This is a genomic window from Collinsella tanakaei (assembly GCF_021531055.1).
In the GTDB taxonomy this organism is placed as follows: domain Bacteria; phylum Actinomycetota; class Coriobacteriia; order Coriobacteriales; family Coriobacteriaceae; genus Collinsella; species Collinsella tanakaei_B.
The window spans coordinates 1-57,671 of sequence record NZ_JADYTL010000009.1 but is presented as its reverse complement, the minus strand read 5'-3'; the positions used below and the strand labels follow the sequence as shown (position 1 = coordinate 57,671).

At 64.7% G+C, this 57,671-nt stretch carries 47 protein-coding genes and 1 tRNA gene (1 of these 48 running past the window's edge); 30 read left to right on the top strand and 18 right to left on the bottom strand.

Features of this window, described 5'->3' with window-relative positions; translation table 11 throughout:
* On the top strand, window positions 1-231 hold the final stretch of the coding sequence (locus I6E04_RS08875) for an amino acid ABC transporter ATP-binding protein (RefSeq protein WP_235422834.1). The gene continues 537 nt to the left of window position 1, outside the view; only the last 231 of its 768 coding nucleotides appear in the window; its start codon lies off the left edge, out of view; the stop codon is at window positions 229-231.
* Between the two features lie 68 nt (window positions 232-299).
* Here the strand turns inward: I6E04_RS08875 and I6E04_RS08870 are convergent, their stop codons facing one another.
* Complete coding sequence (locus I6E04_RS08870) at window positions 300-1,151, bottom strand: MurR/RpiR family transcriptional regulator (protein ID WP_235422833.1); 852 nt, start codon at window positions 1,149-1,151, stop codon at window positions 300-302.
* Between the two features lie 562 nt (window positions 1,152-1,713).
* Between I6E04_RS08870 and I6E04_RS08865 the strand changes: the two genes are divergently transcribed.
* The 12 genes from I6E04_RS08865 to I6E04_RS08810 all read left to right on the top strand — a co-directional run bounded on the left by I6E04_RS08865 (window position 1,714) and on the right by I6E04_RS08810 (window position 10,708).
* Complete coding sequence (locus I6E04_RS08865; RefSeq protein WP_235422832.1) at window positions 1,714-2,475, top strand: PTS mannose/fructose/sorbose/N-acetylgalactosamine transporter subunit IIC; 762 nt, start codon at window positions 1,714-1,716, stop codon at window positions 2,473-2,475.
* A gap of 44 nt (window positions 2,476-2,519) precedes the next feature.
* Window positions 2,520-3,449, top strand: a complete 930-nt coding sequence (locus I6E04_RS08860; protein WP_235422831.1) for a PTS system mannose/fructose/sorbose family transporter subunit IID — start codon at window positions 2,520-2,522, stop codon at window positions 3,447-3,449.
* Between the two features lie 29 nt (window positions 3,450-3,478).
* Complete coding sequence (locus tag I6E04_RS08855; protein WP_235422830.1) at window positions 3,479-3,886, top strand: PTS sugar transporter subunit IIA; 408 nt, start codon at window positions 3,479-3,481, stop codon at window positions 3,884-3,886.
* An 80-nt stretch (window positions 3,887-3,966) separates the two neighbouring features.
* The gene (locus tag I6E04_RS08850) at window positions 3,967-4,461 is read left to right on the top strand and encodes a PTS sugar transporter subunit IIB (protein ID WP_235422829.1); all 495 of its coding nucleotides are present in this window, start codon (window positions 3,967-3,969) and stop codon (window positions 4,459-4,461) included.
* A gap of 46 nt (window positions 4,462-4,507) precedes the next feature.
* Window positions 4,508-5,500, top strand: a complete 993-nt coding sequence (locus I6E04_RS08845) for an NAD(P)-dependent oxidoreductase (protein WP_235422828.1) — start codon at window positions 4,508-4,510, stop codon at window positions 5,498-5,500.
* Window positions 5,501-5,592: 92 nt separating this feature from the next.
* Window positions 5,593-6,309, top strand: a complete 717-nt coding sequence (locus I6E04_RS08840) for an HAD family hydrolase (RefSeq protein ID WP_235422827.1) — start codon at window positions 5,593-5,595, stop codon at window positions 6,307-6,309.
* 27 nt (window positions 6,310-6,336) lie between these two features.
* Window positions 6,337-6,912, top strand: a complete 576-nt coding sequence (locus I6E04_RS08835; RefSeq protein WP_235422826.1) for a hypothetical protein — start codon at window positions 6,337-6,339, stop codon at window positions 6,910-6,912.
* 2 nt (window positions 6,913-6,914) lie between these two features.
* Window positions 6,915-7,229, top strand: a complete 315-nt coding sequence (locus I6E04_RS08830) for a UxaA family hydrolase (RefSeq protein ID WP_235422825.1) — start codon at window positions 6,915-6,917, stop codon at window positions 7,227-7,229.
* Window positions 7,226-8,395, top strand: a complete 1,170-nt coding sequence (locus I6E04_RS08825) for a UxaA family hydrolase (RefSeq protein ID WP_235422824.1) — start codon at window positions 7,226-7,228, stop codon at window positions 8,393-8,395. The genes I6E04_RS08830 and I6E04_RS08825 overlap by 4 nt, the downstream gene beginning before the upstream one ends.
* Before the next feature lie 72 nt (window positions 8,396-8,467).
* Complete coding sequence (gene eda, locus I6E04_RS08820) at window positions 8,468-9,127, top strand: bifunctional 4-hydroxy-2-oxoglutarate aldolase/2-dehydro-3-deoxy-phosphogluconate aldolase (protein WP_235422823.1); 660 nt, start codon at window positions 8,468-8,470, stop codon at window positions 9,125-9,127.
* A gap of 115 nt (window positions 9,128-9,242) precedes the next feature.
* Window positions 9,243-10,331 carry an iron-containing alcohol dehydrogenase family protein gene (locus tag I6E04_RS08815; protein WP_235422822.1) on the top strand — a complete coding sequence of 363 codons (1,089 nt, stop codon included), beginning with the start codon at window positions 9,243-9,245 and terminating at the stop codon, window positions 10,329-10,331.
* A gap of 104 nt (window positions 10,332-10,435) precedes the next feature.
* Entirely contained in the window at window positions 10,436-10,708 is a 273-nt protein-coding gene (locus I6E04_RS08810) for an HPr family phosphocarrier protein (RefSeq protein ID WP_235422821.1), read from the top strand.
* A gap of 231 nt (window positions 10,709-10,939) precedes the next feature.
* On the opposite strand, the gene ilvD is transcribed toward I6E04_RS08810, so the two are convergent.
* The gene (ilvD, locus tag I6E04_RS08805) at window positions 10,940-12,583 is read right to left on the bottom strand and encodes a dihydroxy-acid dehydratase (RefSeq protein WP_235422820.1); all 1,644 of its coding nucleotides are present in this window, start codon (window positions 12,581-12,583) and stop codon (window positions 10,940-10,942) included.
* Window positions 12,584-13,007: 424 nt separating this feature from the next.
* On the opposite strand from ilvD, the gene pyrE reads away from it, so the two are divergent.
* The 3 genes from pyrE (at window position 13,008) to I6E04_RS08790 (ending at window position 16,834) form a co-directional block, all read left to right on the top strand.
* Window positions 13,008-13,691 carry an orotate phosphoribosyltransferase gene (gene pyrE / locus I6E04_RS08800; protein ID WP_235422819.1) on the top strand — a complete coding sequence of 228 codons (684 nt, stop codon included), beginning with the start codon at window positions 13,008-13,010 and terminating at the stop codon, window positions 13,689-13,691.
* Window positions 13,692-13,824: 133 nt separating this feature from the next.
* Window positions 13,825-14,640 (top strand): zinc ribbon domain-containing protein, encoded by an 816-nt coding sequence (locus I6E04_RS08795; RefSeq protein ID WP_235422818.1) that lies wholly within the window; start codon window positions 13,825-13,827, stop codon window positions 14,638-14,640.
* Between the two features lie 349 nt (window positions 14,641-14,989).
* Complete coding sequence (locus I6E04_RS08790) at window positions 14,990-16,834, top strand: carbon starvation CstA family protein (RefSeq protein ID WP_235422817.1); 1,845 nt, start codon at window positions 14,990-14,992, stop codon at window positions 16,832-16,834.
* Between the two features lie 171 nt (window positions 16,835-17,005).
* Here I6E04_RS08790 and I6E04_RS08785 read toward each other — a convergent pair whose 3' ends face one another.
* The gene (locus tag I6E04_RS08785; protein WP_235422816.1) at window positions 17,006-18,508 is read right to left on the bottom strand and encodes a UxaA family hydrolase; all 1,503 of its coding nucleotides are present in this window, start codon (window positions 18,506-18,508) and stop codon (window positions 17,006-17,008) included.
* A 138-nt stretch (window positions 18,509-18,646) separates the two neighbouring features.
* Between I6E04_RS08785 and I6E04_RS08780 the strand changes: the two genes are divergently transcribed.
* Window positions 18,647-19,585, top strand: a complete 939-nt coding sequence (locus I6E04_RS08780; RefSeq protein WP_235422815.1) for a LysR family transcriptional regulator — start codon at window positions 18,647-18,649, stop codon at window positions 19,583-19,585.
* Between the two features lie 79 nt (window positions 19,586-19,664).
* Here I6E04_RS08780 and I6E04_RS08775 read toward each other — a convergent pair whose 3' ends face one another.
* Window positions 19,665-20,888: a dicarboxylate/amino acid:cation symporter gene (locus I6E04_RS08775; protein ID WP_235422814.1), complete on the bottom strand. Its 1,224-nt coding sequence runs from the start codon at window positions 20,886-20,888 to the stop codon at window positions 19,665-19,667.
* A gap of 381 nt (window positions 20,889-21,269) precedes the next feature.
* Here I6E04_RS08775 and I6E04_RS08770 point away from each other — a divergent pair, with 381 nt between their 5' ends.
* Window positions 21,270-22,871, top strand: coding sequence for a hypothetical protein (locus I6E04_RS08770; RefSeq protein WP_235422813.1), 1,602 nt, complete (start codon window positions 21,270-21,272; stop codon window positions 22,869-22,871).
* Between the two features lie 440 nt (window positions 22,872-23,311).
* Here I6E04_RS08770 and I6E04_RS08765 read toward each other — a convergent pair.
* Window positions 23,312-23,385, bottom strand: a tRNA-Gln gene (locus I6E04_RS08765).
* Window positions 23,386-23,430: 45 nt separating this feature from the next.
* Window positions 23,431-24,336 (bottom strand): peptidoglycan-binding domain-containing protein, encoded by a 906-nt coding sequence (locus I6E04_RS08760; protein ID WP_235422812.1) that lies wholly within the window; start codon window positions 24,334-24,336, stop codon window positions 23,431-23,433.
* Between the two features lie 335 nt (window positions 24,337-24,671).
* On the opposite strand from I6E04_RS08760, the gene I6E04_RS08755 reads away from it, so the two are divergent.
* The 3 genes from I6E04_RS08755 (at window position 24,672) to I6E04_RS08745 (ending at window position 27,320) form a co-directional block, all read left to right on the top strand.
* A complete protein-coding gene (locus tag I6E04_RS08755) occupies window positions 24,672-25,421 on the top strand; it encodes a response regulator transcription factor (protein WP_235422811.1) in 750 nt (249 codons plus the stop codon).
* A complete protein-coding gene (locus I6E04_RS09915) occupies window positions 25,418-27,043 on the top strand; it encodes a sensor histidine kinase (RefSeq protein WP_235422810.1) in 1,626 nt (541 codons plus the stop codon). The genes I6E04_RS08755 and I6E04_RS09915 overlap by 4 nt, the downstream gene beginning before the upstream one ends.
* Before the next feature lie 133 nt (window positions 27,044-27,176).
* On the top strand, window positions 27,177-27,320 hold the full coding sequence (locus I6E04_RS08745; protein WP_235422809.1) for a hypothetical protein: 144 nt from the start codon (window positions 27,177-27,179) through the stop codon (window positions 27,318-27,320).
* 62 nt (window positions 27,321-27,382) lie between these two features.
* Here I6E04_RS08745 and I6E04_RS08740 read toward each other — a convergent pair whose 3' ends face one another.
* From I6E04_RS08740 to I6E04_RS08730, 3 genes are all read right to left on the bottom strand, one after another.
* On the bottom strand, window positions 27,383-28,396 hold the full coding sequence (locus I6E04_RS08740; RefSeq protein ID WP_235422808.1) for a polyprenyl synthetase family protein: 1,014 nt from the start codon (window positions 28,394-28,396) through the stop codon (window positions 27,383-27,385).
* A gap of 84 nt (window positions 28,397-28,480) precedes the next feature.
* Window positions 28,481-29,539, bottom strand: a complete 1,059-nt coding sequence (galE, locus tag I6E04_RS08735) for a UDP-glucose 4-epimerase GalE (RefSeq protein WP_235422807.1) — start codon at window positions 29,537-29,539, stop codon at window positions 28,481-28,483.
* 531 nt (window positions 29,540-30,070) lie between these two features.
* On the bottom strand, window positions 30,071-31,087 hold the full coding sequence (locus I6E04_RS08730; protein ID WP_235422806.1) for a LacI family DNA-binding transcriptional regulator: 1,017 nt from the start codon (window positions 31,085-31,087) through the stop codon (window positions 30,071-30,073).
* A 367-nt stretch (window positions 31,088-31,454) separates the two neighbouring features.
* Between I6E04_RS08730 and I6E04_RS08725 the strand changes: the two genes are divergently transcribed.
* From I6E04_RS08725 to I6E04_RS08715, 3 genes are all read left to right on the top strand, one after another.
* Window positions 31,455-34,475 (top strand): glycoside hydrolase family 2 TIM barrel-domain containing protein, encoded by a 3,021-nt coding sequence (locus I6E04_RS08725; protein ID WP_235422805.1) that lies wholly within the window; start codon window positions 31,455-31,457, stop codon window positions 34,473-34,475.
* 2 nt (window positions 34,476-34,477) lie between these two features.
* Window positions 34,478-34,933: a hypothetical protein gene (locus I6E04_RS08720; protein WP_235422804.1), complete on the top strand. Its 456-nt coding sequence runs from the start codon at window positions 34,478-34,480 to the stop codon at window positions 34,931-34,933.
* A 100-nt stretch (window positions 34,934-35,033) separates the two neighbouring features.
* A complete protein-coding gene (locus tag I6E04_RS08715) occupies window positions 35,034-36,497 on the top strand; it encodes an amino acid permease (protein WP_235422803.1) in 1,464 nt (487 codons plus the stop codon).
* 390 nt (window positions 36,498-36,887) lie between these two features.
* Here the strand turns inward: I6E04_RS08715 and I6E04_RS08710 are convergent, their stop codons facing one another.
* Window positions 36,888-38,123 carry a coiled-coil domain-containing protein gene (locus I6E04_RS08710; protein WP_235422802.1) on the bottom strand — a complete coding sequence of 412 codons (1,236 nt, stop codon included), beginning with the start codon at window positions 38,121-38,123 and terminating at the stop codon, window positions 36,888-36,890.
* A gap of 183 nt (window positions 38,124-38,306) precedes the next feature.
* On the opposite strand from I6E04_RS08710, the gene murB reads away from it, so the two are divergent.
* A complete protein-coding gene (gene murB / locus I6E04_RS08705) occupies window positions 38,307-39,266 on the top strand; it encodes a UDP-N-acetylmuramate dehydrogenase (RefSeq protein ID WP_235422801.1) in 960 nt (319 codons plus the stop codon).
* A gap of 181 nt (window positions 39,267-39,447) precedes the next feature.
* Here the strand turns inward: murB and pknB are convergent, their stop codons facing one another.
* From pknB to I6E04_RS08675, 6 genes are all read right to left on the bottom strand, one after another.
* Entirely contained in the window at window positions 39,448-41,442 is a 1,995-nt protein-coding gene (gene pknB, locus I6E04_RS08700) for a Stk1 family PASTA domain-containing Ser/Thr kinase (RefSeq protein ID WP_235422800.1), read from the bottom strand.
* Between the two features lie 148 nt (window positions 41,443-41,590).
* Window positions 41,591-44,491: an FtsW/RodA/SpoVE family cell cycle protein gene (locus I6E04_RS08695; protein WP_235422878.1), complete on the bottom strand. Its 2,901-nt coding sequence runs from the start codon at window positions 44,489-44,491 to the stop codon at window positions 41,591-41,593.
* A complete protein-coding gene (locus tag I6E04_RS08690) occupies window positions 44,491-46,284 on the bottom strand; it encodes a Stp1/IreP family PP2C-type Ser/Thr phosphatase (RefSeq protein WP_235422799.1) in 1,794 nt (597 codons plus the stop codon). Before I6E04_RS08690 ends, I6E04_RS08695 begins: the two co-directional genes overlap by 1 nt.
* The gene (locus I6E04_RS08685; protein WP_204559800.1) at window positions 46,281-46,694 is read right to left on the bottom strand and encodes an FHA domain-containing protein; all 414 of its coding nucleotides are present in this window, start codon (window positions 46,692-46,694) and stop codon (window positions 46,281-46,283) included. The genes I6E04_RS08690 and I6E04_RS08685 overlap by 4 nt, the downstream gene beginning before the upstream one ends.
* A 7-nt stretch (window positions 46,695-46,701) precedes the next feature.
* Complete coding sequence (locus I6E04_RS08680) at window positions 46,702-47,628, bottom strand: FhaA domain-containing protein (protein WP_235422798.1); 927 nt, start codon at window positions 47,626-47,628, stop codon at window positions 46,702-46,704.
* A gap of 6 nt (window positions 47,629-47,634) precedes the next feature.
* Window positions 47,635-49,539 (bottom strand): serine/threonine-protein kinase, encoded by a 1,905-nt coding sequence (locus I6E04_RS08675; RefSeq protein ID WP_235422797.1) that lies wholly within the window; start codon window positions 49,537-49,539, stop codon window positions 47,635-47,637.
* Window positions 49,540-49,732: 193 nt separating this feature from the next.
* Here I6E04_RS08675 and I6E04_RS08670 point away from each other — a divergent pair, with 193 nt between their 5' ends.
* The 4 genes from I6E04_RS08670 (at window position 49,733) to recR (ending at window position 54,290) form a co-directional block, all read left to right on the top strand.
* On the top strand, window positions 49,733-49,927 hold the full coding sequence (locus I6E04_RS08670) for a hypothetical protein (protein WP_235422796.1): 195 nt from the start codon (window positions 49,733-49,735) through the stop codon (window positions 49,925-49,927).
* A gap of 119 nt (window positions 49,928-50,046) precedes the next feature.
* Complete coding sequence (dnaX, locus tag I6E04_RS08665; protein WP_235422795.1) at window positions 50,047-52,941, top strand: DNA polymerase III subunit gamma/tau; 2,895 nt, start codon at window positions 50,047-50,049, stop codon at window positions 52,939-52,941.
* A gap of 313 nt (window positions 52,942-53,254) precedes the next feature.
* Complete coding sequence (locus I6E04_RS08660) at window positions 53,255-53,575, top strand: YbaB/EbfC family nucleoid-associated protein (protein ID WP_235422794.1); 321 nt, start codon at window positions 53,255-53,257, stop codon at window positions 53,573-53,575.
* A gap of 118 nt (window positions 53,576-53,693) precedes the next feature.
* Window positions 53,694-54,290, top strand: coding sequence for a recombination mediator RecR (gene recR, locus I6E04_RS08655; RefSeq protein ID WP_235422793.1), 597 nt, complete (start codon window positions 53,694-53,696; stop codon window positions 54,288-54,290).
* Window positions 54,291-54,402: 112 nt separating this feature from the next.
* Here recR and I6E04_RS08650 read toward each other — a convergent pair whose 3' ends face one another.
* The gene (locus I6E04_RS08650; protein ID WP_235422792.1) at window positions 54,403-54,582 is read right to left on the bottom strand and encodes a hypothetical protein; all 180 of its coding nucleotides are present in this window, start codon (window positions 54,580-54,582) and stop codon (window positions 54,403-54,405) included.
* A gap of 308 nt (window positions 54,583-54,890) precedes the next feature.
* Here I6E04_RS08650 and I6E04_RS08645 point away from each other — a divergent pair, with 308 nt between their 5' ends.
* Window positions 54,891-56,759: a hypothetical protein gene (locus tag I6E04_RS08645; protein ID WP_235422791.1), complete on the top strand. Its 1,869-nt coding sequence runs from the start codon at window positions 54,891-54,893 to the stop codon at window positions 56,757-56,759.
* A 189-nt stretch (window positions 56,760-56,948) separates the two neighbouring features.
* Here I6E04_RS08645 and I6E04_RS08640 read toward each other — a convergent pair.
* On the bottom strand, window positions 56,949-57,671 hold a 723-nt coding region (locus tag I6E04_RS08640; RefSeq protein ID WP_235422790.1), incomplete at its 5' end, for a tyrosine-type recombinase/integrase.

The window sequence follows — 57,671 nt, the reverse complement described above, 5'->3', positions numbered from 1 at the left end:
GCGCTCGATCCCGAGCTTACCGGCGAGGTGCTGAAGGTCATCCGCCAACTTGCGGCCGAGGACATCACCATGATCATCGTCACGCACGAAATGGCATTCGCACGCGACGTGGCCGACCGCGTCGTGTTCATGGACGGCGGCGCCATCGTGGAGCAGGGCACGCCCGAGCAGGTGCTCGGTGCACCGCAGCAGGAGCGCACCCGCGCCTTCCTGGCCCGCTACAGCGGTTAGGCGACCGCGTGGGAAAACGTCGCGTGGGAAAACGACGGACGTGATTTCGCCCCACGCGCTTCCACGGTTTAGTTCTCGTCCTTGATGAGGTTGATCGCCTCGCGGATCTTGTGGAGCGATTCGGCGCCGTCGTTCAGGCGGAACATCATCGCCGTATACAGCGAGTCGATGATCGCGAGCTGCGCATAGCGGCACGAAAGCGATTCGGGGCGGTAGCGCGTCTCGTCCGAGGTGGAGACGAACGTGATGTCGGCGAACTCGGAGATTCTTTGCGAGGGATAGCTCGTGATGAGGATCACGCGGGCGCCCGCCTTGTGCGCGAGCTGCGCGACGGCGTACATCTCGCGCGTGGCGCCGGTGTGGGTGATGACCACCGCGCAGTCGTCCGGCGTGAGCATCGCCGCCTGCATGAGCTGCATGTGCGAGTCCATGACGGCATGGCAGGGGATGGGGGAGCGCAGGAACTTCTGGTAGGCGTCCATCGCGATGACGCCCGACTCGCCGCAGCCGTAAAACGAGATGCGCGCGCAGCCGAGTAAGAAGTCGAGGGCGCGCTCCAGATCCTCGGCCTTGAGCAGCGCCAGCGTGTCGTTGAGCGACTTTGCGCTCGAATGGATGATCTTGTGCGCCACGGTGAGCGGGTCGTCGTCGGGAGCGACGTTCTCGTGGATCGAGATCTGCGGGTCGAACTCCTCGGCGAGCAGGTCGGTGCGGAAATCGCGGAAGCCGCGATAGCCGAGCTTCTTGGTGAACTTGAACACCGTCGAGTCGGCCACGCCAAGTTCGGAGGCCATCTCGTTGATGGTCATGCGCGAGGCGAAGCGCGGGTCGTTGAGGATGAAGTCGGCGATGCGCTGCTCCTTGGCGGAGAGCGCGGGCGAGAGCGACTTGATCTTGAGCAGAACGGTGTTGCGTGCCATCGTGATCACTTTTCGGGTCCGGCGGTAACGTCATGCGAGCATCGCCGCAGGTATAGCCTGATGCGACATGTCGCTGCTTCTAATATAAAGAAAGAGGCACCCGCGGAAAGGAAAAAAAATATTTTCTGGTACGGGTACGCCGTTCCAACCCGTCGAGCGGTACAACTTGTTCCGTAAACGGCTAAAAAGGCCAAAAAGGAATCTTGCTAACCAGCTGCATTTAGAATTGCAAGAAAACGAACATCATATGAGCTGCTGTTCATAAATAGCAGATTACCGGCGAGAACAACAGAATCAATCATCTAAGAACGACAAGTAACAGCCCTACCACATTTCCATCAGAGCACTACTCAAAATTCGGTAGACGATAACTCACACACCGTTCACCAAAAAGAAAAATTATTTCTTTCGGAACAATAGAAAAACACATAGAATCTTCGTCATAGGGGCTATATGCCCAAGGAGTGTCTCGGCGTGGAGGGCCCGCGTCGGGACGAGGGGGAGGAATGGAGCGGACGCACTCCGTCGTCTTCCGGAAAAGAGGAGAGAAAGGAAAGGCATAATGACACTATTGCAAGCATTGCTGATTGCCCTGTTCGTCGCGGCAATCGAATCGCGCGCACTCGGTTATGCAACCCTCACCATGCGTTTCTCGCCGCTTATGGCGGGCTTCTGGGTTGGTCTGATCCTCGGCGACATGCACCAGGCCATGATCGTCACCGCGACCATCCAGCTGATCTACATGGGCGTCGTCGCCCCCGGTGGCGCTATGCCCTCCGAGCCCGCGGTGGCTTCCGCCATCGCCGTGTCCGTCGCCTGCATCGGTGACCTGGACCCCGAGGCCGCTGTCGCCATCGCCGTGCCCGTCGGCCTCATGGGCAGCTACCTCTACCAGCTCCGCTTCTTCCTGAACACGATCTGCGTGAGCCGCATGGATGCCTGCGCCCTCAAGGCCGACACCCGTAACCTGCAGCTGTGGATCGGCCTCGTGCCCTCCCTCATCGGCTTCGCGCTGTTCGTCCCGACCATCACCATCGCCCTGTACCTGGGCGCCCCGGTCATCTCCGACTTCATGAACATGATCAGCGACGGCCCCGTGCTGCACGCGCTCGACGTCGTCTCCGGTGGTCTTGCCGCCCTCGGTATCGCCATCACCATGCACGTCATCGGCTCCCGCAAGCTGCTCGTGTTCTTCTTCCTGGCCTACTTCCTGGTCGTGCTCACCACCCAGGCCGGCATGAGCATCACGATGATCACCTGGGCCGTCTTCGGCGTCATCATCGCCTTCTGCTACAACATGTTCACCACGAAGGCCGACGCCTAATCGCGCCCGACCCCTGCTATCCATAGAAAGGAAGGGATTTTACGATGAGTGAAGCTGTCGAGAAGCTTTCCCAGGATATCAACGATTATCTAGACGAAGACGGCATGATCCACGCCGATCCCCGTTTGATGCTCGGCGAGGCCAACAAGCCCGACGAGATCACCAACAAGGACATCCTCAAGACCTGGTTCCGCTTCTGGTGGGCCAACGAGGTGCCCCACACCTTCGACCGCATGATCGCCCCCGCGTTCTGCTTCGGCCTGATCCCCGTGCTCAAGAAGCTCTACAAGAACAAGGTCTTCCTGGCCGAGGCCCTTCAGCGCCACCTGCAGTTCTTCAACACCCAGGCTGTCTGGGGCGGCGGCATCATCTCCGGTATCACCGTCTCGCTCGAGGAGGAGCGCGCCAAGGCGCTCAACGCCGGCGAGGAGGCGCTTGACGCCACGATGATCCAGAACACCAAGATCGGCCTGATGGGCCCGCTGGCGGGCGTCGGCGACTCCATCGACTCCGGTACCGTCCAGTACATCTGCATCTCGCTGTTCCTGGGCCTGTGCCAGGAGGGCAACCCGCTCGGTGCCGTCATGCCGTTCGTGTGCTTCGCCACCGCGACCTTCATCTACGGCTACCTGTTCACCCGCATGGGCTACACCATGGGCCGTCGCGCCGCGCTCGAGGTCATGAAGGGCGGCCGCATCAAGTCCATCATCGACGCGCTCGGCGTGCTCGGTCTGTTCATGATGGGCGCCATGGCGGCCAGCTACGTCAAGCTGTCCACCCCGATCCAGGCCGACCTGTCCGGTAAGCCCTTCGTCCTCCAGGAGACCCTGGACGGCATCATCCCCGGCATCCTGCCCCTGATCGCCGTTATGGCCCTGTTCTTCTTCTTCCAGAAGAAGGGCATGAAGGTCACCCAGGCCATGCTCGGCTTCACGGTCATCCTGATCGTGCTCGCGGTCATCGGCATCCTCTAATCGGATTTGAGCTGTAAGGAGCGATACGCATGAACAAGGTCCTCATCATCACCCACGGTCTGTTCGGCATCGAGCTCAAGAAGAGTGCCGAGATGATCATGGGCGAGCAGGAGAACGTCGACGCCCTGGGCCTCGTGCCCGGCCAGTCCGTCGACGACCTGCGCGAGAAGGCGTTCGAGATCGTCGAGAAGAACGACGCCGAGGGCGCGCACACCATCATCATGTGCGACCTCATGGGCGGCAGCCCCTCCAACGTGGCGCTCGCCTGCGTCGCCAAGGTCGACTGCGACGTCATCCTGGGCGTGAACATGCCCATGCTGATCGAGACGATCCAGCAGCTCGAGATCGCCGAGGACGGCCATGAGCTCGCCAACACCGCGCTCGAGGCCGGCAAGATGGGCGCCCGTCTCATCAATCGCGCCAACCTCAAGGGGTAAACGGCCGCAACGGGGTACATATCTCCTAATGGGGGATATGTGCCCCTTTTTAGTCACCTTCTAGGGATAGGAGTAACACCATGTCTGAGATCACCCTCGCGCGCATCGACGACCGTCTCGTCCACGGCCAGGTCATGCAGGTCTGGACCAAGGGCAAGGGCACCAACACCGCCTACGTCATCGACGACGCCACCGCCAACGATGAGTTCATGAAGGAGATCTACGAGTCCACCCAGTCCACCGGCGGCCTCAAGATCAAGGTCTACTCCGCCCAGGGTCTCGTCGACCGTTGGAACGAGGACCAGTTCGGCGACGACAAGGTCGCCCTGATCTTCAAGTCGCTGGCCTACGCCAAGGTCGCCGTTGACGGCGGCGTGCCCATCAAGGAGCTCAACGTCGGCGGCATCGCCATCAAGCCCGGCTCCACCAAGGTCATCGAGTCCGTCGGTCTGACCGACGACGACGCCGACATCGCCAAGGCCATCGGCGACGCGGGCGTCAACGTGTACTTCCAGAAGATCCCGTCTTCCGAGAACGTCGGCCTGGCCGCCGCCCTCGCCAAGTGCGGCAAGTAGTCGAGCCCTCGCGGTTCACACAGAAAGGTATTGGGTAGTTCAACCTATGGATTACAAGATCGCTATCGTGAACTCCTCGTCGTTCGGGACCCGTTTCCCCGACCAGATGGAGCGCCTTGAGAAGATCGGCACGGTCGAGCGCGTGCGCGTCGCGGGCGATGCCCACGGCGCCGAGCTCGCCGAGTCCCTCAAGGACTACAACATCATCATCTCGTCGGTGACCCCGTTTTTCGATGCGGAGTTCTTCGAGCACAAGACCGATCTGCTGCTGCTCTCGCGCCACGGCATCGGCTACAACAACGTCGACGTCAAGGCCTGCAACGCGACCGGCTGCATCCTCACCACGGTCTCGCCGCTCGTCGAGCGTGACGCGGTCGCCGAGGGCGCCGTCGCCATCCTGCTCGACGCCATGCGTCAGGTGAGCGACTCCCACGTGGCCGCCAACGAGGGCCGCTGGGCCGAGCGCGCCAAGTTCGTGGGCAACGGCGTGTCGGGCAAGACGCTCGGCATCATCGGCTGCGGCAACATCGGTTCCCGCGTCGTCGAGATCCTGGCCCGCGGCTACGACCTCAAAGTCCTGGCCTGCGATCCGGTGCATCACGATGACTGGGCCGACAAGCTGCGCGCCCAGGGTGTCGACTTCGAGTACACCGATCTGGATACCGTGGTTTCCAACTGCGACATCCTGACCCTCAACGCCGACCTCAACCCGACGTCGTTCCACATCCTCAACGCCGAGTGCTTCGCCAAGATGAAGAAGGGCGTCTACGTGGTCAACAACGCGCGCGCCGACCTCATCGACCAGCCGGCGATGCTCGACGCGCTCGCGGACGGCACCGTCAAGGCGCTGGCGATCGACGTCATGCACGACGAGCCGCCTGCGGCCGACGACCCCTACTTCAACCATCCCAAGGTTCTCGTGTGCCCGCATATCTCCGCCTACACGGAGGAGTGCCTGCGCGGCATGGGCGAGAAGTGCGTGGGAGACGTTGAGCGCTTCGTCGCCGGCGAGGAGCCGGTGAACGAGATCCGGGCGTAACAGCTCGCCTCCACCCCCAGGCCCGCACTCCTTCGGCACCCGCAGGAGGGTGCGGGCCTTTCTTATGGACATTCAACCGCAAAGGAGCACCCGTGGGTCCGTTTCAGGCTGTGCTGTTCGATATGGATGGCCTCATCTTCGATAGCGAGCGCATGTGCTACCGCGCATATCTGCGCACGGCGCGCGCGTTCGGCTTCCAGATGAACCCCGCCCTGTACATGAGTCTTTGCGGCAAGATCGAGCGCGAGGTCGTCGCCGGCCTCAAGCATGCGTTCGGTGAGGACAAGGATGTCGTCACCTGGCGCGAGTACATCAAAAAGCAGAAAACGGCCGTGCGCATGGAGCAAAACGGCCGTGTGGGCAAGAAGAAGGGCCTGCTGGAGCTGCTGAGCTACCTGCAGGAGCGCAACATCCCCTATGCGCTCGCCAGCTCGTCGGTCCGCTCGCTGATCGACGAGTATCTCGAGGCCGAGTACCTCACCCATGCGTTCCCCTACATCGTGGACGGAACGCAGGTGGAAAACGGCAAACCCGACCCCGAGATCTTCCTCAAGGCGGCGGGGCTCATCGGAGCCGATCCCGCCAACACCCTTGTGCTCGAGGACAGCTATGCGGGCATCTGCGCCGCCAATGCGGGCGGCTTCACGTCGGCGTTCATTTTCGACGACCTGACGAATATGGATTCGGTCACCGAGGGCTATCCGATTTTGGACCAGCCCGTGGGCAATCGCGAGAAGATCCGCAGTGAGGCGGTGCTCTCGTTCGACAGCCTGGCCGATGTCGTGGGCTTCATGGAAGTCCTGCGCTAACGTTGGAAACGATACGAGGTTTATCCGATGGAACGACTCGTTGTATATAACGACACGCGAAGGCTCGTCGCCATCGCCCTGTCGTATGCGATTATCGCCGTGTGCGTCGTCGCGCTCGGCTTCACGCAGGGCGGCGGCAACGTGGTGTGGCCGATTCTCGCGGTCGTGGTCGCCGCGTGCTTCATCGCCGGCGCGGTGTTCTGCGTGCGCAAGATGGCCGACCGCCGTCCGCTGTTCGAGTTCACCGCCGACGGGGTGACCGACCTCACTAAGCCCGAGGACGTCATCACCCTGCCCTGGAGCCAGGTGTTGAGTGTCGACCTCAAGGCGGCGAGCAACAACGACCTCATGCTCGAGATCATGGGCTACAAGTCCGCCGACCAGTTCGACGAGATCACGCCCGACATGCAGGCGCAGATGGATGCGAGCGGTACCGACCGCGTGTACTACGTGCTGCAGCTCTCCGGCCTGTGGGTGCGCAGCTCGCGCATGCGCGAGACCTACGAGTGGGTGCGCGATCACGTGGCGGAGCGCTTTGGCGATATCCGGTTCGGCGAGTTCAAGGACCCGCTGTCCCAGGTTGGCAAGAACGAGGGCAAGTAGCGATGGGGGAGGCGATCGGCATCGTGGCAAAGCGCGCGCTCATCATGGCGACGGCGGATGACGTCGCGACCGTCATCGACCCTGTTACCGCCGGCGAGACCGTGTCGGTGCGGACCAAATCCGGCGAGACGGTCGACGAGCTGGTTGCGAGGGAGGATATCCCACGCTTCCACAAGATCTGCCTGCGCGCTTTGGCATCCGGGGACCTTGCCCGTAAGTACGGTGAGGTCATCGGCATCATGACGGACGATGTCGAGCGCGGTGGCTACGTTCATATCCACAACATCGAAAGCGTGAGGACGGGGGTGGGTGCATGAGGGGCTATCGGCGACCTGATGGTCGCGTGGGCATTCGCAACCACGTGCTCGTGCTCTCCACCTGCGGATGCGCCAACGTCGTGGCGCGCCGCATCGCCGATGCGGTGCCCGGCGCGGTTGCGGTGCCGTGTGCCAAGGGCTGCGGCCAGGTGGGCTCGGGCATCGAGATCATGCGTCGCTGTCTTGTGAATCTGACGCTCAACCCCAACGTGTTCGGCACGGTGCTCGTCGGCTTGGGCTGCGAGACGACGAAGCCCTACGAGCTCGCCGCCCGCATCCGCGAGGTGAGTGAGAAGCCCCTCGAGGTGATGACGATTCAGGACTGCGGTGGTTCCGAGCGTGCGATGGCGCACGGTGCGGAACTCGCGCAGGCCCTTGTCGCACAGGCGGCGACCGTCGAACGCTGTGAGATGGGTTTGGCCGACCTGGTCTTGGGCACCAACTGCGGCGGTTCGGACGCCACGAGCGGCCTTGCGGCCAACCCGGCGGTCGGTGTGGTGGGCGACGCCGTCGTCGCGGCGGGCGGCACGGTGATGCTCGGCGAGACGACCGAGCTTATCGGCACCGAGGACATTTTGGCGGCCCGCGGCGCCACGTCTGCGGTGTCCGACGACATCTACCGGATCGTGCATGGGCTCGAGGAGAGCTTCGCCGCAGCGGGTGTGGACGTGCGCGGGGCCAACCCGTCGCCCGGCAACATGGCCGGCGGTCTGTCGACGCTCGAGGAGAAGGCACTTGGCGGCATCTCCAAAGGCGGCACCTCGCCAATCGCCGAGGTTATCCCCTACGGTGCGATTCCGGCGCGGCGCGGGCTGGTGGTCATGGACACGCCGGGTTACGATATCGAGTCGGTGTCGGGCATGACGGCCGGCGGGGCGCAGGTGCTCATCTTCACGACAGGACGCGGCACGCCGATCGGCAACCCGCTCATCCCCGTCATCAAGGTCACGGGTAACGGCGAGACCTTTGCCCGCATGGGCGACAACATGGATTTCGACGCTTCGGGTGCGATCGAGGGCACCGCGAGTATCGACGAGCTGGGCACCGACCTGCTCGCCATGCTCGAGCGCGTCTGCGACGGCGAGCAGCCGGCGGCGGAGCGCCTGGGGTTCGACGATTTTGCCATCTACCACAATCAGGAGGTGTGGTGCACGTGCCTGCCGTGACGGCGGGCGGCGTCGCACGCTCCGTGGTGCATAGCTTTAGGAAGGGACCATCGTCAAGAGAGAGGAACAACGATGTCGACTGAGTACATGAAGAGCAACGGATTCTACGAGCAGGTCGAGAAGACGGGCGTCGTGCCGGTCGTCGTGCTCGAGAAGGTCGAGGACGCGGTTCCCATGGCCAACGCGCTGGTCGCGGGCGGTCTGCCTGCCGCCGAGGTGACCTTCCGCACCGCGGCGGCCGCCGACTGCATCCACGAGATGGCCGAGAAGTGCCCCGACATCCTCGTCGGTGCCGGTACCGTCGTGAATCTCGAGCAGTGCAAAAAGGCCGTCGACGCCGGCGCGAAGTTCATCGTGTCGCCGGGTTACGACATGGCCATCATCGATTGGTGTCTGGAGCATGAGGTCAACCTCATCCCCGGCGGCGTGACCCCCGCCGAGCTGACCACCCTCATCAACCTTGGCTTCGACATCACCAAGTTCTTCCCGGCCAACCTCTACGGCGGCCTGAAGGCCATCGAAGCCCTTGCTGCCGTGTTCGTCGGCCATCGCTTTATGCCCACCGGTGGCGTGAGCCCTGACAATGTGCGCGACTTCTTGGGCTCCAAGGCGATTCTCGCCGCGGGCGGCACCTGGATGGTTAAGCCCAACCTGTTCGCCGATGGCGACTTCTCGCGCGTCGAGGCCCTGACCGCTGACGCCGCGGCTGCCGTCCGCGAGATTCGCGGCTAGCCGCGGGACCGTTTCGGTCTTTCCGGCGCACGGTGGGCTGCAGGGGCATCGCGCCCGCTGTGCGCCGAAAGATACCCTGTTCACGAGCATCAAGGAAAGGGAGAAAGAGGGAACTATGGCAGTGGAACTGGATACTGCGATCAAATTCGGCGCCGGGCGCGTGCGCTGCGAGCGCGGCCTGTTGGAGCAGATGGGCGATGAGCTCAAGCGTTTCGGTAACAAGATGCTGATCGTCGCCGGTCCGCGCTCGTGGGATGCGGTCAAGGACCGCCTGGTCCCGAGCATGGAGGCCGCCGGCGTGGAGTGGCAGCTCGAGATCTGGACGGGTTGGTGCTGCTACGAGGGCGCCGAGGAGTTGGCCGCCAAGGCACACGAGGCCGGTTGCGACGAGATCGTGGGCGTCGGCGGCGGAAAGATCACCGACCTTGCCAAGGCCGTGGGCGAGGTGGCGCATCTGGGCGCCATCAACATCCCCACGTCCGCATCCACCTGCGCACCGTTCACCTGCATGAGCGTCATGTACACCGCCGAGGGCGGCAAGCTGCGTTCCTGGCGCTTCGACCACGAGATCGACGGCGTGTACATGGACCTCGACGTCATCGCCGCGTGCCCGCACCGCTACAACGCCGCCGGTGTCATGGACGCCATGGCCAAGAAGATCGAGATGCTGAACGGCCAGCCCGAGATGCACCTCGAGGATACGCCCATCGACGTGTACACCGCCTTCAACATGGCCGCATATGTCTACGGCGTGCTCGAGAAGATCGCGCTGCCCGCCATCGAGGACAACCGCGCCGGCGAGGTCACCAAGAACCTCACCGACATGGCTTTCCTGAACGTCATCACCACCGGCGTGATCGCCAACACCACCAAGAGCTTCCGCCAGTCCGAGCTCGCGCACGTGATCTACGACGGCGTCCGCACGCACTTCACGCATGAGGCCGCCGAGGCCATCCATGGCGAGATCGTCGCCGTGGGCCTGTTCTGCCAGCTGTACTTCAACGGCCTGAAGGATAAGGAGGAGGAGCTGCGCGACTTCATGCGCAAGATGGATCTCCCCCTCACCCTGGGCGAGCTCGGTATCGAGCCCACCGAGGAGAACCTCGACATCATCGAGGAGTACATCGTCAATTCGCGCCACTACAACAGCGACGACCCGGCTGACCGTCAGCGCTTGCACGAGGCCGTTCGCGAGATGGTGTAGCGAACTTCGCGGCTGTGCCCTAAAATATAAAGTTGATATGCGCGAATGCGTTGTGTTTGCGCCACATGTTGAGCCCAGGCTCACCGAGCAAAGGAGAGAGTCCCATGTATTCCGAGGAGACCACGATCGTCAACGCCACCGGCCTTCACGCCCGTCCCGCGTCGCTGTTCTGCAAGACGGCTGCCGGCTTCAAGTCCAACGTGACCGTCAAGAAGGCCGATGCCGAGGGTGACGGCGTTAACGCCAAGAGCATGCTCGCCCTCATGACCCAGGGCTTGGCCTGCGGCACCACCATCGTCATCGCCGCCGACGGCGAGGATGAGCAAGAGGCCGTGAAGGCGCTCGTCGAGCTCATCAACAGCGGCTGCGGCGAGTAGGCCATCCGCACATACGCGTTGCGCACGCCCCGATCGGCCTCACGCCGGTCGGGGCGTCTTTTAGATGTCAAATTACCCCAGGGGTTTTCCTACACGGGGCGGTGCGGGCACCGCCCCGTGTAGGAAAACCCCTGGGGTAATTTGACATCCCGCGGCAGCGGTGCACAGAAAGACCCGGCTGGCGGGAGGCCAACCGGGTCTGAGTCGCTGTGCTATATACGGCGATGCGGATTACGCGCCGAGCAGGGCGCCGTCCTTGGCGGGGCCGACCTCCTTGAGGTAGCGCGCGAGGACCTTGCCCTTGAAGTCGTGCACGACAGGCGTCCAGTTCTGGCGACGTGCCTCGAGCTCCTCGTCGGTGATGTCGAAGGAGATCGCGTTGTCGGCCAGGTTGATGTGGACCATGTCGCCGTCCTGGATCAGCGCGATGGGGCCACCCTCAGCGGCCTCGGGGCACAGGTAGCCGACGGACAGGCCGCCGGACGCGCCGGAGAAGCGACCGTCGGTGATGACGGCGGAACCCGGGATGCCCTTCATGATCTCGGTGACGCGGTGCAGCTCCTTCATGCCCGGGCCGCCCTTGGGGCCCTCGTAGCGGATGATGACCGCGGTGCCAGCGGGGATCTTGTTCGCGTTGTAGGCGGCGAAGCACTCCTCCTCGCTGTTGAAGCACATGGCCGGACCGTCGAAGGTGTGCTGGTCGGCGGGCACCGCGGAGGTCTTGACGAGCGTGCCCTCGGGAGCGAGGTTGCCGTAGAGGACCTGGATGCCGTTGGCGACGGAGGCGGGGTCGTCCTGCGTGCGGATGACGGAACGGTCGACGGGGATGTCGCCCTCGAGGTTCTCGCCCATGGTCTTGCCGTTGATGGTCATGACGGACAGGTCGAGGTCCTTCTCGATGGTCTTGAGGACGGCCGGGATGCCGCCGGCCTTGTAGAGGTTGATGCAGGACATGTCGCCGTTGGGCGTGATGTTGGTGATCAGCGGCACGCGGCTCGTGGTCTCGGCGACCTGGGCCCAGGTGACCTCGAGGCCGAGCTCGGCGGCGATGGCCGGCAGGTGCAGCAGGGCATTGAGGGAGCCGCCGATGGAGGCGAGCAGGGTCACGGCGTTCTGGAACGCGGCCTCGGTCATGATGTCGCTCGGCTTGATGCCCTTGCGGACCAGGTCGACGACGGCGGCGCCGGTGCGGCGGGCCAGGAAGCGGCGCATGGCGGTGGGGGCGGGCTGCAGCGCGCCGCCGGGCACCATCATGCCCAGGCCCTCAGCCAGGCAGCACATGCTGTTGGCGGTACCCAAAAACGGGCAGATGCCGGGGCCGGTGTAGTACTTGAGCGTGCCCTCGATGACGTCGAGCTCGGTGGCCTCGCCGCGCAGGAAGGACGCGCGCAGGGCCTTGGAGTCGCTCGGCTTGATCTCGTCCCAGCAGGGGCCGGCGGACACGAGGGCGGCCGGCAGGTTGATGCGGCCGGCGGCCATGAGCATAGCGGGCACGATCTTGTCGCAGCTTGCCATGTAGACGACGCCGTCGAAGACGTTCAGACCGAGGATCTGGGCCTCGCAGGAGTCGGCGATGATCTCGCGATGCGGGAGGCTGTAGTGCATGCCGGCGTGGCCCTGGGCGATGCCGTCGCAGATGGCGATGGTGTTGAACTCGATGGGCTCGCCACCGGCCTCGAGGATGCCCTTCTTGACCTCGGACGCGAGCTGGCGCAGCGGCTCATGGCCGGGGCACATCTCGTTCCAGCTGTTCGCGATGGCGATCAGCGGCTTGTCGGGATTCTCGAGGGAATCGACGGCGACGCCGGTGGAGGCGAGGTGCGCCTTGGTGATCGCCCTCTGGAAGGGCTCAAGCTTGTCGATTGCGCGTACCACAGAAAACTCCTTTCCTCGTGGCTCCCCTCTGCGGAGCCTTCTTCGTCATGACGACGATGTCAGATAGAGGATTCGGACGCGGCACCGTGGCGAGACGCGTCCGTATAGCACTATAGTGGCCTAAAGCCAACGGACTTGGCAAGGACTTTTCGCCAACCGGAGAAAATTTTTTTCCAATGGGAAACCGCTGCTCACATATGGTGAAATGCGACCTCGAACCACACCATTTCACACCATGCGGCAGGCACTCAATCGAAAGAATTTTCTTATTGCCGAACCGCGTGCGACGAGTTTGTTCACCGACTGTCGGCGGTTATCGCCCGCTCCGTCCGATCATCGCGCGTCGGCGGTGCGGAAGCGCTGGTATCATGAGGGCACGCACAAACGCGTCCGCCTGCGGGCGGCGATAGATGGAAGGATGGGCATGGAAGCATACAAGCAGGAATTCATCGAGTTCATGGTCGAGTCCGACGTGCTCAAATTCGGCGAGTTCACGCTCAAGAGCGGACGCACCTCGCCGTTCTACATGAACGCCGGCGCCTACGTGACCGGCGAGCAGCTCAAGCGCCTGGGCGAGTACTACGCCCGCGCGATCCACGACAACTTCGGCCTCGACTTCGACGTCGTGTTCGGGCCTGCCTATAAGGGCATCCCCCTGTCCGTCGTCACGGCGATCGCCTTGCACGAGTTGTACGGCAAGGAGGTCAAGTACTGTTCCGACCGCAAGGAGGTCAAGGACCACGGCGCGGACAAGGGAGGCATGCTCGGCTACGAACTCGCCGACGGCGACCGCGTCGTGATGGTCGAGGATGTCACCACGTCGGGCAAGTCGATCGACGAGACCTATCCTAAGCTCAAGGCTGCGGCCGATGTCGAGGTCAAGGGCCTGATCGTGTCGCTTAACCGCATGGAAGTCGGCAAGGGCGGCGTCAAAACCGCGCAGGCCGAGATCCAGGACAAGTACGGGTTCCCCGTCGCGTCCATCGTGAGCATGGCCGAGGTCGTCGAACATCTCTACAACCGCGAGGTCGCCGGCCATGTGGTGATCGACGATGCGATCAAGGCGGCTATCGACGCCTACTACGAGCAGTACGGCGCCAAGGAGTAGCGCCTGCGTGCGATATGGTGGGAAAGCATGACGAAATGGATACGGGATGCTGTCATGGACATGACGAGCGGGCCGTATCATGCAATCATGCGGCGAGTGCGTCACTCGCTCGCATAACAGGGAAGGAGCAGCTATGATCTGTCCGTTTTGCGGCAAGGAAGTCTCCGACGATTCGAAGTTCTGCACGAGCTGCGGCCAGAAGATCGAGGCCGTGACGTCGGGGCCCGAGCAGGAGCCCGCCTCCGAGCCGGTGCCGCCCGCCACGCCGGAGCCCGTCGCGACGCCCGCGGCGGCGCCCCAGCAGCCCGAGTCCGGTCCCGTCGTGCCGGATAGCTCGGCATATGCCGGTGCCGGCTCGGCGAAGAAGCGCGGCCGCGGCCCGATCATCGCCATCGCGGCGGTTGCCGTCGTCGTGGTCATCGGTCTCGTCGCTGCGTTTGTCGTGCCGTCGCTCATGGGTCCGTCGAGCGAGGAGATCATCCGCGAGGGCGTCGCCTCGCAGTTCGAGATGCTGATGGACCCGAACTCCGAGGATTATCGCGAGATGGTCGAGGACCTGGACGATTCGGCCGGTCTCGGGCAGTTCGGGGTGTCGGGCGAGGAGTTCGTCGGCTCGATGCTCGACGGGCTCGACTACGACATCACGGCGGTCGAGGTCGATGAGGCCAACGACGAGGCGGTGTGTTACGTCACGATGACCTGCAAGTCGTTCGCCGACATCATGCCGCGCCTCGAGCAGCGCATGAGCGAGCTCGTCAACGATCCGAGCGTCTACACGATGGACACCGACGATCTGTACGACCTGCTGGGCGACGAGATCATGCAGGCGGTCGACGAGACCGAGCTCCACGACGTCGACCTCGAGCTTGAGTTCGAGCGCGACGACGAGGGCGTGTGGTCCGAGGATGACAGCGTCGAGGACGAGGTCGCATCGGCACTGCTCAGCTAGGGCATACGGGCACCGCGGGACAATAGCCCCGTGGCGCCTCTTTTGTCGGACGAAACCGACACGTAACATTTTCCATGCAGGTTGACTTTGCCTTGCTAAAGCGTAGACTGGTCAGTGCTTCATAGGAGTGCACGGACGCACGGTCCGCGCAAAGCAAGAAGAAGGTTATCGAGACATGCGCGCACGCCAGCAGCTATCCATTATTCGCCAGATTATCTGATGCGGGTTGGTGTGCGTTGCAGCCGGCCCGTAGGATAACGGGCGGCTGGTTGACGAGGGCCGTCGGAACGGATACGACGGCCCTCGTTTTTGTTTGTCTCGATAGCGCTTCCGGGGGAAAGGATCGACTATGAACGGAATCGTCGTCGTGGTGGTCGCCGCGGTCGTGCTGGCCGCGGGCTACCTCGGGTACGGTAGGTGGCTCGCCGCCAAGTGGGGCGTCGACCGCGATGCGCTCACGCCCGCGCGCCGCATGGAGGACGGGAAGAACTTCTCGCCCGCGTCGTGCTTCACCGCGTTCTCGCACCAGTTCAGCTCCATCTGCGGTGCCGGCCCCGTGACGGGCACGATCGCCGCCATGATGTTCGGCTGGCTGCCCGTGCTGCTGTGGGTGCTCGTGGGTGGCATCTTCTTCGGCGCCGTGCACGACTTCGGTGCGCTGTACGCGAGCGTCAAGAACAACGGCAAATCGCTCGCCCAGCTGATCGAGAAGTATATCGGTCGCACGGGCCGTCGTCTGTTCCTGCTGTTCAGCTGGCTGTTCACCATCATCGTCATCGCCGCGTTCGTCGACATGGTCGCGGGCACGTTCCAGGCGACCTATGGCGCGTCCGGTGCGGTCGATGCTGCCGCCTCGTATGCTGGCGGCACGGCGGGCACGATCTCGATCCTGTTCACCTTCGTGGCCATCGCCTTCGGTTGGCTCAACCGTCGCTTCCAGCTTTCCGGTGTACGCGAGCTGGCGCTCGCCGTGGTGCTGTTCGTCGCCATGTTCGCCGTGGGTATGCAGTTCCCGGTCTACCTGCCCAAGCTCGGCTGGTTCGCCGTCATCGCCGTGTACCTGCTGTTTGCTGCCGCCATGCCCATCCAGACGCTCAAGCAGCCGCGCGATTACCTCACGAGCATCATGATGCTCGTCATGATCGCCTGCGCCGTGGTGGGCATCTTCGTGCTCGGCGCCAACGGCCAAGCAACGATGACCGCGCCCATGGTCGTGGACTTCGGCGAGATGGCCGCCAACGGCAGCTTCGTGTTCCCGCTGCTGTTCGTGTCGGTCGCCTGCGGCGCCCTGTCCGGCTTCCACAGCCTCGTGTCCACCAACACCTCGTCCAAGCAGGTCGAGAAGGAACAGGATATGCTCCCCGTGGGCTACGGCGCCATGGTCGTCGAGTCCTTCGTGGGCGTGCTGGCCATCGTGTTCGCCGCCATCATGTTCTCCGACCTCAATACCGCCGGTACCGGTGCGCTCAACAACGGCGTCGCCGCCACGCCGTTCTCGATCTTCTCGCAGGGTATCGCCCGCGGTATGACCGCGTTCGGTGTCGACCAGACGCTGGCGACCGTGTTCATGACCATGTGCGTCTCGGCGCTCGCGCTCACCTCCGTCGACGCCGTCGCGCGCATCGGCCGCCTGTCGTTCCAGGAGTTCTTCGCCCAGACCAACGACGCGCTCGAGAACGAGCAGGCCGAGCTCACCGGTGCCGCCAAGGTCGCATCCAACACCTGGGTCGCCACGGTGCTCACGCTCATCCTGGGCTTTGCGCTCGCCTTTGGCGGCTACAGCAACATCTGGCCGCTGTTCGGTGCCTCCAACCAGCTGCTCGGCGGCATGACCATGATCACGCTGGCCGTCTTCTGCAAGTGCACCGGCCGTAAGGGCTTCATGCTCTACGTGCCCGTCGCCTTCCTGCTGTGCTGCACCTTCACCTCGCTCGTGCAGAGCACGATCGGCTGCGTGAACGCGCTGGCCGCCTCCGGCGTCGCGGTCATCGCCACCTCCGGCCTGCAGCTCGTCTTTGCGATCCTGCTCATGGTGCTCGGTGTCATCGTGGCCTACAACTGCCTGAAGGAGCTCTTCACCAAGGAGGCCGGCTCGCTTCCCGACGAGGAGCCCGAGTGGACCGAGATGGGTCGTGCCCACGTGCGCGAGCAGGCTGCCGAGGCGTCCGCCGACCACGCGAGCGTCAATGCGTAGCTGCGTGATAGCGCGTCAGGCGTTTTTCACATAACCCCATGTGCGAAACGGGGCGTCCCCATGGCGGGGCGCCCCGTTTGATGTGAAAACGTGTCTGACGTTTTCACATCGGGTGTGCGGCGCGGGCCCGGTATATAGCTCGCGCCGCGTTTCGTCTATCGGAATCTCGGATTACACGAAGCGGCAGACATGATCGACGGCGATATCGGAGAAACCGTAGGCTTCGGCCTTGGTAAGCTTGCCGTTGCTGATCGCGACGATCTCGTCGAGCAGCTCGGCGCCCATCTCATGCGCGGTCTTCTCGCCACGCACCACCGCGGAGAGGTCGACGTCCATATTGTCTTCCATGTGCTGGTAGGTCCACTCGTTCGCCGTGACCTTGACGACCGGGACGATGGCATTGCCGGTGGGTGTTCCACGGCCGGTGGTGAAGATGACCGCCTGGCAGCCGCCGGCAACCATCGACGTCACGGACGAGATGTCGTAGCCGGCGGTGTCCATCACCAGGGCACCCTGCTGCGTGGGGCGCTCGGCCTGTTCGAGCACCTCGCGGATGGGGCGCACACCGCCCTTGCGAATGCAGCCGAGGCTCTTCTCGTCGATGGTCGACAGGCCGCCTGCCTTGTTGCCGGGCGTGGGCTGGCCGGCGCGGCAGTCCTGGCCCGCAGCGGCAAGATGCTCCTCGTAGGCACGGCACACCTCGATGATCTGGTTATGGATCTTGGGCGTGGCGCCGCGCTTCGCCACGACATGCTCGGCGCCGATCCACTCGATCGACTCGCTCATCATGCTGGTGGCACCGTAATCGACCAAAAGATCGCTCAGCTCGCCGACCGCCGGGTTGCTGCCGATGCCGGAGGTCGCGTCGGAGCCACCGCACTCGATGCCCAAGAACAGCTCGGAGATGTCGAATAGCTCCTTTTGCTGTTCGCCTGCTTCGGCAGCCATTTCGCGCGCGGCGCGGACCGCCTTCTCGATCGTCTTGAGGGTGCCGCCCTCCTCCTGGATACCGAAGGATACGACGGGCTTGGAGGTCATACCCTGAATCTTCTCGCGCAGCTGCTTGTGGCCGACCGTCTCGCAGCCGAGTCCGATGATAACCACACCGTATACGTTGGGGTTGCAGGCGAAGCCGGTCAGGACCTTCTGCGACATGGCGGTGTTGGCGGCAACATCCGAGCAGCCTGTGTTGAAGACGATGTTGACGGCGCCGCGAACCTGGCTTGCCACGATACGCGAGCTCTCGCTGCCGCATGCGCAGGTGGGAAGGATGAGCACATGGTTGCGGATGCCGGGACGCCCTTCGGAGCGACGATATCCCCAGAACTTCAGGCCGCTCTTCGTCGCCTTGAATTCGGGCAGCTCCTCGTCGGTCTCTTCGACCAGCTCGCTGTCGTAGTCGCGCGGAACGCTGTAGATGTTCTCGTGGTTCACGAGGCCGCCCTGCGCGATCTTGCATGTGGTGCGGCCGATCAGTTCTCCGTACTTGAGCACATCGGATCCCTCGTCGAGATCTGCAAGCGCGACCTTATGACACGACGGGATGTCCTGCACCGCGACGAGCGTCCGCATCTCGTCCTCACGACGATAGACGACCGTTTCGCCGGCGGCGATATCCTTGACGCATGTCACGACGTTATCGGTGGGATCCATCATCAGCGCATTGACTTCCATGAGGCGACCTCCGTCCTTTCCTGCACCCCGTGATGGGTGCTGCCATCTGGTGACTTCACCGTAGCATCGCTCTGGTATATAATCTAATTTATGTATTCAATGGAGTCATAATTCGAGCTTATAGTATGGGGGATGGCCATGAGTCCGGAGATGCTCTACGTCTACACCATCTGGCAGGAAGGCAGCTTCTCGAAGGCTGCGAAGAAGCTGTACCTGACGCAGCCCGCTTTGAGCATCGCCGTCCGCAAGCTCGAGGAGCGTATCGGCATGCCGTTGTTCGATCGCAAGCGCAAACCGCTGTGCTTGACCGACGCGGGAGAGATCTATATCGAGACGGCGCAAAAGGAGCTGCAGCTCGAACGAGAGCAGCAGCAGAAATTCGACGATATCAAGAACCTATCGACCGGTTCCGTGTGTATCGGCGGAACCCATTACCTGAACGCCTACATCCTGCCCGAAGTCCTCGCGGACTTCAGCCGTCGATATCCCGGTATCGAGCTTCAGATCAAGGAGAGCAGCGCTCGCTCCGTCGCGCAGATGCTCGCCGATCGCAGCATCGACGTGACGTTCAATTGCGACCCGGAACTGGTGCGCGATTTTCCGCGCTATGAGATGTTCGTCGACCACGTGTTGCTCGCCGTGCCGGCAAGCGATCCGATAAACGAGCGATACGGATCTTTCGCCTTGACGGCCGAGCAGGTTGTCCGCGGCGAGCATCTCGATCCATGGCTGAAAAGAATCGGTCTCGATGCATTCGCCGAGCTGCCGATCATCTTGCTTCGTCGAGGCAACAACCTGCATGATCGAGCATGGGGGATGTTCAAGGAGGTCCAGGTCGAGCCTGTCATAAAGATGGAGCTCAACCAGCTGGTCACCGCGTTCCATCTGGCGGAGGCCGGTATGGGCGCGACATTCGTCAGCGATCGGATCGTGGATGTCCATAGCGATTCGCTGCTGTTCTATCCGCTTGCGAGCGCGCTGGCCAAAAGGACGTTTTACATTCTGCTTCCGAAAGACGCCTACGTGCCCGTGTCGGTTCGTAAGCTTGTGGACCACGTCCTCGAGTGGGGCCTGTAATGGCGAAGGGTCGCCATGAACACGATGCGTGCTTAGGCGACCCTTCGGGAAAAGGGAGCTGGTTGTTACCGAGTTCGTGCTAGTCGGTTTCGGAGACCGGTTCCAAGCCACCTTCGAACTTGGAGACGATGCAGGAGGTTGCGATATCCGCCGTCACGTTGGGGATGATTCGGCCCATGTTGAGCAGGCGGTCGACGCCCGCGAGGATGCCGACGGCTTCGAGCGGAAGGCCGACGGTACGCAGCACGATGGTCAGGACGATCAGGCCGGAGCCGGGAACGCCGGCGACACCGAGGGACGCGAGCGTCGAGGTGAGCATGACCATGATGTACTGGGGGATGGTAAGGTCGATGCCGAAGACCTGCGAGGCGAATACGACGGCGACGCCCTGATAGATGCAGATGCCGTCCATGCTCATATTCGATCCGATGGTGATGATGAAGTTACCGATGCGCTCGGGCACGCCCAGTCGACGGGTGGCCTGAAGGGCGAGCGGGATGGTGGCGACGCTGGAGCACGTGGCGAACGCGAAGGTCATGGATTCCTTGCAGGACAGCAGGAACTTCTTGGGATTGATTTTGCAGATGAGGAACCCGATGATGCCGGTGTGGACCACGACCGTCTGGATGAAGCAGGCGATGTAGACGGCTGCGAGCACCTTGGCGTAGGGGATGATGATCGAGATGCCGTTGTTGCCGATGACGTTGGCCATGAGGCCGAACACGCCGATGGGGGTGACGCTCAGCACGACGTTCACGAAGTTCTTCATGATGTCCGCGAGCGTGGTGAACACGTTGATGATCTTCTGGCCGGGCTCGCCGATCTTGGTGCAGCAGTAGGCGAAGATGAGCGAGAAGACGATCACCTGGATGAGCTGGTCGGTGGCGAGTGCGTTGAAGATATTGCTCGGGACCATGTTGACGATCGTGTCGACGAACGAAACCTCGGTCTCTTCCGCCGCGGTGAGGGCCCCGACGTCGATGTTGGCACCTTCGCCGACGTTGAGCAGCAGCGCCATGCCTAGACCGAGTGCAATGGCGATGAGCATCATCACGGTGTAGTTGATGATCGTCTTGATGGCGATGCCGCCGAACGACCGCATGTCGGTCACGCTGCCGATGGTCGAGATCATCAGGCACATGATCAGCGGTGCGACGACCACCTGAAGCAGGTTGATCATGATGGTGCCGAGGAACTCGAACATCGAAGCGGCCGGCCCCATGATCATGCCCACGATGATACCGAGGGCGAAGCCGATCATGATCTTGTGGAACAACGGGATCTTCTTTATGAACGCAAGCATTGTTGAACCTCCCCTAGTCTTTACCGTACTGAAAATGCGAACTGCCCGATAGATGAATCGTCTCAAGCACCTCTTTCCGTTTCGCCATCCAGGCATTCGCTTCGTCGATTCAAGACTAGATTTCGGAGTATATAAACTCAATTTTAAATAACATATATAGACATAAGTGAAACTAATAATATGAGGGCGTAAAGCATCGTCTCTCGGTGCGGCGCCATGAGAAATCGCGTCCGACGATTTTTCGCAGCGGGTGTGCGGCGCGGGCCTCGTGGTCCGATGCCTCGGCTGCCGTGACGTCGTGTGTGCTACGATGCAAGGCGCTGAATGAACGTTCGAGGCGCCCGCCGACGATGCGGGCGCCCTGCTATGGAGGTGCCCGCGTTGAGGCGTGTCCTGATTTCCGATAGTCCCGAAACCGTGAGCGCGCTGGCGTCGTGGCTCAACGAGCGGCTGGGCGTCAACGAGAAGCAGTGCTCGGTGCTGGCGCTCGCGCTGCTCGAGCGCAAGGAGCTCAAGATCAAGCGCGGGGCACTCGATCGGGTGCTCAAGTCGCTGCGCGGGCCCGAGCGGGTCGACGAGATGCGCGAGACCCTGGCGAGCGAGGGGTTGATCGTCCAGCTCGGACGCGATGAGTTCGGGCCGTACGGGATAAGCCTCGACGTGGCGGGCATCGATGCGGATGCGGTGCTCGAGGCGCTTCGTGCCGAGCAGGCAGACGAGGATGCCGATGACGCCGTCGAGACGGACCGGACTGCCGGAACGAAAGGCACCCAAGCGGATGGGGGCGACGATTCCGTGCGCCGTGCGAAGGCCGATGCGGTGGAGGATGCTCCGCAAGCCGAGGATGCGGCGGACGCCACCGCTGCGGCCGCCGATGCCCGTCGAGATGCCGATTCGACGGCGCCTGCATCTGCGCGTGGCAAGCGCGAGGGCCGGACGCGCGAGCGCCGCGAGCGTAGGCATCGGCCTGCACGCAAGGACCGTGAGCACTGCACCGCCGAGCCCTTGGCCACGCGCGCTTCGCAGAAGCCCGTTGCGGGCGAGCGCGCATCGAAGGCCGATATGCGCCGCGATGAGTTCCGCCCGCGTGGCCTTGCCGTCATCAAGCGCGGCCTGGGCGCCGTGGCGTCGCTTCGTGAGCGCGTGGTAAAGGTTCCCGTGCCGAGCAAGACCGCCAAGGTGGGCACGGCCAAGCGGCCCGCCGAGCAGCCGGCAAAGCCCGACGATGTGGCGCGCGTGCGGATGTGGCTCGAGGCGCACAAGGGCGAGACGGTCCCGTACGCTTCGCGCAGGCAGCGCGCCTACCAGATCTTCGACGACGAGAAGGCGCTCGAGGGCAAGCGCGGCGACCGCCTGATGCGTCGGCTCACCGCCAAGGGCATCAGTCCCAACGTGCTGCGGATCGCCTCGAACCAGACGCCGCCGCTGCAGGGCTTTTACGGTCTCGGCGCCGATCAGCCGTTCATCGTGGTGGAGAACATCGATACCTACGAGGAGATCGTGGCGCTGCTCAAAGGACGCCGGAGCGTGCGCCTGTTCGGCAAGCGGATCGGCGGCGTGATCTTCGGCGCCGGCCACAACGTGTGCATCGCGCATGCGCTGGACGACTACCTGAACGATATCGGATACGGTTTTCCGTATGTGTACTACGCGGGCGACGTCGACCGCGAGGGCGCGCGGCTCGTCGAGCGGGCTCGCGAGGTGAATGTGATCGAGATCCGCTTGCATGCGGGTATGTACCGCGCGATGTTCGCGGCGAACCGTGCGCACGTGCAGCAGCAGGGCAACGATCGCGAGAGCGCGGCCGACAACCAGGAGCGCCCGCGCGATTTCGCGCGCTTGGTCAAGGATCTGCCCGTGTCGCTGCGGATTCCGTTCCGCCGCGCGCTGCACGATAACATCAGGATCCCGCAGGAGGTGCTGACCAGCGAGGATTTCCGTCGCTCGAGCCACGGCGCCGTCGATCGCCTGCTGAACAGTTAGCTGGAGGTTCGGACCGCTCCATAGATGGGATGTCGGTCGGGTATGCGCGAGAGGGGACCGATCTTGGCGCGCCGCGTGCAGAATCGAGGTCGATGGGCGGGCAGATGCGTTCGTTTTCGCACTGATGGTCACGAGAGCACGTTTCCTGTCAGATTGAGTCCGAATTGGGCGCTATTGGAGGTTCGATGAGGGATTGGCCGGGGCGGCGATGTCTTGGCAGCCGACGTTTCCGCAGGATCGATGTGCGCTCAAGTAGTGGCGGGCTGTTTTCGGTGCCTCTGCCTTTCAGTAATCGTTGTCTCGTGACCACAATGCGGATCACGAGCAATCGTCGCGCGCTTTGCACAGCATGAGGCCCCTTCGGTTCGAATCCCTCTGCCCCAGCCATAGGCGATAAAAGAAGGCCAGCGGATATACCGCTGGCCTTCTTTTATCGCCTATGGCTGGGGCAGAGGGATTCGAACCCCCGTAACCGGCACCAAAAACCGGGGTCCTGCCGCTGGACGATGCCCCAAATGCTGCGCCGGAGCATATGCCCCGGTCGGCTCAACAAGTGTACCTAATCGTTCAGCGCCGCGCAAACGCCGTCGAGCAGGCGAATCGCGAGCGTCTGGGCGTCACTCGAGGTGAACTGGCCGTTATAGTCCGTGATCCCCGTGAGCTCGATGCGGATCTTCGCGGGCTTGTGCTTTGCGGCCGCGAACGCCGTCGCCAGGCGCTTGGTGAGGTTGTTACACTCGGCGAGCACGATCGTGGGCGTGGGCGCGGCGTCCTCGGGCAGGCTGCTGCTCGCCAGTTCGAGGACCAGGTCCATGTCGGCGGGCGCCTCGGCGTCGCACAGGACCATGCCACTCGATTCGGTCGTCGCTTGCGCGATGTTCCACATGCGCGACGCGACGGCGCGCGCGATGGGATCATCGCCGCACACGGCGATACGGTTCTTTTCCAGCACCTCGGCGGCGCGGGCGAAGCCGATGCGCTCCTCGGCCTCGACGATGGAGGGCTTGCCCTCCCACACATGACGCAGGCGCTCGATGTAGGCGAAGGTGTCCTGGAATGCCATGCCGTCGGCAAACAGGCCGACGTTCTCCTGGAACTGCTGGAGCGCGGCCTCGGTATGCGGACCGAAGTAGCCGTCATCGCTGCCGCAGGCGAATCCCAGCACGTTGAGCGCCTGCTGCAGGGCGTGGACATCGGCCCCGTGGAAATTGGGCAGGCGCAGGTACAGCGTGCGGTCGCCGAGGCGATAGGACGCATCGACCAGCGCCGACCAGCAGGCCGAATCGACTTCGTCGCCCGGCATCAGGTCGTTGTCGGCGCGAAACGCCCTGACTGCCTGGGCGGTGCTGTCGCCGAAGAGCTTGCCTTCGAGCTCCGCGGGCTCGATGGAGAAGTCCAGTCGGGTGAGGCGGGACTGGACGTCCTCGACGGCGGGGCCCTGCATACCCTTGACGATAGGATCCATGGAAACCTCTTTCCACATGAATGGAAGGTCCGCGCGTTCATGCAGCGCGGATGCGCGTAATGTATCGAATCTATAGTGTAACAAGTCGCGCCGTCCGTTGTGCCGACCAGCCCCCTTCCCGCAACGACTTCAACAAAGAATCGATGTGCGGCCCGCATGGACCGCATGGGTCGCGTGCCGGCGGGGTATCCGAGTTTCAGGGCCGCGACAGTCCTCTCGATTTGGGTGCCCGACGTCGAGGCGTACCGAGCATTACGAGCAGCGTAGGAAGAAAGTTGACACCGTGCTGCCACCATGAGCATGGGATACGACAGGAAACAAGAACGGAGGCCACCGTGAACCAGGATGCCCATCTGCTGATCGTCGATGACGAGCAGGCGATCGCCTCCATGCTGGACGATTACTTCCGCATGGAAGGTTTCCGCACGACCGTCGCCGGCAGCGGCGCGGATGCCATCGAGGCGGCCGAGGACAGTGAGCGTGGGCGGCTGCCGCGAATCGACCTCGTGCTGCTCGACGTCAACATGCCGGGCATGGACGGCTTCGAGGCGTGCCGTCTCATCCGCAAGCGCCTCACGTGCCCGATCATCTTCCTGACGGCGCGCGTGGAGGACGCCGATCAGCTCGACGGTTTCGCGTCGGGTGGCGACGACTACGTGCTCAAGCCGTTTTCGCTCCAGGTGCTCGGCAGTCGCGTGCGTGCGCACCTGACGCGCGAGTTGCGTCGCGGCGAGGACCGCACGGCGCACGTGTGGTTTGGCGACTGCATCGCCATTGATTACGCGCGGCGCACCGTCGAGATCTCGGGCGTGCGCGAGTCCGAGCAGGATCGCGCCAAGGAGCCCGTGCGCCTCGATCTGACGCGCACCGAGTTCGACATTGCGGCGTTGCTCAGCAAAAAGCCCGGGCGCGTGTACGACCGCACCTTCATCTACGAGCAGGTATGGGGATGGAACGCGGAGGGCGACCCGGCGATCGTGCGCGAGCACATCCGCAGGATCCGCAAGAAATTCGCCGAGGCGGGCTGTGGCGTCGATCCCATCGAGACCGTGTGGGGCGTCGGCTATCGTTGGAGCGTCCGGTGAAGGCGCGGCGGACGGCGCGCGATGGGCGCGTGCGGACGTTTTGGGACGATATGCCGCTCATGTGGTCGTTTTTCCTGTACACGGCCGGCTGTGTGCTGACGTCCATCGTCGTGTCGATCGCGCTCATGATTGGCATCATGTCGGTGTACGATACGCTCCAGCGCTCCGTGTGGGAGGGCCGCGTCGATGTCGAGGGCGGGCCGTACGTGTACGATGCCGAGTCCGACGAGCTCGTCCCCGCTGTCGCGATCGAGCTGGCCTCGGCGGGCGAGCCGTCCGATCGTATCGCGTTTCTGGGCATGCGCGACCAGGCGGACGGTGGCCTGCTCGTGGGCAACAGCTCCGGGGGTGTGATCAACGCCGATACCGGCGCTCCCATCGGATACGCCACGCTCGAGATGGTCCGCACCGATCCATCGCTCACGGTCTACGACTGGGGCGGCAACTATACCGCGGCCGATTACGAGGAAAGCGACGGCTCCCCGTACGATCTCGTCTCGATCGACGGGTCAAATCTGGCAGCCTACGATGCGCGCGAACGGGCGGGACGCATGCAGGTCACGGGTCCGGTCGCCCGACTCGGCGAAGGCGACGACGCGTTCGTGGTGTCCAACATCGGCTATTTCGTTTCGCAGGATTCCATGGCCTACGAGACGCCCTTCATGGTCGCCCTGCGCGTCGCCGCGGGGCTCGCGCCCTTCGCGGTGCTCGGCATCACCGCGTATCTGTTCTTCCGCCGCTTCTACCGCAAGCGCTTGGCGGGCCCCCTCGATGTGATCTGCGGATGTGCGGACCGTGTGGGCCGGCAGGATCTGGATTTCGTGACGCCGGAGGTGCCGGGACGCGAGTTCACCCGGCTCGGCGACGCGTTCGAGAAGATGCGCGCCTCGCTGGAGGCGTCCCAGCGCGAGCTGTGGCGCACCGTGGAGGATCGCCGTCGCCTGAACGCGGCGTTCGCGCACGATCTGCGCACGCCCATCACGGTGCTCAAGGGTACGGTCGAGATGGCCCGGCTGCGCGAGGAGCATGGCGAGCCCATCGACGGGCAGGCGATCGAAACGATCGCGGACCAGGTGGAGCGGCTCGAGTCGTACACGATGGCCATGAGCGGGATCGCCAAGCTCGACGACCGACCGGTCGTGCACGCGCGGATGTCCGCCGGCGACTTCTCGCGCGAGACGGTGCGCTCCATGCAGGATTACGTCGGCGCGAAACGCCCCGAACTCGTCCTTGCCATCGATGCGGCGGGCATGTCGCAGGTCGAGGAGGTCGACGTCGATCGCGCCCTGGTCGAGGAGGTGCTCGGCAACCTGCTTGGCAACGCCTGCGAGCACGCGCGCTCGCGCATCGCGGTCGCGCTGTCGTGCGACGAGGAGGGCGGGCGCCTGTGCGTGCGCGTGACCGATGACGGACCCGGCTTCACGCCCGAGGCGCTGCATCGGGGCTGCGAGCCGTTTTACGGGGAAGCCAAGAGCGCCAAGCATTTCGGGCTCGGCCTGAACATCGTGCAGACGCTCGCCCGCCTGCATGGCGGCGATGTCCGCCTGTCAAACGACCCCGCCGGCGGCGCCTGCGTGACGGTGACCTTCGGGATGGGGGCAGAGCAGGACGCCGAATCCTGACGCACGACGACAATCCGACGCAGCGCCTTTCACGATGCTGTGCGTTCGCTTACCGAGTCTTGTCAAAGCGTCGCTAGCATGGACGAAAGGCGCGGCGTGCGCCGATGCCCGCACGCAAGAAGGGGTGGTAGGGATGCTCAACGTGTTCGGCGAGACCATGGTCATGGAAGACGGTACCGAGGCGCCGATCGTCCCTCTGCGCGAGGACCGTGCCGCACTCGCCTCGCTTGCGCTGTCGGCGTTCGTGGTGGTCGTGTTCGTCGCGTTGGGGTTCTAAAACGTCGGTGTCGTCCCTGCCGCGCGGCAGGGACGACGCGCCCACATGCCTCATCTGCGCGCCTAATGTAGGCGCTCCACGAAGAAGTCGGCCATGGCGAGCAGCAGTTCGCGGCACTTCGCGTCGAGCTCGATGCCGGCGAGCGTATGCTTGGCGCGCTCGATGAGCTCGATGGCGTGGGCGCGTGCGAATTCGATCGAGCCCGTCTGCTCGAAGATCTCCACCGCGCGGTCGAGCGCCGCCGGATCGGTCGTGCCGGAGGCCAGGATGCACTCCAGCTCGTCGCGCTCATCGGCGTGCTCGAGCGCGTGGACCGCGACGAGCGTGCGCTTGCCCTCGGTGATGTCGCTGCGGAAGTCCTTCTCGCGCGCCTCGCGCTCGCCGATCAGGTTGAGCAGGTCGTCTTGGATCTGGAACGCGAGCCCCGTGTCCAAGCCGAAGGAGCGCAGGGCCTCGATCTGCTCCTCCGTGCCGCCACCGATGATCGCGCCGCAGGCCAGGGGCACGGCGCCGCTGTAGTGGGCGGTCTTGAGCGTTGCCATGGTCAGGTAGTCGTCGACGGTCAGGTCAAAGCGCTCGTCGCGCACCCAGCCCAGATCGAGCGCCTGGCCCTCGACGGTGCGCTGCATCATGTCCGTGAGCTCGCGCAGCACGCGCAGCTTGACGTCGTCGGCAAGGGCGCTATCGCGTAGGATGGCGTCGGTGACGAGTGTGAGCGCGTAGTCGCCGCAGTTGATGGCGATACCGACACCCTCGGTGACATGCACGCACGGCTTGCCGCGGCGCAGGTGCCCGTTGTCGGCGATGTCGTCGTGGATGAGCGCGGCGGACTGGAAGTGCTCGATCGCCGCCGCGGCGCTCAGCGCGGCGTGGAAGTCGCCGCCCACCGCGGCGCAGGCGAGCATGCAGATGAGCGGTCGGTGGCGCTTCCCGGCGTTGGCCGAAAACGCTCCCAGCGGTGCGTACAGGTACCGTTCGATATCCGCGCGGTCGGTCTTGTCGTAAAAGAACGTGGAGAGAAACTCGTTGACCTCGCCGACGTTGCGGGTGAGGAAATCGGTGAACGCGCTGGACATGGTTGAACCTCGCAGGGAAGTCGCCAACAAAAAACGGTGCCCGCGCAGCGCGCGGACACCGTCCATTGTACGTTGCCGAGACGGCTATTTCGTGGCGAATCCGTCGGGGTTGTGCGACTGCCAGTTCCAGGAGTCGCGGCACATGTCGTCGATGTTGAACTCGGCGGTCCAGCCCATCTCCTCGCGAGCACGGGTGGCGTCGCACCAGTTGGCGGCGATATCGCCGTCGCGACGCGGGCAGATCTTGTAGGGCAGCTCCTTGCCGCACGCCTTCTCGAAGGCGTGGATCACGTCGAGCACCGAGGAGCCGGTGCCGGTGCCCAGGTTGAAGATGCCGACCTCGGCGCGGCCGTTCATCCACTCGAGCGCCGCCACATGGCCGCGGGCGAGGTCGACCACATGGATGTAGTCGCGCACGCCGGTGCCGTCGGGCGTGGGGTAGTCGTCGCCGAAGACGTTGATGCACTCGCGCTTGCCCACGGCGACCTGCGCCACGTAGGGTACGAGGTTGTTGGGAATGCCCTTGGGGTCCTCGCCGATCAGGCCGCTCGGGTGCGCGCCGATGGGGTTGAAGTAGCGCAGCAGCACGACGTCCCACTCGGGGTCGGCGGTATGCAGGTCCATGAGGATCTGCTCGATCATCCATTTGGTCCAGCCGTAGGGGTTGGTGGCCGGTTTCTTGGGGTCGGCCTCGGTCACGGGCGGGTTGTCCGGATCGCCGTAGACCGTGGAGGAGCTGGAGAAGATGATGGACTTGCAGCCGTGCGCGCGCATGACCTCGCACAGCGTCAGCGTGTTCCCGATGTTGTTGTGGTAGTACTCGAGCGGCTTGTGGACCGACTCGCCGACGGCCTTGTAGCCGGCGAAGTGGATCACGCGGTCGATCTTATGGGCGTTGAAGATGCGGTTCAGCGCATCGCGGTCGAGCACGTCGGCCTCGTAGAAGGTGAGGTTCTCGGCCGCGTCGTCGCCGACGATCTGCTTGATGCGGTCGATGGCGACGGGGCTCGAGTTGGAGAGGTCGTCCACGACGACGACCTGGTAGTTGCGCTCGAGCAGCTCGACGACGGTGTGCGAGCCGATGAAGCCGGCACCGCCGGTCACAAGAACGCAGGTATCGGCGGGGGAGAGCTTGACGGACATGGAGTATCTCCTTTCGGCCGTGGGGTCCGATGGGCGTTTCGGGGTCAAGTATAGCTCACGCCGCGAACGCGCCAGGGAGCTCGGACGCGTGCGCGATATACCAAAAGACATGCACACATGCACAGGTGCCGCGCCCGCGGTTGTGAAAAACGGTCGTATGCAAGAACGCGTTCGATAGGGCCGATAATATGCGGCCGCTTTGGCCGGATCTTCATTTCGGGTCGCTGAAAATCGTTCATCGTCGCGATGAGTTACAAAACTCGACACTTTCTAGTTTTATTGGAGGGTTCTGAGGGCCGATTCGGGTGCGATGCGGGTCGACAGCATGACTCCACCAGGGTCCTATCAGGGCCATAGCAGTATTTAGTATTAAAAAAGTTTAGATGCCGCACATCAGCGGCTCTGCATAGTCCTGCGAGCGATGTCGTCGACGTCCAAAACAACTAGAAACTGCCCATTTTTGTAACGCTCGGCCGCCATGAACCTTCCAGGGGCGCGCAGCGTGGCCCAAAGCGTCCCTTCGGCGGCGCGCTACAGCGATTCGCGCTCGATCAGTTCCATGTGCAGGACCGTGGTGGTCGGCTCCGCGCCGTCGATGAGTTCGAGCGCCATGTCCGCGGCCATGGAACCCTCAAGGTGCAGCGGCTGGCGGATGGTGGTCAGGCGCGGGGTGACCTTGGTCGCGATGGGATGGTCGTCGAAGCCGATGACGGACACGTCGCGGGGCACGAGCAGGTCGTAGTCGCGCAGCGCCTCGATGACTCCCGAGGCGATACGGTCGGAGCCCGCGAGCACGCCGTCGGGGCGCACCCCGCGCTCGAGCAGGTGCCGCATGGCGAGGAAACCGTCGCTGGCGCTCCATCCCGTGTAGAGGATCAGGTCCTCGGGCAGCGCCTCGCCGAGCACGCGCGTGTAGCCGCGCACGCGGTCGATGACGGCGGGGTTGTCCTTGGGGCCGAGGATCGCCACGCAGTTCGTGCGACCGCGGTTGACCATGGCGCGGGCGGCGAGCGCGGCACCCTCGACGTCGTCTGAGTAGACGGTCGAGAACACGTCGCGGTAGGGATGGCCCTCCAGCTGGCCGCACAGGACCGTGGGAACCTCGAGGTCGCGCAGGACGTCGAGTAGCTCGCTGCCGCGGTAGGGCGAGATGTCGATGACCGCGTCGAACGAGCGGCGCTCGAAGTGGCGCACCACGCGCTCGCGCTCGTGCGGCGTCGAAGCCTGCAGCAGGACGGGGAGGTACTCGGATTCGGAAAGCTGCTCGGTGATACCGCTCAGAAACGCACCGTAGGTCGGGTCGGAGAACAGCTCGCTCAGCGGCTCGGTGACGAGCACGGCGATGGTCTCGGAGCGTCCGACGGCGAGCGCCCGCCCGCGTGCGTTGGGCACGAAGTTGATCTGGTGCGCGATGTCGCGGATGCGCTGCTTGGTCGCCTCGCTGATGCGGGGGGAATCGTTCAGGGCGCGCGATGCGGTCGAGCGCGAGACACCCGCCGCCGCGGCGACATCCGCCAGCGTCGATGCCGTACGTTTGGACATGGTCATAGCGCTTCCCGTTACCTTTTGTGCGAACTTGTTACCGTTCTCACTCTACTACAAGTGCAAGGAGTGCGTCTCCGCCGTAGGCGCTGTGCGGTTGTGTCCGGTTTTGTTGGCCGCATGGGCGCGCCGTGTCGGCATGCTCGTGCAGGCCGTTCTGGCCGCCGTCGGGGGCAAGCGGTTCGATTCGGCGGGCGAGCGGTCGAGAGGGGGCCATTTTTAGGACAACCGGTTGCACACTGAATGCACACAACGACCTCAACCGTTGCATGACGGGGTCGATCGGCTCGGCAGGCGCGGACGCGGGCGGCTGGCGAGCGTCGTCATCCATGTGAACGGTGGGGTCGAGGAGCAAAAGGAAAGGAGACGGGTAATGGATGTCATCAACGATTGGGAGAACCAAGCGCTGACCAACCGGAACCGACTCGCTGCGCGCGCGTACTTCATGGGGTACGCGTCGCCCGAGCTCGCTGCCACGTACAGCCGTGAGCTCTCGCGCGGATTCGTCCAGCTGAGCGGTCCGTGGCGCTTCCGCCTGTTCGACAGCCCCCGCAGCGTGCCGGCCGCCACGATGGCGACCTACGCGGACGAGTGGGACGAGGTCGAGGTGCCGCATATGTGGCAGGTGGACGGCTACGGCAAGCTCGCCTACACCGATGAGGGCTTCCCCTTCCCGGTGGACCAGCCCTTCGTGCCGGGCGACGACCCCACGGGCGTCTACCAGCGCATCGTCACGCTGCCCGAGCTCGCTGCGGGCAGCCGCGAGATCATCCGCTTCGACGGCGTGGAGAGCTATGCCGAGCTCTACGTCAACGGCGCGTACGTGGGCATGACCAAGGGCTCGCGCCTGTCGGCGGAGTTCGACATCACGGATTTCATCCACGCAGGCGACAACCTGTTCGTGGTGAAGGTGCTCCAGTACAGCGACGGCACCTACATCGAGGACCAGGACATGTGGTGGGCCTCGGGCATTTTCCGTGACGTCTACCTCATGGAACGCCCTGCCGCGCGTCTGGACGACTTCTACGTGCGCACCCATCGCGCCGGAGATGCCGCCGAGCTGACGATCGACGTCAAGACGACGGCCGCCGAGCGCATCGTGTGGCGCTTCGCCACCGCGGGCGCGACGGTCGCCGAGACCGAGATCGACCCCGCGACCGGTCACGCCGCGCTGACCATCGACGACGCGCGCTTCTGGAATCCCGAGGACCCCTTCCTTTACGACATGACCATCGAGGTCTACGGCGCCGACGGCCTGTCCGAGGTCGTGCCGCGTCGCCAGGGCCTCGCCGAGGTGACCATCGAGAACGGCCGCATCCTGCTCAACGGCACCTACTTCAAGATGCACGGCGTGAACCGCCACGACGGCGATGACCACAAGTGCCGCGCCGTGGGTCTCGAGCGCATGCGCCGCGACCTCGAGCTCATGAAGCGCCACAACATCAACGCCGTGCGCACCTCGCACTACGCCAACGACCCGCGCTTCTACGAGCTGTGCGACGAGTACGGCATCATGGTGCTCGCCGAGACCGACATGGAGAGCCACGGCTTCGAGAACATCGGCAACATCGCCACCGTCACCGACGACCCCGCATGGGAGCCGGCCTACGTCGACCGCATCGAGCGCCTCGTCATGCAGGAGCGCAACCACGCCGCCATCGTGGCCTGGTCGCTCGGCAACGAGAGCGGCTACGGCTGCAACATCCGCGCGATGTACGCCAAGGCCAAGGAGCTCGACAGCCGCCCGGTCCACTACGAGGAGGACCGCAACGCCGACACCGTCGACATCATCTCGACCATGTACTCGCGCGTCTCGCAGATGAACGACTTCGGCGAGCACCCCGGTCCCAAGCCGCGCATCAACTGCGAGTACGGCCACTCCATGGGCAACGGTCCCGGAGGCCTGTCCGAGTACCAGCAGATCTTCGATCGCTGGGACAACCTGCAGGGCCAGTTCATCTGGGAGTGGTGCGACCACGGCATCGCCGCGGTCGACGAGAACGGTCGCGCCTACCATATGTACGGTGGCGACAACGGCGACTACCCCAACAACGGCAACTTCTGCATCGACGGTATGGTGTTCCCCTGGCAGGAGCCGAGCCCGGGCCTGACCGAGTACAAGCACGTCATCTGCCCGGTCCGCGTCGCCTTCGACGCCGCGACCGGTGAGCTCACCGTGACCAACAAGCGCTGGTTCACCACGCTCGCCGACATCCGCATCGTGCTCGAGACGCTCGTCGACGGCGACCCGGTCGCCAGCCGCGAGGTCGTCCCCGGCGAGGTCGCCCCGGGCGAGAGCGTGGCCATCCCCGTGACGGTGGACGCCGCCGCCTGCGGCGAGACCCTGCTCACGGCGCGCGTGTTCACCACGCAGGCCAAGCCCTGGTGCGAGCCCATGTACCAGATCGGCGTGTACCAGTTCGCCGTCGCCAACACCGGCCATGCGGTGATCGAGGTCCCCGCGGCCGCCGCGCCGACGGTCGATGAGGCCGAGTGCCTGCTCACCGTGACCACCCGCGACGCCTCCATCGCCTTCGACCTCGCCTCCGGCGAGATCCGCGACTGGCGCTCCTGCGGCCGCACGGTCGTCGCCGCGCCCATCAAGGTCGGCTTCTGGCATCCGCTGGTCGACAACCACCAGCAGGAGTTCGACTCCATCTGGCAGGAGAACTTCATCAACGTCATGCAGACGTCCACGCGCTCGGTCACGTGGCATCGCGAGGGTCCGGCCGTGGTGGTCGAGGTCGCCCAGCGCATCGCCCCGCCCGTGCACGCCTTCGGCATGCGCTGCACGCTCGTGTACACCATCTGGCCGTCCGGTCGCGTCGACCTCGCGGTGAGCGGCGAGCCCTACGGCGACTTCTGCGACATCATCCCGCGCATCGGCATCTCCTTCGAGGTCCCCGGCGAGGATCGCGCCGTCGAGTGGTACGGCCACGGCCCGGGCGAGAACTATCCCGACTCGCTCAAGGCCAACCCCGTCGGCCACTACCGCGCCAAGGTCGACGACATGTTCACCCCCTACGTGTTCCCGCAGGACTGCGCGAACCGCGAGGGCGTGCGCTGGGTCGCCCTGCGCTCGTCCCACGGCGACGGCCTGCTCGTCACCCGTCCGGTGGGCGTCGACGCCGCGACCGATCCGTTCTCGTTCTCGGCGTGGCCTTACACCTGCGAGGACATCGACGCCGCACGCCACGTGTGCGACCTGGAGCCGCGCGACACCGTCACGGTGAACATCAACGACCAGGTGCTCGGCCTGGGCTCCAACTCGTGGGGCTCCGAGGTGCTCGATTCCTATCGCATCCGCTTCGAGCGCTTCAGCTTCGCGTTCTCGCTGCGTCCGCTGGCGTCCGCCGATATCGTGGCCGGCCTCGCCCCGATCAAGGAGGTTTAAGCATGCACGTGTATGAGACCCGTGCCCAGTTCGACGCCGAGCTGAGCTCCGTGAAGAAGTGGATGCGCGTGGGCCAGGCGCTCGACATCGCGCCGACGCTGCTGCAGGACGTGGCCTACTCGATCGGCGATTCGCTGACCTACTGGTGGGACCGCACATCCGCGCTGTCCACGCCCGACATGGTGGGAACCCGCCGCTACCTGAGCGTGGTCGCCCCCATCGACGGCGAGGCGCACGTCGTGGTTGCGCCCAAGGCCGATCTGGCGCCCACCCGCGCCTACAGCGATCTCGACGACCGCGAGCGCTTCGAGGCCGCCGATGTCAAGCCGGTCGTCGTGCCGGCGGGCGGCATCCTCGTCGTGGACGAGCAGGAGGCCTTCCGCATCCTGCCCGATCAGGACGTCGCCGCCGTCATGGTGCGCGTCACCATCGAGGGATACAGCTTCCCCAACAAATAAGGTAATTCGACGCCTGCGCGTCGCGTCGAACCCACGCGGGGCGCAGGCGTTGGTGGATGTCGGATAACGCATCCGGCACGGTTTTAGAAGGAGGAGAGTCATGAGTTCAGAGAAACGAGCGAAGATCGGTTCGCTTGCCCTGCTCGGCATGACCATTTCCGCGGTGTTCGGTTTGAAGAACATCATCAACAACAACGCGGAGATCGGTCTTGCGGCGGCGCCGGCGTTCTTCATCGCCACCATTCTGTACTTCGTGCCCTACACCCTGGTCACGGCTGAGTTCGTAGCCCTCAACAAGGACTCCGAGTCCGGCGTGTACGCTTGGGTCAAGACGTCGATGGGCGGCCGCTGGGCCTTCATGACGGCGTTTTGCTACTGGTTCGTCAACCTGTTCTACTTCGCGTCGATCCTGCCGAACATCATCATCTACGCCAGCTATGTGTTCTTCGGCATGAACGTCGAAATGTCCCCGTTCCTGACCACGACGATCGAGATCGTCATCTTCGCCATCGGCACCTGGGCCTCCACCAAGGGCGCCAAGTGGATCGGCAACATCTCGTCCATCGGCTCCGCCGCCGCCATGGGCATGGCCGCCATCTTCGTGCTGCTGTCCGTCGGCGCCATCTTCGGCGGCGTCGAGTTCGCGACCGCTCCGACCGCCCAGACCATGGCTCCGGATACCACGAGCTTCGCGACCATCTGGGGCTTCTGCGGTACGCTCGCCTGGATCATCCAGGGCGTGGGTGGCGCTGAGTCCGTCGGCGTGTTCCTGAACGACCTCAAGGGCGGCGTCACCGCCTTCGTGCGCACCGTCGTCGCTGCCGGCCTGGTCATCGGTCTGCTGTACGCCGGCTCTTCGCTGCTCGTCAATCTGTTCATCCCCATGGGCGAGGTCAGCCTGTCCACCGGTATCTTCGACGTGTACGGCGCCCTGTTCGCGCACTTCGGCATCCCGATGGAGGTCTCGACCCGCATCCTCGGCCTCATCCTGCTCGCCGCTCAGGTCGGCGGCCTCATGATGTGGACCTCCGCGCCCATCAAGGTCTTCTTCACCGAGATCCCCAAGGGCGTCTTCGGCGGCAAGATCGTCGAGATGAACGACCAGGGCATCCCCTGGCGCGCCGCGTGGGTGCAGTTCCTCATCGTGCTCCCCATCGTGATCATCCCGGCTATGGGCGCCAGCGGCCTCAACGACCTGCTGAACATCGTCATCAACATGACCGCCGCCACCGCGCTGCTCCCGCCGCTGCTGATCCTGCTGGCCTACTTCGTGCTGCGCGTCAAGTACGACAACGCCCCGCGCTCCTTCCGCATGGGCCATCGCACCTTCGGCGTCGCGATCTCCGTGTTCCTGCTGTGCGTCTTCGCCTTCGTGTTCGTCGCCGGCACCTTCCCGCTGGGCCAGGAGCTGTGGCTCACCCTCGTGTACAACGTCGGCGGCGTGGTCGTCTTCATCGGCGCCGCGCTGCTGTGGTACCAGCGCTACATCAACCGCCTGCGCGCCACCGATCCGGAGGCCGCCGAGGAGGAGCTGCGTCCGTCCGTGCTCGACATGATGGAGTAATCGCGGTCCGATACCGCCCTCTCCTTCCAAGCGCCCCTGTGCTCGCTCGCACGGGGGCGCTTTTTTCATGCCGACGGTCCGGGCACGCTACCGACAACTGCAACTCGGTACTGACACGCGGGACTCGCTCCTGACAACCGGGACTCTGCATTGACAGCCGGAACTCTGTACTGACAGCCGGAACTCTCTATTGACAGTACTTGGTCGAAACGTCCCGTTTGTGTCAATACAGAGTTCCGGCTGTCAGTACAGAGTTCCGACGGCTGGTACAGAGTTTCAGCCGTCGGCGTGCGATAACGCCAGACGTTTGTTCACCAAAAAGCCCGCCTGCGCGTCGTCGCCGGCGGGCCCGGTCGTTCGGTTGTCGGGTGAAGCGAGGTGGTGTCGCGTTTAGCCCTCGAGGTTGATGCCGAGAGCCCAGCCCCAGCGCGGGGTGGTCGTGGGACCGTAGAAGGCGATCCACTCGTCCACATCGATGTCGCGGATGTAGCCGATGTTGTCGCGAACCGTGTTGTTGCCCACGTAGATGCCGACGTGGCCGTAGATGGCGCCCGCCGAGGTGTGCGGGTGGGACGGCACGGCGATGATCATGCCCACCTTGAGGTTGGCCTTGTTGGAGCTCGTGCAGTAGGCGGCGTACATGTCGTCGGCGTTGCCCCATACCGTACCGAAGCCGGCGTTGGTGAACACGTCGGAGACCCACCACGCGCACAGGCCTGCGCCGGGCGAGGGGGTGGAGTAGGCGGAGTCCACGATGCGCTGCTGCGCACCGGCACCGGCGGATACTTGGCCGCTGCCGGGGATGGACGTCGTACCGCCACCGCTGTTGTCGCCACCGGACTGGGCGGCGCTTTCGGCCTCCGCCGCCGCGGCCTCCTCGGCTGCCTTGCGCGCGAGCTCCTCTTGGCGTGCGGCCTCGAGGATCTCGGCGTCGCGCTTTTCCATGAGCTCCTTGACGTCGTCGCTCAGGCCGTCGAGCAGGGTCTGGACCTCGTCCTTCTTGGCCTTCATGGCGTCGAGCTGCTCGACCTGGCTCGCCTTGAGCTCCTCGAGCTCGGCCTGATGCTCCTCGAGATCGGCCTTCTTCTGCGTCAGCTCGGCCTGGATGGTGTGGATGTCCTCGATGGCCTGCTGGTCGCTCTCGTTGACCTTGTCGATGTAGTACACATTTGAGATGAGCTCATCGAACGAGGTGGAGGACAGCAGCAGGGAGATGGCGGTGTTGCCGCCCGACTTGTAGCTCGTGGCGACGCGGTCGGACAGCATCTCCTGCTTGCCCTCGAGCTCGACCTGCTTCTGTTCGATCTCGGCCTGCGTGTCGTCGATCTGCTCCTGGACCGTCTCGATTTCGCCCATGGTCGCGTCGAGCTGCTGGGACAGCTCGGTGAACTGGGCGGAGATGGAGTCGAGCTGAGCCTGGGCGGCGTCGAGCTCGTCTTGTGCCTTGTTGAGGGCCTCGGTGGTCTCCTTGGTGGCCTCGGCGGCGCCGGCCAGACGGGGCATGCCGAACAGCACGGCGGCTCCCGCCGCGGCGAACATCGCCTTGACGGCGGAGCGGCGCGAAAGCGCGCGGTCGACGTAGGGTTGCCGGGTGCCGTTTCCGGTATGTGAGAAGTGTTGAGACATATGGGCTCCGAATACGTTGTGTGTATATGTCGATCAACGGACTGTGCTTAAGGATACCGCACATATGGGTGACTGGGGTGATTTTCACAAGGTTTGAAGGACGTGGGCAAGGTCGGCGTCGGCACCTGCGGTAGGGTATAGTCTTGACGGATACATCCGAGACAGCGAAGGGGCGATGCCCGCATGCACGAATACGATCTCATCTCCGACGAGGTGGTTTGCGCGCTGGGAGCGGCGGTCGGCGAGGACAACCTCAAGCTGTTCGAGCCCATGAGCGAACACACCACCTTCAAGATCGGCGGCCCCGCCGACGTGGTGCTCACGCCGACTTCGCCCGACGCCATCGTGCGCGCGCTCGACACCTGCGCCATCGCCGGCGTGCCGGTGACGGTCGTGGGCAACGGCTCGGATCTGCTCGTGGGCGACCGCGGTATCCGCGGCGTCGTGGTGCTGCTGCGCGACAACGTGGCCTCGATCACCGTCTCGGGGACGCGCATCCATGCCGAGGCCGGCGCGCTGCTGCGCGACGTGGCGCTCGCGGCGGCGGATGCCGAGCTTACCGGATTGGAGCCGCTGTGGGGCATCCCTGCCACCGTGGGTGGCGCCTGCCACATGAACGCGGGCGCCTACGACGCCTGCACGGCCGACGTGCTGGAGTCCGTCAAGGTCTACGTCCCCGGCGCCGAGCTCGCCGACGGCTCGCGCGCACGCGGTACGGTCCGCACGATGGACGTCTCCGAGCTCGCGATGGGCTACCGCAAGAGCCGTATCCACGACGAGGGCCTTATCGTGCTCGAGGCGACCTTTGCGCTGGCGCCCGGCAACGAGCGCATGATCCGTTCGGAGATGGACGACTACCGGCGTCGTCGTGAGGAGAAGCAGCCGCTCAAGATGGCGAGCGCGGGCTCGACGTTCAAGCGCCCGCAGGGTTATTTCGCCGGCAAGCTCATCATGGACGCCGGTCTTCGCGGTGCGCGTGTCGGCGCGGCCCAGGTTTCCGAGAAGCACTGCGGCTTCGTGGTCAACACGGGCGGTGCCACGGCGGCCGACGTGAACGCGTTGATCGAGCGCGTGCAGGATGAGGTTCGTCAGCAGTTCGGCGTCGAGCTCGAGCCCGAGGTCAAGCGCATCGGCGAGTTCTAACGAGTAGGTCCAAACGGGTTGGTTGGGGACGTGTTCGCCTCAACCCACGTTGCGCTGCAAACGGGTTGAAACGAACACGTCCCCAACCAACCCCTCCGGCCAACCCATGGAAAAGCGCCCGTTCCGGTAGATCGGAACGGGCGCTTCGCGTTTCGCATGCGATGGGGCGCGGGGGCGGGCCTTATGCCTCGTCGTCCGTGGATGGCTCCGGTTCGGTGGTTTCCTCCTCGTCGGCCTCGCTCCATGCGACCGTCACGGTCACGGTGGAGCCGGGGGCGGCCGACGTCGGGTCCCAGCTGATCACGTAATCGGGTTCCACGCCGGCGCTTGCGCCGTCGGCGTACTCGAAGGAAGGGGTGAACCCGGCCGCCTCGAGCTCATGCTGCGCTTCCGACTTGGTAAGGCCGCTCAGATCGGGCACATCGGTCTCCTGGGTGCTCGGATCGGGGCCGTTGGAGACGATGACGGTGATCGTCGCGCCGGGCGCCTGCTGGCCGCTCGGATCCCAGCGGATGACGTAGCCCTCTTCGACGGTGTCGCTGTATTCGTACTCCACGCTCACGCCGAAGCTGGACGACAGCTCATCGCGCGCCTCGCTTTCGGTGAGGCCGGTCAGGTCGGGCACACCGATGGTGTCGGGACCGGTGGAGACGGTGAAGTCGACAGTGCTGCCCACCTCGACCTCCTCGCCGGCCTTGGGGCTCTGATCGAGGATGGTGCCCTTGTCGGAATCGTCGGCCTCCTCGGTGGCGTTGGGCTCAAGGCCTGCTGCGCGGATCAGGCGCTCGGCCTCGGCCTTGCTCGTGGCCTCGGAGAGGTCGGGCACCTCGGTGGTCTCCGCCGGCTCCTCGCCCTGTGAGATCACGATGTCGATCTTGGAGTTTTCCGTCGCCATGGCGCTTTCATCCTCGTTCTGCGTGGGATGCTGCTCCATGACCTGGCCCTCGGGGTACTCATCGCTGTAGCCCTGGGTGACCTCGCCCACCTCGAAGCCCGCATTCTCGATGGTGTCGACGGCGGTCTGCTGGTCGAGACCGACCACGTTGGGCACCGGGATCATCTTGGCGGGGGCGAACAGGCCGGACACCGCGAAGATGGCGATGGCCACCACGGCGATCACCGCGACGGCGATGCCGGCGATCTTGCCCTTGCTCATGCCGTCGTGCTTGTTCTCGTACGTGCTCGAGTCGAGCTGACCGGCGGCGGTGCGCGCCGCCGTGTTGACGGCCGCGGCTCCGCCGACCGGACGGGCCATGGCCTGCGTCTGCTCGCTCATCACGCGTGTGGCGGTCGCACCGGTGCCGGCGGCAGCGGCCGTGCCGATCACACGCGTCGGCTCGGGTACGTCGACCGTGCGGCCGGCGAGATAGCTGTTGAGCACGCGACGCAGCTCGTCGGCGGTCTGGAAACGGTCGGCGGGGTCCTTCTCCATGCACTTGAGGATGATCCGCTCGAGATCGCCGTCCACGCCGGGATTGATTTGCGAAGGCGGAACCGGCAGCTCGTTGACCTGCTTCAGGGCGACGGAGATGGCGTCGTCGCCGTCGAAGGGAACCTGGCCGGTGGCGCATTCGTACATGACCACGCCGAGCGAGTAGATGTCGGAGGTGGGTCCGAGCTCCTGGCCGCGGGTCTGCTCCGGCGAGACGTAGTGGGCGGTGCCCAGCACGTTGTTGTCCTGGGTGAGGTGGCTGTTCTTGGCGCGTGCGATGCCGAAGTCCATCACCTTGATGTTGCCGTCGGGCTGCACCATGATGTTTTGCGGCTTGATGTCGCGATGCACGATCTCGTGCTTGTGGGCGACGGACAGGGCGCCGCAGATCTGGGCGCCGATCTGCGCGACCTTCTTGGGGTCGAGCGCGCCGTGGCTGCGTATGCCGCTCTTAAGATCGGTGCCGCGCAGGTACTCCATGACGATGTAATACGTGTCGCCGTCCTTGCCCCAGTCATAGACGCCCACGATGTAGGGGCTCTGCAGGCCTGCCGCCGCCTGTGCCTCCTGCTTGAAGCGCGCGGCGAAGGTCGGGTCGCCCGCATACTGCGGCAGCATGATCTTGACCGCCACCGTGCGGTCGAGCACCTGGTCGGTCGCGCGGTAGACCGATGCCATGCCGCCTGCTCCGACCCTGTCTTTGAGGAGGTACCGTCCTCCCAACACCGTTTGCTGCTCAGCCATCTCTCGTTACTCCTCACACATCATATGCACGTTGTGCACGGTATCACATTCAGCGGTCGTCTGCGGACGCGGTTGATCGGACGTTGCCGGACCATGTCCGCGGACGATACGGATTCGCGCGGGGCGCGTCGGGATCGGTCGCATCGCATCACGCTCCCTGCGCGGCGAGCGCGGCGCTCAGGACCTCGCTGGCGACCGCCGCCGCCGACTCGCTCTCGTAGCCGCTCCAGTCCTCGATCATGACCGAGATGGCCACGGTCGGGGTATCGAAGGGCGCGAAGCCCACGAACGCGGTGTTGGTCTGCGAATCGGAGACCTCGGCGGAGCCGGTCTTGCCGGCGACCTGCACGCCGTCGACCGACGCGTAGCTGCCGCTGCCCTCCTCGACGACCTCGAGCATGGCCTCCTTGACATCTTCGGCGACGTCGGTGCTCACGGCCTGTCCGAGCGAGTGGGACTGCGTGGTGCTCACGACGGTGCCGGTGGGCGACAGGATCTGCGAGACCACGTAGGGCTGCATGGCCAGACCGTTGTTTGCGATTGCGGCGACCATCACGGCGTTCTCCATGACGGTCGTCTGCGGACCGGCGGTGTGGCCCTGGCCGACCGGCTGGCCGGCGCCCGCCCATGCGAGTTCCCATTCGGTCATCTCGGATGGGTCGGCCATGATCGAATCGGCGCAGGAGAAGTCCAAGCCGAGCGACTGGCCGTAGCCGAAGGCGCGGGCGTACTGCACGAGGCGGTCGGCACCCAGCTCGTTTGCCACCTCGCCGAACACGACGTTGGACGAGTAGGCGAAGGCCATGTCGAGACTCAGGGTGCCGAAGTCGGTGTTGTCGATATTGGTGATGGGCGCGCCGCCGATCTCGACGGACGAGGGGGACTCGTAGTAGTCGTCCAGGCTCGCGGTGCCCGAGTCCAGGGCCGCCGCCAGCGTGACGACCTTGAACGTCGAGCCCGGCGTGTAGAGCGCCTGCGTGGCACGATCGAGCAGCGGCGCGTCGCCGTCGTCCTCGACGCCCATGAGCGAGGAGATGTCGGAGTTGTCGAACGTGGGCGCGCTGGCCTTGGCGAGTACGGCACCGGTGCGCGGGTCGAGCACCACGATGGCGCCCTTCTTGCCCGCGAGCGCCTGTTCGGCCGCCGCCTGGATGCGCGAGTTGATGGTGAGCTGCACGGAGTTGCCCGGCTGCGTGCGGCCCGCCAGCGAGTTGATCGCGTTTTGCCAGCTCGAGTAATCCTGCGAGCCGGTGAGCGTCTCGTTTTGCGAGGCCTCGATGCCGGTGGCGCCGTACTGCGTGGACAGGTAGCCCACCGTGTGCGCCGCGAGGTTGCCGTTGGGGTAGGAGCGCACGTAGGTGCCGTCCTCCTGCTGCAGCGACTCGGCGAGCGTGACGCCGTCGGAGGTGATGATGGAGCCGCGCTGGACGTAGGCGGCCTTGGCGATGGTGTGGTTGTTGTTGGGCATCTCCTGGTAATCCTTGGCCTTGATGACCTGGATGTAGGTGAGGTTACCGATCAGCACGGCGAACAGGCCGGTGAACAGGACGACCTCGCGCGTGAGGCGTTTGGCGAGCGCCACGCGGCCCAAGACGCCGGACTCGGGCGTGTCGAGCAGGCGACGGCGCACGCGGGAACCGGGACGGGCATGGCTCGGTGCCATGTGGGAGGCGTGGGGGCCCGAGGCGCCGAAGATACGCGTGCCGACCTTGCTGCGGCCGATGACACCCGCCTCGGGCGCGACCGGGGCCATGCCGTCCGTGCCGGAGCCGACGAGCTCCACCGTGCGGCCCGTGGCCTCGTCGCCGGCGCGCATGAGCAGCGCGACGATGATGAAGCTCGACAGCAGCGACGAGCCGCCCTGGCTCATGAAGGGTAGGGTCACGCCGGTCAGCGGGATCAGGCGGGTGACACCGCCCACGATCAGGAACGCCTGGAACGAGATGGAGGCGGTAAGGCCGCTCGCCACGAAGGCAGCGAGGTCGGACTTGGCGCGCGCCGCCACGGTGAGGCCGCGCACGGCGAACAGCATGAAGCCGAGCAGGACGGCGGAGCCGCCGAGCAGGCCGAGCTCCTCGCCGATCGCCGAGAAGATGAAGTCGCTCTCCACGACCGGGATGATGGTGGACATGCCGCGGCCGATGCCCACGCCCACCAGACCGCCGTCGGCAAGCGTGAACAACGATTGCACGAGCTGGTAACCGTCGCCTTGCGGGTCGGCGAACGGATCGAGCCAGATGTTGAAGCGCACTTGCACGTGGCCCATGATCTGGTACATGGCAAAGCCGCCGAGTATCAGCAGGACCATGCCGATGATCACGTAGGACACGCGGCCGGTCGCCACGTAGAGCATCATGAGGAAGACGGTATAGAACAGAAGCGCGCTGCCCAGGTCGCGTTCGAAGGCGACGATGGCCATGCAGATGCCCCACACCACGAACAGCGGCATGAGCAGGCGCAGGCGCGGGATCTTGAGGCCCAGGATGCTGTGGTTGGAGATGGAGAGCAGCTCACGGTTCTCGGACAGGTAGCCCGCCAGGAACAGCACGAGGAAGATCTTGGCGAACTCACCGGGCTGGAAGCGGCCGATGCCCGGGATCGTCACCCACAGCTTGGAGCCGTAGGCCTCGGTGCCGATGAACATGGGCAGCACGAGCAGCAGGATGCCGAGGATGCCGAAGGTGTACTTGTAGCGTTTGACCACGTCGAGGTTCTTGACGAACACGAGCGTGAGCGCCATGAGCACGATGGAGCCGAACAGGATCATGAGCTGGTTCATGGCCAGCTCGGGCGCCAAGCGCGTCACGAACGTGATGCCGATGCCCGACAGCAGGAACACGACCGGCAGGATCGCCGGGTCGGCGCCCGGCGCGAAGAAGCGCGCGGCGATGTGGGCCGCCGTGAACGCGGCGAACAGGCCAAGCGGCACGGCGAGCGTGGTGAAGCTCAGCTCCGCGCCGGTGTTGACGACGTACATCGCGTACAGCAAGATCACGGGGAACGCGGCTGCGACGAGCAGGAAGAGTTCGGTATTGCGGCGACTGCCCATCATGCGCCTCCTTCTTGGGTCTGGGTTTGCGGGGTCTGCGACGATTCGGGGTTGCTCTGCCTCGAATCGGTATCGGGCGGGTCGGAGCGGTCCGCGCCTGCCTCATCGACGTCCTCGGCGCTCTCGCGGATCGCCTCGGCGTTGGCCGCTTGGGCCTCCTTGGCCTCGGTGATCTGGTTGCGGTAGTCCGAAAGCGTCGCCCATGCCTCGTCGAGGCTCGACTGGGAGATGCCCTCCGCCAGGCGGTTGCGCGTGTCCTCGGGCAGGTCGGAAAGCTCGATGGAGGTCTCCTCCTCGACCGCGTGCAGGTCGATGCCCAGAACGCGCGCGGGGATGCCGCGGTAGACGGCGACCGTGTCGCCGTAGACGCCCAGGTATACGGAGTTGCCGATGGTGAAAGCGAGGAACGCCGCGCACAGTGCGAGCCCGACGGCGATGGCCGCCAGGGCGATGATGAGGTTGCGACGGTGCGTGCGCACGACCTGCCGGAGGCGCACGTCCTCCACGAGGTCGACGACCACGACCGACACGTTGTCCGCGCCGCCTGCGGCCAGCGCCGCGTCGACGAGGTTGTCGGTGCACATCTGGGCGGTGGACGACTGCACGGCGATCTGCTCGATGTCGTTGTCCTGGATCATGGACGACAGACCGTCCGAGCACAGGATGAGGCGATCGCCCTCGTCGATGTTGAGCTGGAAGTGGTCGGCGTACATGGAGGGGTCCGAGCCCAGCGCGCGGGTGATGACCGAGCGGTTGGGGTGGACGCGCGCCTCGTCGGCGGTGATCTCGCCGGCGTCGACGAGCTCCTCGACGTAGGAGTGGTCGCGCGTGATGCGCGTGAGCACACCGTCGTGCAGCAGGTAGGCACGGGAGTCGCCCACGTGCGCGATGGCGACGATGTTGTCCTGGATGTAGGCGACCGTCGCCGTGCAGCCCATGCCGGGGCGTCCGATGCCTGCGGCCGCCGCCTCGATGATGGCGGCGTTGGCGGCCTCGACGGCCGCGGCGAGCGCGGTGGCGTCGGCCGTGGCCGGGGCGGCCTTGGCGATGGTCTCGACGGCGATGGAGCTCGCCACCTCGCCGGCGGCGTGGCCGCCCATGCCGTCGCAGACGGCGAACAGCGGCGAGGCGACCAGGTAGGAATCCTCGTTGTGTGCGCGCACGCAGCCCACATCGGAGCGGGCACCCCACATGAGCGTGGTCGTGGTGCCTGCGTCGTAGGTCGAATCGGTCGCCACGCGGTCGTCGGTGATCGGCGCGAAGCTCTGCGTGGTGCCCGGGTCCTTGAGCTTGGCTTCCACCTGCGTCACGTCGATCTCGGCGGTGTCGCCGGGCTCGAACGTGTCGGCGGACGCGGCCTCGGCGGCTGCCGCGGTTGCGGCTGCGGCTTCGGCGGCGGCGATGTCGGTCGGGTCGGGCAAAGGACCGGTGTCCTGGTTGCCCAGGTAGTCGTCATCGGGCGTCGGGCCCTCGTCGTCGGGGTAGTGGGGGAGCTGCCAGTCGGGCGCGGCGTGCGCCGGTGCATCGGCGACGGGCACCTCGGGCGCGCTGTCCGCAGGGGCGTCCGGCTGCGCCAGGTGTGCGGCCTCGAAGGCCTCGCCGGGGGCGGGCTCGGCGAAGTGCGCCGGGGCGGACGTGCCGGCTGCCGGCGCATCGGTTGTATATGGCGAATCGGGCGCATCGTGCCCCTCGAGCTCCAGGACCGGTTGCGGTGTGAGCTCCGAGATGGACGATGCGTCCGATGTGCGTGCGTCCTCGGACGGATATGAGAAGGGTCGCTTCTCCTCGGTCATCGGCGATTCACTTTCATGACGACGTCGCCGATCTGGACCTCGTCACCCTCGCGCAGCGTGGCGGGCTCGGCGAGCGGTCGGCCGTTGACGAGCGTGCCGTTGAGCGAGTTGAGGTCCTCGATGACGAGCGCCGGGCCCTGCAGCGAGAAACGCGCGTGCGAGGCCGAGACGAACGGCTCGTTGATGCAGATGTCGGAGCTCGGCGAGCGGCCGACGATGACCGGGCCGAGCATGTCCACATGGATGCCGCGGATGCCGCGCGGACCCTTGTCCACGTCGATGGTCCAGATCGCCGAGTCGCGGCGCTGACCGCGCACGAGACCGACGCCGGTCTTCATGACGGCGAACAGGAAGATGTAGAGCAGGACGACGAGAACGATGCGGCCTGCGAACAGGATGAGATCGATCATGTACGGATCAGCCCCTGAACTCGAAGGTGGAAAGGCCGAAGGTCAGAAGATCGCCGTCGCGTAGCGGGCAGCGCGTGATGCGGCGGTTGTTGACGAGGGTTCCATTGGTGGAGTTGAGGTCCTCGATGGTCCAGTCCGAGCCGGTGTAGGTGAGCTCGGCGTGGCGACGCGAGACGTTGGGGTCGCGCAGCACCACGTCGGCGGCGGCGCGCTCGCGGCCCACGGTGCAGCGCGTCTGGACGATGTCGAGCACGTCGCCGGTGACGACGTCCACGAGCTGCGCCAGGGGAGCGGCGGGCTGGGGCTGGGGCTGGCGGGTGCCGGCCATGCGGGAGGCGACGCTCGATGCGGCCCCGGCGGCGCCCATGGCGGCCATCGCGTCGCGCGTGATGGTCTTGGGCACGGGGATCGGCGTGGCGAAGTCGTCCGCGCTCGGCGCGAACGGATCGGGCGCGGCCTCGGCGCGCGCGGGCACGCTCATGCGCGGCTGCGGCGCGGGGCGCGGGTTCACCACGTTCATCTGGCCGGACAGGCCCTTCTGGTAGGCGCGCTCCTCCTCGTAGAGCCTGCCCAGGGTGGGGGCGTCGACGTTCTCGGCGAACACCGAGAACTTGCCGCTTTTGAGCGACGGGTCGATCATGAAGCGGACGAGGGGCTCGCCGACGAACACGTAGCGCTTCTTCTCGGCGCTCGCGCGGACGAACTCGCTGACCTCGCGCGTGAGCTGCGGGTAGTACGGGGCCATGAGCGGATCGTCGTCGCTGGAGATCAAGATGGTGTACAGGGCCGGCGCGGTGTTGACGCCATCGACCACGAGGGTCTGGTCCTCCATCTCATGCGCGGCCTGCTTGGCCAGCTTTTTGAACGAGAACGGGGCGCGCGCGGCGCCGAAGATACCCGCCACGTGGTCCTCGAAGGTGCCCAGGAAGTTCACGAACGATCACACTCCGGTTGTATGTTTTCTATAACCGAACAGATACACATAGATGCAGAGCATTATAGAGGAAGCGATGCCCACGCCGACCGCGGTGGCGATCAGCAGGGTGGGTAACGTGGCAATTTCCATAGGGTGTGCAAGACACAGCAGCGCGATCGAGGCCGCGATGGGCAGCGCGTATGCGAGCGCGTAGGCCCCAGCACCCCGGCCGTCGAGATAGCGCGACCATGCCCAGGCCATGACGGCGGAGATCCCCCACGCGACGAGCGACCAGCCGATCGCGGGGATCAGAAAGTCCAAGCTCGCGAGGGCTGTCGCCGCGGCTTCGAAGGGCAGCGCCCCCGCGGCGGCGCACGCCGCGCGCAGCAGTTGGCCCAGCACGAGGCCGACACCCACCGACGAGGGCGCGGCGGCGCCACAGGTCGTGCAGCCGGCGAGTGCGGCGGCCAGCGGGGCGGCGAGCATGGCGTCGCCGAGGGTGGCCTCGAGGGCGCAGGCGAGCGTCAGGCAGGCCGACGCCTGCGGGTCCGTGCGGCCCCAGACGAGCCACCAGGCGCTGCCGACGGCAGCGGCGAGTGCGCCGACGGGAAGCATGGGCAACAGCGGGGTGGCGCCGACGATCGTCACCAAAAAGCCGGTGAAGATAAGCGCGCTTCCCAGCTGCGGGGCCACGCCGGCGGCGAGTCCGATCGCCAGCGCCGCGGCGATGCGGCCCGCGGCGGTGACAAGACCGGTGGCGCCCAGCAGCACCCAGCAGCAGACGGCGACCGAGGAGGCGGCGACGAGCGCGGCGAGCGCATCGCGGGCGTAGTCGGTGCGGCTGCCCAGGTAGCCTTCGGCCGGGTCGAGCTCCCAGGTGCGCTCGGCGCGCGTGGGCTGCTCGGCGTCGATATCGTCCATGTCGTCGGAGGTGAGCCGGGCGATGATGGCGGCCAGGCTCCGCTTGCCCTCGCGGGCGTTGCCGAGTTCGGCGCAGAACAGCTCGCCGAACGCCGCGATGCTCACAGGGCGCATCGCCGGGTCGGGCGAGAGGGCCGCGAGCAGGGCCTCCTCGGCGCTCGGCGGGATGTCGGGCAACAGGTCGCTCGGGTAGAGCACGCCTTGGTCGATGCGGGCCTCGGAGTCGGCGGGGGTGCCCGCGCGGAAGGGCGCGGTGCCGCAGAGGGCCTCGTACAGGACGCAGGCGAGCGCGAACACGTCGGTGCGCGCGTCCACCAGGTCGCCCCGCAGCTGCTCGGGCGGCATGTAGCCGATGGTGCCGCCCCGCGCCCCGCCGAAGCCCGCGGCGCTCGTGAGCGTCGCCATGCCGAAGTCGGCGAGCTTGACGTGGCCGTTGCGGTCGATGAGGACGTTGGCCGGCTTGATGTCCAGGTGCAGCACGCCGTTCTCGTGCGCGAAGGAGAGGGCCTGGACGAGCGCGTCGGCGATGGTGGCCGCCTCGTCGAACGTGAGCGAGTGGCCCTCGACCCCGGTGAGGAACTCCTCGAGGTTCATGCCGTCCACGTACTCCATGACTAGGTAGGCGTACGAGGCGTCGTAGGTGAAATCGATGACCGAGACGATGTTGGGATGCGACAGCAGGCTCGCGGTGCGCGCCTCGGCCAGCGCCGCCGCGGTGGTCTCGGCCGGGGTGATGCCGGCGGCGTCGGGGGAGACCAGCGGGATGCGCTTGATGGCGACGCGGCGCTGCAGCCGCGCGTCCAGGCAGATCTCGACCATGCCGAAGCCGCCGCTGGTGTTGGTCTCCAGCGGTCGATAGCGCTTGAGCAGGTGCGCCGCGGTGGCGCCGGCATCGGGGATGCGGGCGCGCTGCGCTGCGTGTTCCTGCGGGCTCATGACCCGCGTGCGCATGTGTGACGGAAAGAGCGGCATGATGGTCCTTGTGCGTTTGTGCTGCGTGTGATCCATGCGTTTCCTCGCATTTTATCACGCTGGCGGTTTTCGGTTGTGGCGAGGCCGTGCTGTGACAAGATTGGACCGACAAGATGGTGCCAGGCCCAATCTGACAAGATGGTGCCAGGTCCAATCTTGTCGCCGACAAGATGGGACAAGATGGTGCCAGGTCCGATCTTGTCGCCAACGTATCGGGGAGGGGATTCGCATGACTGATCAGGAGCGGTTGGCCGCCTTCGAGGCGTTCGCCGACGATACACGCGCCGAACTCGCGGAGATCAACGCGCGGATGGAGGAGCTCCGTGCTCAAAACAAGGTGAAGACCGCGACCTACCGCCAGCTGTTCGCCGCCCGGATCACGCTCAAGGACATCGACCGGCGCCTTTCCGACCACGGTCTGTAGCCGGCGCGAACGAGCGCCTGGCGTTTTTTCGCAGGGGGCGCTGCGCGGAGCCGCGGGCGCTTCGGTTGCCGTCAGCGGGTATCATAGGCTCTATCGAATCGACGTGAGGAACGATGCCCATGGAGTCCTTGTATAGAAAGTACCGCCCGCTGACCTTCGACAGCGTGGTCGGCCAGCAGCATATCGTCTCGACCCTTGAGCACGCCGTGACCGAGGGGCGCCTGTCGCACGCGTACCTGTTCTGCGGTCCGCGCGGCACGGGCAAGACCACCATGGCGCGCATCTTGGCCAAGGCGCTGCTGTGCGAGCACGCCGACGCCGCGCGGGCGCAGGGCGCCTCGGGCTGCATGCCGGACGGGACCTGCCCGGAGTGCGAGGCGATCGCCGAGGGCACGCATCCGGACGTCTACGAGCTCGACGCCGCGTCGCGCACGGGCGTCGACAACGTGCGCGAGGAGATCATCAGCTCGGTGAGCTTCGCCCCGGTGCGCGGCGCCTACAAGGTCTACATCATCGACGAGGTCCACATGCTCACGGCCGCGGCGTTCAACGCGCTGCTCAAGACGCTCGAGGAGCCGCCGAGCCACGTGGTCTTCATCCTGTGCACCACCGACCCGCAGAAGATCCTCGAGACCATCTTGTCGCGCTGCCAGCGCTTCGACTTCCACCGCATCTCCAACGACGACATCGTGGGCCGGCTGCGCTACATCTGCGAGCAGGAGCACTTCGACGCCGACGACGAGGCGCTCGAGATCGTGGCTCGCCATGCCCGCGGCGGCATGCGCGACGCCCTGTCGACGCTCGAGCAGCTCTCGGTGTTCGGCGACGGCGCGATTCGCGTGTCCGACGCGCGTTCGCTGCTCGGCGAGGTGTCGGGCACGGTGCTCGGCGAGTTCTCGCGCGCGATCGCCGCACGCGACGTCGTGTCGCTGTTCGGCGCCATCCGCACGCAGGTGGACGAGGGCAACGACCTGCTCGAGCTCGCGCGCGACCTGGTGGCGCATATGCGCGACGTGTACACGGCCTGCGTGGCCGGCGGCAACCCCGAGCTGTTCGACGGCACGCCCGACGAGGTGGCGGCGCTGGTGGACGAAGCCTCGGCGTTCGAGGGCGCGCAACGTCTGGCGCGCGTGCTCACCGTGCTCGACGATGCGGTGATCGAGATGCGCGGCGCCTCCGACCCCCGCCTGGTGCTCGAGATCGCCTGCACGCGCCTGGCACGTCCCGAGTCCGATCTGACGCTCGAGGCGCTGGCCGAGCGGCTCGACCGCCTGGAGGCGCAGATCGCCGCCGGTGTGCCGAGCGCGCCGCTCGACGCCGCGGGCGTGGCGGCCCTCACGGGGACCAAGCCGCGGCCTGCGGGACAGCGCGTGGCAGGCCAGGCTGGGTCGCGCGTCGAGGCCACCGGTCGCGCCGGTGCGGCTGCCCATGATGACGACTTGCCGTGGAACGTGCCGGCGGGTGCCCGTGCGCGCTCCGGCGGTGGGGCTGCCGCTCCGGCGGCTGCCGCGTCTGCCGCCGCGCCTGGTGTGGCCACGTCGCCTGCGGCGCAGGGCGGCTCGGCGGCTTCGGTGCGTCCGGCGCCCGAGCCCGAGGTGAAGGCGGCTGCGAGTGTGGCGCCTGCGGCTGCGGCCGGCGTGCGTCCCGCAACGGCCGATGCTGCACCGGCGAGGCCTCGCGCTGCGGCGCCTGAAGCTGCGAGGGAATCCGCTTCGGCGCCCACCTCGGCAGATGCCGTGCACGCCGATGGCGGTGCGGCCCGTTCTGCCGAGGATCGCTCGGAGGCTGGTGCTGAGCATGCCGATGTTCCGGCGGCCTCGCCGTCCGCGCGTCGCGAGGCGCCTTCTGCCGCCGAGGTCGCGGCTGCCGCTGCGCCGGCGACGCCCGCCGTCACCGATGCCGGTGAGCTGCAGCGCAAGTGGACCGAGGTGGTCAAGCGCGTGACGGCCGCGCAGGCGTCGCGCGGTGCGCTGCTCCAGTCGTCGCGCGCGCAGGCCGACGACGGGTCCCGCTTGGTCGTCGGGTTCCCCAAAGGGTCGAACTTCGCCATCAAGATGCTCGGCCGTCCCGATTCCCACGAGCTGATCATGCCGATCGTGTGCTCCGTGTTCGGGTCGCGCGTCGTGGAATACGTGATGGACGGCGGATCGCCGCGGCCTGCGAGCGGGTCGGGCGGCACCGGCGCTGCGGACGCCGCGCCCGCCGTGGCTGTTCCGGCGACGTCGCCTGCTGCGGCGCCCGCCGAGCCGCCTGCGCCCGTCGCGTCCGCTGGTCCTGCCGTGGAGCCCGTCGACGCTCCGGCGCCTGCGCAGGCGTCTGTGCCCGCGACGCACGATGCCCATGTCGTTGACGATTCGCAGGCCGATCCTGCTCCCAGGCAAGCTCGGTCGCAGGTCGCGGCGCCCGCGCCTTCGCAGGTGGCGTCTCCCGCCTCGCCTCAGGTCGTGCAGGGTGCGCCTGCTTCCTCGCCCGCGCTGTCGGCGCTCGCTGCGGCGCCTCATTCCGAGTCTGCCGAGCATCCGCAGGTCGACCACACGAGCGGTCCGACCGTGGTGCCCGAGCCCGATATCGATGCCGACCGTCGGGCGTGGGAGGACGAGCAGGTTCCCTACGACGATGCGACCATCGCCGACCTGACGGGGGAGGACTTGCCACCGCTCGATCTTCCGCAGGGGATGGCGTCTGCGATGCCGGCGCTCGCGCCCGCGCCAACGCGCGAGGCCGCCATGCCTGCCCAGGCGCCCGCGCCGACTGAGCCCGCCGCGTCTGGCGCGTCCTCGGTTTCAAAGCCCGCATCGCCTTCCGCTCCCGTGCCGAGCGCGCAGGCGGCGGCTCCCGCTTCGGTATCGCCATCCGCGGCGTCGAAGTCCGCTGCGGCGACTCCTGCCGGCGCCGCCCCGTGGGTGGGCGCGCCCACGCCCGCAGCCGACGAGACGCAGGTTCCGCAAAGCGAGGAAGAGGCCAAGGCGATGCTCAACAGCATTTTCGGCAACGTCGTCTTCAAGGATGCGTAGGCGACCGGCTGGTTCATAGAGGGCGGCTGCACGCCGTTTCTTGAGATTTCGACCGATGGCTTGAAGGCGGTTGCGCTGGGGTATACTCGAATCAGCGGCAAAGCCCGCACGGCACTGCGGGCGACGCTAAGGTGTTAGGGAGCTAGTTGCAGCTGGCTCCCTTTTTCATGTCGAATGTTCGCCGAACCTGCTGGCTTTTCCGTGGGAGCGCGCCAGGCGATGCGCGTCGACGACGCCCGTCATGGTACGATGCCGTGTGGAAAACGGACGCCCCGCGTCGCGCTGGCGATGCGGCAACGTGAAGGAGTGCCCCATGGCCGGAATGAATATGCAGCAGATGATGAAGCAGGCTCGCAAGATGCAGGAGCAGCTCGCGGTGGCGCAGGAGAACCTCGCGCAGACCACGGTCGACTCCAGCGCCGGCGGCGGCATGGTCAAGGTTACCGTCAACGGCGGCATGCAGCTCGAGTCCATCACCATCGATCCCGATGCGCTCGATCCCGAGGACATCGAGATGCTGCAGGATATGATCGTCGCCGCGGTCAACGACGGTATCCGTCAGGTGACCGAGCTCGCCAACAAGCAGATGGGCGCCATCACCGGCGGGCTGAACATCCCCGGCATGCCGTTCTAGGCTGTCGACAGAGAGGTGTGATGCGGGCGGTCGGCGCGTGCCGGTCGCCCGGTTTTTTGGATGACGGGACGGTGTTGGCGGCGCGAATGCGGCCGCCGGCGGATTCGCAGGTGAGGGTATGAGCGCGGATCGCAGTTTGCAGATTCTGTTGGACGAGCTGGGGCGTCTGCCGGGCATCGGGCCCAAGTCGGCGCAGCGCATCGCCTACTACCTGCTCGAGGCCGACGCTGAGGAGGCGCATCGGCTGGCCGACGCCATCGTCGCCGTCAAGGAGCAGGTGCATTTTTGCAGCCGGTGCTTTAACTATGCGACCGAGGACGAGTGCGCCATCTGCCAGGATGCCTCGCGCGACCATACGCGCATCTGCGTGGTGTCTGAGCCGCGCGACGTCTCGGCCATCGAGCGGACCGGCAGCTACCGCGGGCTCTACCATGTGCTCGGCGGCGTGATCAGCCCGATCGACAAGATCGGTCCGGAGCAGCTCCACGTGCGCGAGCTGCTGGCGCGCCTGGGCGCCGAGGATATCCAGGAGGTCATCATCGCCACGAACCCCAACATCGAGGGCGAGACGACGGCGAGCTACCTGGCGCGAACCATCAAGCCGCTCGGCGTGACCGTGAGCCGCCTGGCAAGCGGCCTGCCGGTGGGCGGCGACCTGGAATACGCCGACGAGCTGACGCTCGGCCGCGCCATCGAGGCCCGCCGCGCGCTGTAGGGACGGCGGGCGACCATCCGCGCCCCGCGCGACAAGTTTGTACCTGGCACCATCTTGTCGCGGGATGGGTTGGAGCGAACACGTCCCCAACGATCCGCTTCGCTCGCCGTTGTTAGACTTCGAAATCGTGTAGATCGATACCCATGCCCTCGGCCTTTTGGCAGATCTCGAACCCATCCATGTCCTCGATGTCCATGGTGTCAAGCAATGCGGCGGGGAAGCCGTTGAACGCTGCCGTGCCGGTGTAGTCGGTCAGGTAGTCGCGTAGCTTGTCGATGTCGATGGTTGCCATGGGTTGTCCTTTCTGTTGGAGAAGTTGCTATCCGCGTTTAGTGAAAGTATTGCTGAGAGCGATGGACGCGAGTAAGAGCGAGTTCCAAAAAGTCAGCAGAAGAACTCGCGAACGTTGTAAACCACTGCATCTATTGGTCGGATGCGTGAATAGTCTTTCCGATGCTCGTGCGGGTACACCGTGGGGCACTCCGTGTCGAGGCGTATACTGATTGCCGATTTGATATGCCGCTTGTGCGTATGATATCGGTAAATTGCAAAACGTCTGGCGCAGCATTCGAGCTCAACGGATTGTATTTTGGGGGAGCGATGAGGTCAGAAAACGAGACTATTCATTATCGTGCCCGGTTTGAGATTTACCCTAAGCGGGATGGTGTCGACATCTTGGGCGGTGTCGCGTCCATCATGCTCGAATGGTTTGCACGGAAGGAAAAGAATCTCGCTAAGCGCGATGCGGATGTTTTCTCGAAATCGCATCAGCTGAATGCCAAGATGGTTCGAACGCTTTTTTCTGAGGGAAGGCTTGAACTTCCCGACGGCTACGATGGCGGAGTTGGTCGGGTAGGAAGATCATCGATTTGCACCAAATCGATGATCGACGAGCAAGGAGAGCTGAAGTGCTGGGCCTTTGAATATGATGAGCCGGATGTTCGAGAGCGGTTTCGTCATTGGCACACCAGCGTAGGCGTTTCCAGAAAAACTGGCGAAAAGCGCTGCGTTGTCAATATAAGAATTACTTATTACATGATGCCCGGCTTTATCGGCAAGCCTCCTTCGACGCCCCCGAGCACGACCCCTCGTTTCGTGCGGAGCATCATCGAGGCGTCTGGTTGGGCTGTTTGTGTGGGAGATACCGAGGTATTGCACGAAGAGTGCTATCTTGACGCGAATAACTTCGGTCAGTTCAAGCAGAGCCTGCTTAGCACCTCTCGCATTTTGCCTTTGGTGCTCATTACTACGGATTACAAGGGTGCTACTGCCGTTTGGGATGCTAGCGAGCTCGCTCAAAAGGTTCTCGGTATGGCCAACGTTTATGTTTTCGATTGGCGTAATGAAGCCCTAAAGAAGCAGACTGTTTTTCAACTGTTTAGGAAAGGGACGCCAGCGTATCGTTATGGCTGTGCAACTGCAACGCTTCGCATCTATCAGCCCGGGGTCAATCTAGAGGATGGCGATGCGAGCGTTCGACACAGGTTTTTTAAAAAAGATTGGATCGACGAGCAGCGTTATGGAGACAAGGACGGGTTTGTCGAGACGCTCAGCAGAAGCCTCAGTAGAAGCTTCGTAACAGATGAGGATGATGTCGTCGATGTCCAAGATGTAAAACGAAAAGGGTACGAGCAACGTCTCAAAAGCCTCAACACGAGGATGGAGCATCTCCAGCAGCGCATGGAGCGCGCGCGTGAGGAGCAACGTGACCATACTCCGGCAAGGGATGCGGGGGACGAGATCAGTTACCTCAGGGAACAGCTTGAAGCGGTGCGACAGGATCGTGATGAGTGGTATAAACTTGCGGTCGAATACTCGGAGCAGGATTCCAGCGCTTCTGTGGAAGCAATCAATGCTGCAAAAATTGAGGCAGAGGCTGGGTTGCGGGAAGCCGAGGATCGTATTGCGGAAAAGGATTACCGCATCGATGCGCTTCAAACGGATTGCAACCAGTTGAGGAAAGAGTGCAACGGTTTGCGCCAAAGCGTCCATGTGATTACCTCCATCAAACATTTACCGACTACGCTTGTCGAAGAGCTGGACCTTGTTGAAAAACTGTGGCCATCGAAGGTTATCGTGCTTGACGAGGCGAGGAAATCTGCCGGCAACTTTACCGGGGATTTTGACGAGCAATGGCAGATTCTTTCGAGCATTCCGACGACGTTGTGGGATATCTACTTTGGCGAAAGTGTCCAAGGGGATATCTGTGAGCGATATCGTCAGGAAACCGGGTTTGAACTTGCTTTGACGGAAACCAAGCTGACCAAAGTGAACAACGCTCTTATGAGGGAGCGTGTGAGGCGGTATCGAGGTCAGGAGATCGATGTACGTCCTCACATTAAGGGGAGGAGCAAGAATCCTAAATATGCGTTCAGGGTTCATTATTATGTTGACCGTGAGCACAGGCTTATCGTGATCGGTCATTGCGGAGGCCATCTCACTACGTCTGGTACGCAAAGAATAAAATAAAACATGGCAAATTGGCAATGCTGACAGCGAAAGGCTATGTGAAAAGGGGCTATCGAATCTCATCTGGAGTCCAAAGCTGCAGAGGAGCGGAGGTGGCTGGCGTTGTTGAGAGATCCTGTCTCATCAAGCGGTGGATATCCGATAACGAGATCTTTTAGCTAGCTGGGTGTCGAAGTTGATGGGGCGGGCTCACGCAATATATCTTCTGTGTGATGATCGCACGTTACTCTGGTCAACCATTGCGTAAGTGAGTGTAGTGTCGATCTTGGCATGACCGAGCAATCGCTGAACCTGCTCGATCGGCATTCCTTTGTCGATGGCACGTGTTGCCAAGGTGCGCCTGAACTTATGCGGGTGCACGCGGTCCATTCCGAGTTCCTTGCCCAGCTTTCTAAGCCTGCTCTCTACTCCGCTGATACGGAGTCTGCGATGTGGCTTACACAGCGAAACGAACAAGGCGGGGGAGCTGTCATTTCTGGATGCAATGTAGTTCCGAAGATGGATTTTTGTTCGTGCATCAAAGTAGACTGGTCGCTCCTTGTTACCTTTGCCAAGAACAACGCATTCACGACGCTCAAAGTCTACGTCGGCTATATCAAGCTTGACCAGCTCGCCAACACGCATGCCGGTGGAGGCGAGAAGATCGATGATAGCGAGGTCTCTAAGCGTCTTCGCTCCGTCACGCATCTTTTCAAGCGACTCATCAGAATAGGTATCTTTGACGGTCCTGGTTGAGCGTATTTTCTTAATGCGGCGAATGGGGCTCTTGAGAATGTAGTCCTCATCTGAGTATTTGCCTCTTTTGATACCACCCATTATTTCGGCATGATACCGGCGGTATCGCGAACCGATACCGCCGGCGTCTCGAATGGGTACCGGAGACCCGCTTTCTACTCGGATCCGGCCCCCAGC

Bases quoted from the DNA above. Each gene is read 5' to 3' on its own strand.
- I6E04_RS08870 (WP_235422833.1), bottom strand. From the start codon at position 1,151: ATGGCACGCAACACCGTTCTGCTCAAGATCAAGTCGCTCTCGCCCGCG.
- I6E04_RS08865 (WP_235422832.1), top strand. From the start codon at position 1,714: ATGACACTATTGCAAGCATTGCTGATTGCCCTGTTCGTCGCGGCAATC.
- I6E04_RS08860 (WP_235422831.1), top strand. From the start codon at position 2,520: ATGAGTGAAGCTGTCGAGAAGCTTTCCCAGGATATCAACGATTATCTA.
- I6E04_RS08855 (WP_235422830.1), top strand. From the start codon at position 3,479: ATGAACAAGGTCCTCATCATCACCCACGGTCTGTTCGGCATCGAGCTC.
- I6E04_RS08850 (WP_235422829.1), top strand. From the start codon at position 3,967: ATGTCTGAGATCACCCTCGCGCGCATCGACGACCGTCTCGTCCACGGC.
- I6E04_RS08845 (WP_235422828.1), top strand. From the start codon at position 4,508: ATGGATTACAAGATCGCTATCGTGAACTCCTCGTCGTTCGGGACCCGT.
- I6E04_RS08835 (WP_235422826.1), top strand. From the start codon at position 6,337: ATGGAACGACTCGTTGTATATAACGACACGCGAAGGCTCGTCGCCATC.
- I6E04_RS08830 (WP_235422825.1), top strand. From the start codon at position 6,915: ATGGGGGAGGCGATCGGCATCGTGGCAAAGCGCGCGCTCATCATGGCG.
- I6E04_RS08825 (WP_235422824.1), top strand. From the start codon at position 7,226: ATGAGGGGCTATCGGCGACCTGATGGTCGCGTGGGCATTCGCAACCAC.
- eda (WP_235422823.1), top strand. From the start codon at position 8,468: ATGTCGACTGAGTACATGAAGAGCAACGGATTCTACGAGCAGGTCGAG.
- I6E04_RS08815 (WP_235422822.1), top strand. From the start codon at position 9,243: ATGGCAGTGGAACTGGATACTGCGATCAAATTCGGCGCCGGGCGCGTG.
- I6E04_RS08810 (WP_235422821.1), top strand. From the start codon at position 10,436: ATGTATTCCGAGGAGACCACGATCGTCAACGCCACCGGCCTTCACGCC.
- pyrE (WP_235422819.1), top strand. From the start codon at position 13,008: ATGGAAGCATACAAGCAGGAATTCATCGAGTTCATGGTCGAGTCCGAC.
- I6E04_RS08795 (WP_235422818.1), top strand. From the start codon at position 13,825: ATGATCTGTCCGTTTTGCGGCAAGGAAGTCTCCGACGATTCGAAGTTC.
- I6E04_RS08790 (WP_235422817.1), top strand. From the start codon at position 14,990: ATGAACGGAATCGTCGTCGTGGTGGTCGCCGCGGTCGTGCTGGCCGCG.
- I6E04_RS08785 (WP_235422816.1), bottom strand. From the start codon at position 18,508: ATGGAAGTCAATGCGCTGATGATGGATCCCACCGATAACGTCGTGACA.
- I6E04_RS08780 (WP_235422815.1), top strand. From the start codon at position 18,647: ATGAGTCCGGAGATGCTCTACGTCTACACCATCTGGCAGGAAGGCAGC.
- I6E04_RS08775 (WP_235422814.1), bottom strand. From the start codon at position 20,888: ATGCTTGCGTTCATAAAGAAGATCCCGTTGTTCCACAAGATCATGATC.
- I6E04_RS08760 (WP_235422812.1), bottom strand. From the start codon at position 24,336: ATGGATCCTATCGTCAAGGGTATGCAGGGCCCCGCCGTCGAGGACGTC.
- I6E04_RS08745 (WP_235422809.1), top strand. From the start codon at position 27,177: ATGCTCAACGTGTTCGGCGAGACCATGGTCATGGAAGACGGTACCGAG.
- I6E04_RS08740 (WP_235422808.1), bottom strand. From the start codon at position 28,396: ATGTCCAGCGCGTTCACCGATTTCCTCACCCGCAACGTCGGCGAGGTC.
- galE (WP_235422807.1), bottom strand. From the start codon at position 29,539: ATGTCCGTCAAGCTCTCCCCCGCCGATACCTGCGTTCTTGTGACCGGC.
- I6E04_RS08730 (WP_235422806.1), bottom strand. From the start codon at position 31,087: ATGACCATGTCCAAACGTACGGCATCGACGCTGGCGGATGTCGCCGCG.
- I6E04_RS08725 (WP_235422805.1), top strand. From the start codon at position 31,455: ATGGATGTCATCAACGATTGGGAGAACCAAGCGCTGACCAACCGGAAC.
- I6E04_RS08720 (WP_235422804.1), top strand. From the start codon at position 34,478: ATGCACGTGTATGAGACCCGTGCCCAGTTCGACGCCGAGCTGAGCTCC.
- I6E04_RS08715 (WP_235422803.1), top strand. From the start codon at position 35,034: ATGAGTTCAGAGAAACGAGCGAAGATCGGTTCGCTTGCCCTGCTCGGC.
- I6E04_RS08710 (WP_235422802.1), bottom strand. From the start codon at position 38,123: ATGTCTCAACACTTCTCACATACCGGAAACGGCACCCGGCAACCCTAC.
- murB (WP_235422801.1), top strand. From the start codon at position 38,307: ATGCACGAATACGATCTCATCTCCGACGAGGTGGTTTGCGCGCTGGGA.
- pknB (WP_235422800.1), bottom strand. From the start codon at position 41,442: ATGGCTGAGCAGCAAACGGTGTTGGGAGGACGGTACCTCCTCAAAGAC.
- I6E04_RS08695 (WP_235422878.1), bottom strand. From the start codon at position 44,491: ATGGGCAGTCGCCGCAATACCGAACTCTTCCTGCTCGTCGCAGCCGCG.
- I6E04_RS08690 (WP_235422799.1), bottom strand. From the start codon at position 46,284: ATGACCGAGGAGAAGCGACCCTTCTCATATCCGTCCGAGGACGCACGC.
- I6E04_RS08685 (WP_204559800.1), bottom strand. From the start codon at position 46,694: ATGATCGATCTCATCCTGTTCGCAGGCCGCATCGTTCTCGTCGTCCTG.
- I6E04_RS08675 (WP_235422797.1), bottom strand. From the start codon at position 49,539: ATGGATCACACGCAGCACAAACGCACAAGGACCATCATGCCGCTCTTT.
- I6E04_RS08670 (WP_235422796.1), top strand. From the start codon at position 49,733: ATGACTGATCAGGAGCGGTTGGCCGCCTTCGAGGCGTTCGCCGACGAT.
- dnaX (WP_235422795.1), top strand. From the start codon at position 50,047: ATGGAGTCCTTGTATAGAAAGTACCGCCCGCTGACCTTCGACAGCGTG.
- I6E04_RS08660 (WP_235422794.1), top strand. From the start codon at position 53,255: ATGGCCGGAATGAATATGCAGCAGATGATGAAGCAGGCTCGCAAGATG.
- recR (WP_235422793.1), top strand. From the start codon at position 53,694: ATGAGCGCGGATCGCAGTTTGCAGATTCTGTTGGACGAGCTGGGGCGT.
- I6E04_RS08650 (WP_235422792.1), bottom strand. From the start codon at position 54,582: ATGGCAACCATCGACATCGACAAGCTACGCGACTACCTGACCGACTAC.
- I6E04_RS08645 (WP_235422791.1), top strand. From the start codon at position 54,891: ATGAGGTCAGAAAACGAGACTATTCATTATCGTGCCCGGTTTGAGATT.